Below are 57,671 nucleotides of genomic sequence, written 5' to 3' on the forward strand. Positions count from 1 at the left end.
CCATTCCCTTGTCCAGCAGTATCTCGCCATAGCCGGGTTCGATGCCGAGAGCAATATCGAACACCCGTATCGCGTCTTCCAGCCGGCCCAGCCTGGACAGGACTTTTCCTTCAGAGTAAATAATCCCGATATTACCCGGGTCCAGGTGCCGGGCCTTCTCGTACGCCTCAAACGCTTCCTCATCATTACCGACACGTTCTGATGCTGCGGCGCGGTGATGCCAGGCATCAGGATAATCCGGGACCCGGGAGATGAGTTCATCAAATGCCAGAATCGCCTCTTCAAATCGTTCCAGTTGTTCAAGGGCAATACCCTTATTGAAGCAGCCGTCAGCAAATCCGGGATCTAGTGCCAGGGCACGGGAAAACGCGGCAAGGGCATTTTCATGCTTCCCGAGCGCGGCATAGGCAAGGCCCTGGGCGTAATGGCAATCCCGTTTCTGATCATCGACATCCAGGGCACGGGTGAACTCAGCTATCGCCCCGGTATAATCAGCACGATCCGAAAGGACCAGCCCTTTCTCAAAGAGCGCATCATAAGAATGCGGGTTGATCCGGATAGCCTGGTCCAATGAAGCAATTGCCTCCTCCGGATTGCCAAGATGAACATAAGAAATTCCCTGAAGGTACCAGGCATCAAAAACCGAGGCATCCAGATCAAGAGCGGAGCCAAATGCCGAAGCTGCATCCTCAAACCGCTTGAGGTTAAAGAGGGCAAGTCCTTTATGATATAATGCCGGGATGTCAGATGGGCTGATTGAAAGTGCCATCTCAAAGGACGAGAGTGCATCTTTATACTGCCGGAGGCGTTCCAGGGCGAGACCCTTATCGTACAGGGCATTAATGAAATGTGGGTCGATTGCCGTTGCGCTTTCAAAGGATGCAATAGCATCCCGGTCACGGCCAAGACGTGCGAGGACAACCCCGCGGTCGTACCAGGCATTGGTATACTTCCGGTTGATCGCAATTGCGCGATCATACGAGGCAACCGCGTCTTCATCACGCCCTTCTTCCATGAGGGCAATGGCCCGATCATACCAGCCATTTGCTGCCTGGGGTTTCAGTTCGAGTGCCTGCGTCAGAGTATCCACTGCGGCTCCGAACTGTCCAAGCGAGAGAAGGGCGCTTCCCTTCTTGAGCCATGCCCCGGCACAGTCTCCATCGGTCAAAAGGACCTGATCAAAACAGGGGACTGCGTCAGCGTACCGTGAGAGATCGATGAGGGATTTTCCTTTCCGGTACCAGGCAATGCTGTTGTCTGGCGCAAGGGCAATGGCACGATCGAATGCCTCGAGGGATTCCCCGAACCTGCCTAATTCGTAGAGTGCACTTCCTTTCAGGATCCATACATCAGCCGAATTATTTTCAAGAAGGAGTGATGCATCCAGTGCCAGAAGTGCATCCTCAAACCGGAAGAGTCGGGAAAGTGATCTGCCTTTCTGGTACAGCACATTTGCATTGTCAGGAGTCAGTTCCAGCATCTTGTCAAAGGCTCTCAGCGCATTTTCATATTTCCCAAGTCCTGCATAACAAAGACCCGTCTCGTATACCGCGTCAAGGATCGAATTATCATGCGTAAGTGCCTGCTTGTAGGACCGGATCGCGTTTTCGTATTTTCCCAGGGCCTGGAGAGCAAGACCTTTATGGTAATGGGCTAGGGCATGATCGGGAACCGATTCAAGCACGTATTCAAAGGACTTTATCCCGCCGGCATAATCTTCAAGTCTCAGCTGGGCACAACCACGGTAATAAGCCGCATCATACCAGGTTGAATCTATGTCCAGTGCTGTATTATATGACTTGATTGCTTCCACGTCGTTTCCAAGTGCTGACAGGGCCTGTGCCCTGCTGAAGGAAGCCTGTGCGGATCCCGGGTTGAGGGACAGCGTCCTGTCAAATGCTTCGATTGCCCCGGTAAAGTTTTTCAGGTTCAGCAATGTCTGGCCCTTATCCAGCCATGCTGATGCATCTTCCGGTGAGAGGGAAAGGGTGTTGTTGAATGCATCAAGCGCATCTTCAAAACGGCCGAGATGCATGAGGGATTTTCCCCGGGAATAATGCAGCTCGCGGCTTCCCGGCCCCATAGTGAGTGCCTGGTCAAATGCAGCAACCGCCTCATCAGGCTGGTTCAGGATGGCAAGCGCCAGTCCCTTCCGGCATGCGGCTCCTTGAAGATCGGGTTTCAGTTCCAGGCTGCGATCAAAAGTATGGACGGCCTCTTCATAACGTTCGAGAGCACTCAGTTCACGGGCCTTATTGTACCAGGCAGCCGGGCATACCTCATCAAGAGTTACTGCCTGGTCAAATGCAGCAAGCGCATCCTTATGGAGCCCCATCCGGGAAAGTCCCACTCCTTTGTAATACCAGGCAGGGGCATTCTTCTGATCAAGGCTGATCAGTTTCTCAAGACTGGCAATGGCATCTTCCCACCGGCCGATCCTGATATATGCTTTTCCCCGGAAGAAGAGGGCACGGGGAGTGTGGGTTTTACGCTTGAGGGCCTTGCCAAACGCTTCAATTGCTTCTTTGTATCTCGTCAGGCGATAAAGGGAGTACCCCTTGCAGGTGAGAAGCTCGACATTGGCTGTATCCGATTCAATGGCATGGTCCAGGGCGATAACAGCATCTTCATATTTGCCAATCCGGACGAGTGAGGTCCCGCGTCCTTTATGCGCACGTTCATTCTCCGGATCCAGCAGGAGGGCTGCATCAAATGCGTCTATTGCATCAGGATAGCGCTGGAGTACTGCCAGCGATTCACCTTTTACCAGAAGGGATCGCAGGTCTTTATCCTCAAGAGCAAGGGCGCGGTTTACAGCATCTATCGCCTCCTCGTACCGGTTGAGGAGATACAGGCATTCTGCCTGCTCTGCATGGACTGCTCCTGTGTTAAGGCCAAGAGTGATAGACCGGTCAAATGCCACAAGTGCTTCTTCGGTTTTCCCGAGCTGGGTTAATGCAAGTCCTTTCCGGTAGATAATCTCTTCATTATCCGGCTTTACCGATAGGTAGCCATCAAACGCTTCGACCGCACTTTCATATTTTTCCAGGATGATGAGTGTCTTGCCTTTCTCCTGCCATGCTTCGCCGTTTGCCGGGTTAATTTCAAGTGTACTGGTGAACGATTCAACGGCTTCCTCATATCGCTGGGTAAGCATCAGGGCAAAGCCCTTGTAAAAGAATGCCCGCTCACAGTCCGGTGCAATTCTGTTGACCCCGTCATAGGCAGAAATGGCCTCGTTGTAAGATCCGAGATGATCCAATGAACGGGCAAGGCCGTACGCCGCAACAAGATCGTCGGGGCGGGCAGAAAGAACCCGTTCGAATGCCGTTATCGCTTCACGGTACCGCCCGAGCGCCGCAAGAGTTCTGCCATTTTCACGGGAAGCATCGACGAAATCCGGTATGATCCGGTTTGCCTCATCGAATGCGGCAGCAGCCTCCGGGAAGTTTTTCAAACGGAACAGCGCCACGCCTTTATAATAAAATGCCTCACCGAATTCCGGCATAATCGCAAGGGCACGGTCAAATGCGCTGACTGCTTCACCATCATTCCCGAGGCTGATATGAGCCCGGCCCTTGTAGAACCACGTGTGGGGATTATTCGTATCCAGTTCGAGGGCATGATCGTACGATATCACAGATTCCTGGAACTTCTCGACAGCGAACAGACAGAAACCACGTATGAGCCAGGCATTGGCAATCTTCGGGTTTCCATCAAGGGTCTGTGTCAGGATATCGATTGCATCACCGAACTCACCCAGTTCAGCAAGTGCAAGACCTTTATGATACAGGGCATCCCTGTTGTCGGGGCTGATGCTGAGCGTCTGAGTAAATGCGGAGGCTGCGTCGTCCTGACGCCCGAGTGCGGCGAGTGCAAGGCCCTTCTGGTATAATGCATCCGCATTGTTCTGATCAACAGCAGACGCTGCATCAAAGGCTGCAATTGCATCCTCAAAATTTTCAAGACGGGCAAGTGCGATCCCTTTCTGGAAGAGTACTGCCGGATCATCCGGATTTATTTCCAGGGCTATATTGTACGAGAGGACTGCTTCCTCAAACATGCCTACTTCCGCCAGGGCATTTCCCTTCTGGAAGAAAGCAGGGACATAATTGGGAATCAGGACAAGAACCCTGTCGAACGATTCCACTGCTTCAAGGAACCTGCCAAGCTTCGCGAGAGCAAGTCCGCGATCATAGTGGGTTTGCGCAATGTGAGGATCCTGTTCAATTGCCCGGTCAAATGCCTCGACAGCATCTGCAAACCGCGCGAGATCTGTAAGGGCGACTCCCTTGCTGCACCATGCATCAGGGAGGTCAGCATGGATTGAGATTGCTGCTTCGCTTGCAGACAGGGCCTCCTCGTAACGACCGAGATCGTGCAGGGCATAGGATTTGTACAGTGCAGCATCGGCATCAGCAGGATTATATTCAAGTGCGTGGTCAAACGCATCAACAGAATCCTGGTACAAGCCGATATCATAGAGGGATCTTCCCCGCTGGTAATGGGCTGGTGCATATGATGATGTGAGTGCGAGACATTTATCGAAGGCTGTTACCGCATCACGAGGGTGGTTGAGCCTGACCAGTGCGAGACCCCGGTGATAGTACGCCATTGCGTGTTCCGGCTGCAGGCTGAGGGCCAGATCGAATTCCACCAGCGCTTCTTCAAAGCGCGAGAGCTCAAAGAGGGAAAGACCGTTATAGAAATGTGCCTCGGAAGAATTAGCATCCAGTTCCAGGGCATGGGAATATTCTTCAACCGCGTCGGCAAACCGTGTCAGGTCAGCGAGTGCACGGGCTTTATAATAATGTGCCTGGAAATTGTTTGCATTCTCGAGAATGGCCCGGTCGAAATCATTGATCGCATCCGGGAATTTGCCAAGATTATAGAGCGCAATACCCTTGCGTAACCGTGCATCCGTATATTTCGGTTTGAGCTGGAGAGTCTTGTCGAATGCGAAGACTGCATCCGGATATCGTTTCAGTTCAGCATATGATTTCCCCTTGTGATAGAAGGCAAGGGAATTTTCCGGGTCATAGATCAGTGCCCGGTCAAATGCCTCCAGCGCTTCCTCATGCCTTCCCAGTTTCTCTAGCGCAAGGCCCCGGTTGAAATGACCGGGAGCGTTGCTGGTGTCTTTTGAAAGGTTCCTGTCAAATGCGTCGAGGGCCTGGGTATATTTACCGGTCTTTAAGAGCGCAAGGCCGAGATAGTAAAATGCTTCGGTATATGAGGGCTCTATTTCAAGGGCATGATTCAGGGTCAGGATCGCTTCGGGATACTTTCCGATCTCGATCAGGGATTTGCCCTTGTAATAGTAGGCCTGTGCAAACCCGGGAAGCAGTGCGATTGTCTTCTCAAAGGAGGTGATTGCATCCCGGTGATCACCCAGCCGGGCTAAGGCGAGTCCCTTGTGGTACTGGGCATCGCTGTTCTTTGGATCAATCTCGAGAAGGATCTCAAAGACGTGGATCGCGCCTTCCATCCGGTTGACTTTTTCGAGCGCTAATCCCTTGTAATAGAATGCCTCGATACTCCGCTGATTCAGGGTAATTGCATTGTCAAATGCATCAATCGCATCCTGGTAACGGCTGAGATCATAGAGAGCCCTGCCATTCTTGATCCAGCCGGCTTCCTGGTCGGGATCAATTTTCAGGGATTTCGCGTATGCCTGGATTGCATCATCCGACTTCCCGATCTGGTTGAGTGCATCCCCTTTCCGCATCCAGATATCGTGCAGGGAGGGGTTGATATCGAGGGCCCGGGTATAGGCGTTGATCGCATCCTGGATCTTGCCGAGATCGGCAAATGCATGACCTTTTTTAACCCAGCCTTCGGCAAGACCTGGCTGGATCTCGAGCGCCTTTGTATAGGCGTTGATAGATTCCTGTTTACGGGATAAGCCTGAAAGGGCATTGCCTTTCTGCATCCAGATATCGATAAGGGTTGGGTTGAGCGAGAGAATGCGATCGTCCGCTTCAACGGTTTCCTCATATTTCCCCAGAATATAGAGGGAATTTGCCCGGCAGATCATTGCTTCGATCAGGGAAGGATTGGCCGCAATACTCTTGTCAAGGAGCGGTATTGCCTCTTCATAGCGGGACAATGCAGCAAGCGCAATACCTTCGTACATGTACCCGTCTGTAAGGGACGGGTCCATCCTGGTTGCCTGCTCAAGGGTAGCGATGGCATCCCCGTACTGTTTTGCCTGGAGATAGGAGAGCCCCATGTAGTAATAAGAGGAGGCATTCTCCGGTTCGATCGTCAGTGCACTGGAAAATGCCTTCACTGCTTCGTCATACCGCTCCCGCTGGATGAGCGCAATTCCCTTGAAATGATAGGCCTGGCCATTGGAGGGATCCTGGGAGAGGGAACTCTCAAAGGCGCGGATCGCGTCATCATATCGCTCACGGCCGGCATAGGCAATACCTAAGTAATAAAAGCCGGCCGCATTGTCCGGTTCGATTGCAAGGGAGTTCTCAAATGCCGTAATCGCGTCATCATACCGCTCTTTCTGCGCGAGTGCAACCCCTTTGTGGTACAGGATTTTTGGATCATCAGGAGATATTTCCAATGCCTGATCATAGGAAACAACCGCTTCAAGGGGTTTTCCAAGGTTTGAGAGGGCATTGCCTTTTTCATAAAATGCCCTGGCACAACGGCGGTTAATCTCCAGGGTCTTGTCGAACGAACGGACCGCCTCATCATACCTTCCCAGTGCAACAAGGGCGAGCCCCTTGTAGCACCATGCATACACATCGCGCGTGTTGTCATCAAGCGCCCGGTTTAAGACCCCGATTGCGTCTTCATATTTTTTGAGTGTATAGAGGGCAATACCCTTCCGCATGGCGGCTTCCGAAAGTTTCGGGTTCAGCCCGAGGGATTTATCGAATGCCTGGATCGCATCGTCGAGCTGGCCAAGGTGTGCAAGCGAAATGCCGAGGTGGAGCCAGCCATCCGTGAGGGAGGGGTTCTGGTCGAGAGCCTCCTCGAAACTATGGACTGCCTCCTGGTAGCGCAGCAGTTTGAAGAGCGCCATTGCCTTTTCATACAGGGCATTGGTATTCTGGGGCGAAATTGCGAGCACCGCATCAAAAGCGGAGACCGCATCTGCATACCGGCCGAGCCGGACCAGAGCGGAACCCCGGTGATAGATGGAAAGGGTATGGGTTGGATCGATCTCGATTGCCCGGTCGAATGCAGAAATAGCATCATCACATCTGCCCAGCTGGACAAATGCGAGCCCGCGCTGGTAATGGGCATTGATATACCGGGGATTGATTGCAACAACCTGTCCGAATGCATCGAGTGCCTGATCGAAACGGCCAAGCTTCACAAGGGCAGCGCCCTTATCGTAGAATGCCTGGGCATATGCCGGTTTTAACGCGATGCTGCTGTCAAAGGATTCGAGCGCATCCTCATAACGGCCAAGCCGGAACAGCTGCAGCCCTTTCTGGTGGAATGCCTGTGCATTCGATGGATCGAATGCGATCGTGCGTTCGAATTCAACAACAGCATCTTCATTTTTGCCCAGTTTTGCAAGGGCAAAACCCTTGTGGTACAGGGCATCGGAAAAACCGGGGTTAATCCGGAGTGCACGGTCATAGGATTCAATAGCCTCCCGGAACCGTCCGAGACTGGCATACGAGATCCCTTCCTGGAATGCCGCGGATGAACAGTCCGGATCCAGCTGGAGTGCGGATTCAAAGGATTCAATGGCTTCCTTGTGTCGCCCGAGCCGAGTCAGGGCAATCCCGCTGTAATACCATGAGCCGGCATGGTCTTCCCTGAGTGTCAGCCCGTGCGAAAATGAGTCATAGGCATCTTCGTACCGGCTCAGGTTGATGCAGGCTACACCCCGGCGGAACCAGGCTTCAAAATTGTCCGGTTCGAACGAGAGCGTACGGTCCAGGTCCTGTACCGCTTCACGGAATTGTTTCAGCTGGTAGTATGCCAGTCCCCGCTGGAAATATGCGGTCGGATTTGTCGGTGTTGCCTCGATCGCACGGGAAAATGTATTTACCATGTCGGCATACAGGTTCAGCTTGCTCTGGGCGAGTCCCAGGTAATACCATGCATCGGCAAGCCCGGCATTGAGGTCTGTTGCCTGGTGGAGAGCGTCTGCGGCTTCCTCGTACTTCCCGAGCTTATAGAGAGAGATACCCTTTATTGCCCAGATGTCGCCATGACCGGTTTCCTGCTCTAGGAACAGATCCGCAGATATGACAGCGTCTTCGTGCCGTTCCTGTTTTGCGAGGATGAAACTCCGGTAATAGCAAGTCCAGATATCGGATGGATCGATCTCGTACGCTTTATCAAATGCGGCAAGGGCCTCATCGTATTTCCCGATATCGTACAGCGAGATGCCCTTGTTGTAATAGGCCCGGGCGTACGTGGGTACAATCTCGATTGCCTTGTTATACGAATAGATTGCTTCCTGGTGCCTGCCGAGATCGGCAAGGGCAATCCCCTTGTTATAATAGACTTTTGCGTGGCGGGGATCTACCATCAGGGCATGATCGTAGGCAGTAATTGCATCGGAAAACCGGCCGAGTTCATAGAGTGCGATACCCTTGAGGATCCATGCTTCGGCATTATCATACTGGATGGACAGGAGACGGTCGCAGGCAACGAGCGCCTCTTCGTTCCTGCCGAGTTGGGCAAGGGTGGCAGCCTTGTTATACCAGGTATTGGGATCCGCCGGATCGATGGTGATTGCCATGTCATAGGCAGCGATTGCGTCCTCGAATTTACCGAGATCGTACAGCGCGATGCCCTTGAAATAATGGGCTTTGGCCAGGTTGGGGTAGAGGGCGAGGCCGCGGTCGAACATGACGATCGCTTCCTGGAACCGCCCGAGTTCATAGAGTTCAATGCCCTGTCGCAACAATGCTTCTGCATCACTCTTGTTCATGGATAAAATCCCCTCGTAAACCTTGTCCCGGGTCTGCCATTATTCCCAATATCTGCCGCGCGTGCCGATCCTTTTTGCCGGTATTGTTGCTCAGGTATAAGGTTTCATAAAGGCGCCTTATACCCTTTCCGGTACATATGCATGTACTATGCGGATTAATGAATACTATTTTTATACTCCATCCGTATAAGGGAAATGGTCAGAAAAATGGATGCAGAACCGGCTCCGGGCTGGATCACCTCTTCTCAAGTGCATGGATGACGCAGGCAAGCCGCTCTATGCCGGTGCGTATCTTATCCGGTGTTGCATTGGAGAAATTGATCCGAAGAGTATTGTTGCCGCCGCCGTCCACATAGAAGGGTGTCCCCGGGAGGACCGCCACGTGATCGCGGATCGCGTTCTCAAAGACCTCCATGGATGAGACCTTCTCCGGCAGGGTCATCCAGACAAACATCCCTCCCTTGGGGTGTGTGCACGTCACCGACTCCGGCATCATTTCCTGTATCAGGGAAACCATCAGCCCGCTCTGCTGTTTATAGGCTTCACGGATACCAGCTATGCGTTCATCGATATCTTCATGGAGCAGGTATTCGTATGCAATTCTCTGGGAAAGGTAATTGGAATGGAGGTCCGAAGCCTGTTTTGCGATGATGAGCTGATCCATGATCGGTGGTGGTGCGACCACCCAGCCAAGGCGCATGCCCGGTGCCAGGATCTTGGAGAATGAACCGGTGATGATTGCCTGTTCAGGGAGAAATTGTCGCATCGAAGGAAGCGCAGTGCCATCAAACGAGAGTTCGCCGTACGCATCGTCTTCGATAAAGAGCGTGTCCCGGCCGGCCAGAAGCGCCCCTATCTCGCGTCGCCGGTTTTCTGAGTACGTGATCCCGGAGGGATTTTGTGAATTCGGAACCCCGTAGAATAACCGGATCGGATTTTTATCAAGCTCCTGGGCGAACTGTGCCATATCCGGGCCGTCTTCGTGAAGTATGATCGGATGGAACTGAGGTTCATAGAGCGAGAATGCCTGGATTGCCCCAAGGTATCCCGGGCGTTCGATGGCCACATGATCCCCGGGATTGATCAGCACCTTGCCAATCAGGTCAAGGCACTGCTGCGAGCCGTTCGTAATCAGGATCTCATCCGGAGAGATTGAGAGACCGAGACGTTTTTTGTACCGGTCTGCGATAAACTGCCGGAGCGGGAGATATCCTTCCGTAGTTGCATACTGGAGTGCGGAATGTCCGTCCTGTGCCAGCACGGATGCCGTTGCCCGGGCGATGCCATCGACATCGATCAGTCCCGGGTTCGGGAGACCCCCGGCAAAGGAGATGATCTGAGGATCTTCGGTTACCTTGAGGATCTCACGGATGAATGATTTGGGCGTCTTTGCCATCCGCGATGCAAACCTGTACTGCCGGCCGGAGCAGGCTCCGGGTCCGGTCACTGAATGTGTCTGCTGACTCATGGTTCACCAGGTTGTATGCATCAGTATTTTCCCGGAATATCCATAAATTCATCTCACGTTAACGGGGATTTGCCGGGAATCTGATAAAAATAATCCGGTTTCGCGCAGAAAAATGGCATTTATCCTCTAAAAACCCGGACTGGATGCTCGTTAAGAAACCGTCCAGTATATTTTTCCGGATAATTTTCTGGGATTACCTGTCCCTGTATTTCACTTTCACGCCCCGTTCACCACGGATTATTACCTGTTCCCGGAAATCACTGCTGCATGATGAAAGAAGCCGCACGTCAGGACTATTGTGAGGAACGGGATTTATTTTCACTTCAAAGGATCCGTCAGAAATTTCAGATCGTTTTCGGCAACCCCTGCACGATAGGGGATGATATTTTGATAAAACGCTACCGGGTTTCACCGGAGGGAGATCTTATCATGATTATTTCGTGAGCACACGTACGTGGGGTTGAGCAGGAAAATGGCGAACGAAATTATGACCTGAAGAAACGCGTGAAGCAAATAAATTGCAAAAAGAACCCGTGGCGGGAAAAAAGGAGGGAGCGGAGAATTATTTGCGGTTATTGGAATCCGCGACCGGACCATCCCGTAACGCTTCCCGTAACGTTTTACGGAATTCATCATCGTGACGGGCGAGATTGAAGAGTATGTTGCGCGTTGTTTCAGGAAATCGTTCACTGTTCATATCATGGAACTGGCAATAATAGGCACACGCATCAATAATAATATCATCACGGTTCAGGTACTTCTGTTTTGCAATCGTATCCAGTTTTTCGACCAATCCTGTCGGCATTTTCAGCGAGATGGCAGTTTCATCACGAGTCATACATCCGGGTTTTTTTTTAAGATATTTAATGAGACCGTTGCATAAATACCATACATTTCTGTGAGCAGGAGTGGGTGTCCAGGGTGGAAACAGATCGGCAGCAGTATCCCTACAGGGGGTCGAAGTCCATGAAGACAGATCTATCTTTGAAGTCTGAACATTAACCGTGCAATTGAAAAGGATACGCTCAACAAAAAAAGTTCAAAAATTTTCCTTTTTTACTGCAAGCCTGTGGCGAGATTTGAACTCGCGACTTCCTCCTTACCAAGGAGGCACACTGCCGGGCTGTGTCACACAGGCATTCATCTTACAATCCCGGATCGGGTTTACCGATGGGCATTCTCCCCAAAGAGTTCCTGATGCTGGTTGCCTAGTTACATTGAGATTAATTCTTATAAAACATTGCGGAGCACTTTGGGAATAAAGACGGGTTTCCTGAATAGCGCTCTGTCGGGATACTCCGAAAAATCCGGATCACGCCAGATCAAAGCGCATACACCCCACCAATACCGGTAACCGCGCCACTGCGCCACTACGGATTATTTCTTCCGGAAGAGAAAAGCACCTGAATCTGATATTTTTATAATCCCACACTACAGGGAAAAAAGAAAAAACTATTCTTTCTTCAGCCGCACTTCCATCTGCGGGAAGGGAATCTCGATACCTTCCGCAACGAACCGGGCAGCAATCCGTATATTTATCGCATCTTTTATTTCATCCGGGAGGTTGTACTTCCGCCCCCAGACATACAGGATAAATTTCAGGCTGGAATCAGCAAATTCCTGGAAAAAGACCGTGGGAGCCGGCTCTTCCAGCACGTAATCGGTGTTCTTTATCACATCGGCTGCAATCTCGCGAAGGATCTGTTTCACTTTTCCGGGATCTGTCCCATATGCAACGCTGACCGGTATGGTGATCCGGAGTTTTACATCCGGCTCTGCATAATTGACAATGTAACTGGAGGTGATCTTGTTGTTCGGTATCGTCACAATCTGGTAATCAAGAGTCTTGAGCCGCGTGCTCCGTGGACCGATATTGACGATATCACCATAATATGTATCGATTTTCACCCGGTCGCCCACCTTGAACGGTTTATCCATCGTGATGATGGCACCACCAAAAAAGTTGGAGATGATATCCTGGGCAGCGAGAGCAAAAGCCAGGCCTGCGATACCTGCACCAGCAAGGAACGGTGTGATGTTGATCTCAAGATTGACAAGGATCAGCATGATCCCGGCAAACCAGATGATGTACCGGGCGGCAAGTTCCAGGAATTCAACCAGCCGGTCGTCCCAATCTCCTTCGGTCTGCTCTGCAAGAGCGTGCCCGTAGATAGTGATGATATCCTGGACAAGGCTTGCGATGATCCAGGTCCCGATCAGGATGTAGATCGAGTTAAGAATCTTGTCGGAGATAATCCAGGCATACTGGGCAGGAACGACCCCGGGGAATTTCAGTGCAATATAGACCGAGACTGCGATGATCCCGACCTGCACGGGTGTGCCGATGGCAGCAACAATGATGTCGTCCCACTTGGTCTCGGTAGTCTCGGCAAATTTCTCCAGCCAGCGGACAATCCCCCGCGCAAGGCCGGCAATGAGAAGCCCGAGGATAATTGTGGCAATTGCAAACAGCAGATTGTCATCCATATACGTACTCTTATGTGATTTCACAGTAAATACTTTTGAGAGTTCTATGGCGACGGGAAAAGAGATGGCAGATATGCTGCATGAACTGGTGGACCGTGACATGACCTTCATGCATATCTGCGGTACTCACGAGGCTGCTATCGCCAGGACCGGACTGCGCAGCCTGCTTCCCGAACAGCTCAAAATTGTTATGGGCCCCGGCTGCCCGGTCTGCATTACCCCGCAGGGGGAGATAGATGCTGCGCTCGACCTGGTGGAGAAGGACTGCATCATCGCCACCTATGGCGACCTTCTCAGGGTCCCCGGTTCAAAAGGATCTCTTGAGTCCTGCGGCGGTGATATCCGCGTAGTTCAGGGTGTCCATAAAGCAGTCGAAATTGCGGAGAAGACCGACAAAGAAGTGGTCTTCATTTCTGTCGGTTTCGAGACCACCGCCCCGACCGTTGCCGCAAGCATCCTCACAAAACCCCCGAAAAATTTTTCCATCCTGTCCTGCCACCGCATTGTCCCGCCGGCAATGAAATGGCTGCTCGAACAGGGCGAGGCAAATCTGCACGGTTTCATGCTCCCGGGCCATGTCTGCACTATCATGGGATACGAGGAGTACGAAGTGTTCCCGGTACCGCAGGTCGTTGCCGGCTTTGAGGCCGAAGACATCCTGCTCGGTCTCCTGATGCTCGTGCGACAGGTCAGGGAGGGGACGCACCGGGTGGACAACGCCTATCCCCGTGCGGTCAGCCGGGAAGGTAATGTCAAGGCAAAGAAGATCATGTACGAGGTTTTCGAACCCTCCGATGTGGAATGGCGCGGGTTCCCGGTCATTCCCGGCTCCGGTCTCCGGCTGAAAAAGGAGTTCGAACAGTACGATGCGCAGAAGAAGTTCGGCATTGTCTTTAAACACGTCACCAAGCACTCAGCCTGTATCTGCGACAAGGTGCTGCGGGGGATCGCACAGCCTTCCGACTGTAAGCTCTTCAGCAAGGTGTGCTCCCCGCGGACTCCGGTCGGGCCGTGCATGGTCAGCCACGAGGGTGCCTGCAAGATCTGGCACCAGTACCATATGAAGAAACTCTGATTTTTTTCCAATCAACCGGACTCCCGTTACCGCTTTCTTGGTGAAGTATCATCGCGATTGATCTCAAATCCCGGTTAACACGACCAACGGTTTTCCGACATACATCTGTACCCCGGGGAACTGAGTTCCCATGACGGATAGTGTCCCGTTCAGAAACTGGAATCCAGCCGAAGGCTGTTGAACATGTATCCGGAGATCGTGGCCTTCACACCGGGATCGAGTGATGAGCTGTAGAATGTGAACACACCACGCCGGTTCTTTCCGGTGATGATGTATACTGTCCCGGTCCCCTCCGTGAAACCCGTTGCATTGATCTTTCCGAAATCGACCCGGATCGCTTTATAGGAAACACCTGCAAGGGGGGCGTCCGTGACATCTGAGATGGTGAACGCACCTATGGGAGTGTTTGCACAATAATCCGGGTCCCCGAGTATGGAATTGATGATATCCGCATAATCGATCTGCGTGTTGAGATCGCGGGGCCAGATGTCCCGTTGGGTATTCACGACCGAGGAATAGAAGAGCGTACTGTTATCCCCGGAATAATACATGCGAAGTTCCTGGTCCAGCTGCCAGGCGAGCGTGACCGAACACCCGTTCCAGGTATGATGATATTCCCGGAGCGGGAGTGTGGTGACATTGATACCCCACGTTGCCGGGTAGTCGAGGGAATAATCTGCACCGGTATAATGCAGGTAACCCCCGGGTATCACCGGTTCTGACAGAGTGGCAGCAGGAGTTGACTGCGCTTCAGGGCGGGTAACCGTGGTTGTATCAGAGGAACTGGTGGTGAAAGCAGTCTGCGTGAGGAGCGGCAATGGCGAGGCGGGAGTTTCGGACGTGATATTTACAGACACATTCACGGGAATATGTAATACGGTTTTGTCCGGCTGTGTGCATCCGGACAGAACGACCAGGAAGAGTACCAGCACCGTAATACCGGGATTTCCGCGTAATGGCATCAGCGGAATATTTCTGCAGGGAGTATTAATAATGCAGGTTTTGACTATCCTCCCTCTTTATATGGGTAGGCGAGAGAATAGATAAGGTAAAAGTTGCCTCGGTAGGGTAGTGGACATCCTAGAAGCCTCCGGAGCTTTTGACCCGGGTTCAAATCCCGGCCGAGGCGTTGTCTTTCTGATGATTATTTTTCTGACACCGAAGGCTATTTTAATAAAAAACCATCGTTGAAAATCATATTCCTTACGTTAGTGATCCTCTCTCTGGGGGGATTTTCCATTATCAGATATAAGCACCACAATACCTGATCCCGTGGTGCACTACATTCGTATCTTCCACAATATCTGGTGCACATTGCATTGATCTGTGCAAGGTATTTTTCTGTATTCCGGACCACATTTGATCGGGATCAAAATGCAAAAGTGATTGCGTTTGAAAAATTTTAAACGCTGTCAGTAGGGTTATTTAAAAATAATGAAGATCCCCCTCTCCCGGTCGCCGTGGTATATCATCGGCCTCTCCACTACAAGCCCCGTGCCCCTCAACCACCGGCAATGGCAATGCGATTTGTTCTCACCCCCTGCGGGGACCGACGCAGGAGGTTAAGAAGAATTCTTCAGAATTCTTCGAGGTCGCTCGGTCGCCTCGCCGGGCAGATTTCTGGCATCCGGATTTTTCCGGCAATTGATCCGCCGCGGGGCGCCCTTCGGGGCGGCGGCCGTTCATCGTTCAGGAAATTTTCCGGCAAATAATTTTCTATAACCAACCCGACCCTACCTGAAAATTTTTCAAGACCCTTCTATCCCTCTTAAAAAAATTAAAGATCCCCAAGGAAAAATTCCATACCTTCAGGAGCGGCCCCGGCCGGAAAACAGGGGTTTCCTTCACTGCCCCCTCCTGCACTCCATGGCCCCCTCAGTTCCGTGATGTAATTAAGCTCTATTTACATTTTACACCGCAACGCAAAATGCCCCGACTGGCCAGAATCCCACAAATATCGCGAATTCCCAAAACACTTGCACGAAATAGGGTGGTTTTTGCACTAAATTCCGAAAATGCCCTTCATGAAATGGCAATCCGGGCTCGTAAAAGGCCCGGATAGGATGAGTTGAAAGCAGGCCTCCAGGAAGCCACTCCGGTCCCGTTAAAGATGCAGGGCCTACCCAAAACCCGTTGCCCATCCTTTTCGCCCGCCCAAAAGGGCCCATTAGGGCATGGTCCGGAGCACGGCCATTCTACGACGTGAAAACCATAAAAATCCGCGCAATAAGAACCGTTTAAGACACGCATTTTCATGTTTGGGACACGGTTTTTCCCGGAAGGGGGTCAAAACGGAGCGTTTTACGGGCCCGGATGAAGGGACCCGGGAACGAGGTGCATTTCCTGGTCTCATAATACGACGAGCCTGGTGTATCGGAGGCTTCACGATCACCGGCCTTGGCGCCGCCAGCGATGCGGTGTCGCCCGGTCCGCGGTGAACCGGGACGTCCGGTGACGATAAAAAGTGGGGCTCGTTGAATGCCTGACGCCGGATGAAAAGATGAACCGGTATTACAAGACAACCGAGACCGGTAAAAAAGTTGCCGGGATTATTGAGGGGGAGGGGAAATAATTTTTCCGGGAGTTTAACATCCCCGGAAATTTCTTTAAAAAAAATAATTGCGACCGGTGTCCGGATAATTGAATTTGATCTGGTGCATCGGGACTTGAGTAAAGTGGTGCAGTTAAGTACCTTTAAAAAGTGTGTTAAAAAATTACAGCACTGGTTTCTGCTTCAGTGCAGCAACCAGCAGATTAACACCGGCCTCGAGATCCCGCATATCGATTACCTCAACGGGCGAGTGAATGTACCGGGACGGGATGCTAAGTGTGGTGCTGGGAATACCACCTTTGGTCAGGTGGATGGCCGTTGCATCGGTCGTGCCACCGCTGCCGACTTCGAGCTGTACCGGGATGCTGTTCCTGTCTGCTGCTTCCTTGAGCCAGCTCACGACTTTCCTGTTCGCGATGAGGCCGCGGCCGCTGCTGTCAACGATGGTGATAACAGGGCCTTTACCCATCTCGACCGGGGCGTCTTTCATCTCGATTCCGGGGTGATCGCCGGGGATCGTGACATCAGTGGCGATGGCACAGTCAGGGTCCAGGGCATAGGCACTCGTCCGCGCTCCTTTGAGCCCGACCTCTTCCTGCACAGTAAAAACACCGAAGATTGTGAGCGGGGAGTCCACATCCTTGAGAGTCTTGATCAGCATCGCAACGCCGGCGCGGTTGTCGAATGCCTTGCCGGAGACGCGGCCGTTTCCAAGTTCCACGAACTCGCGGTCGATTGTGACGGGCGTGCCGACATCGACTCCCAGCACTTCCACTTCCTGCCGGTTCGTGGCCCCGACATCGATGAACATGTCATCGATCTTGACACCCCGCTTGCGCTCCTCGTCATCCATCATATGCGGGGGCTTGCCACCGATCACACCGTAGACCGGTCCTTTGGTGGAATGGAGGATCACGCGCTGGTTGTAGAGCGTAGGGCCGTACCAGCCGCCGAGGGCTACGAACCGGAGGAATCCCTTCTCGTCCACGAACTTGACCATCAGGCCAATCTCATCCATGTGGGCGGCGAGCATCACCTTGAACTTGTTCCCCTTCTTGATCGCGATCAGGTTGCCCATCGCATCTTCGCGGATCTCGTCTACGTGACCTTTCAGTTCCTTCTTGATCACCGCGTAAACGCTGCCTTCACTGCCCGAGACGCCATGCGCATTGGATAATTTCTGTAACAGTTCTTTGACCATGGTAATCACTCAGTATGTCATTCATCCATTATCTTTCGTATCCTCTCAAGGGCAGTGTTCAGGTTCTGCCGGGACGTTGCATAGCTGAACCGTGCATACTCCGGTGCGTTGACGCCGAATGCCGTGCCGGGGACGATGACCACACCTGCATTGATAATCTTCTCCGTGAGTGCCGGCTTCATTGGGACAAAAGCGTAAAACGCGCCTTCGGGAACGGTAAACTTCAGCCCGATGTCGGAGAGTCCTTTCCAGATAATATCCCGGCGGACCCGGTACTCGTCGCGCATCGCACTTACCGGTGCCTGGTCTCCCTCGTACGCAGCAACCGCAGCATACTGGGAAATGGAGGTGGCGCAGGCCTGGCAGTACTGGTGTACCTTGAGGCACTGCCCGACAATCTCGGCCGGTGCGGCAAGGTACCCGAGTCGCCAGCCGGTCATTGCGTATGTCTTGCTCGTAGCATTGATCGTGACAACATTTTCGCCGAACGCCGCAGCACTCCAGTGTTTCTTGCCATAGATGAAGTGCTCGTATACCTCGTCGGAAACAACAACGACACCCTTGTCATCCGCATACTCGACGATCGCCTTGATCGATTCGTTGTCTTCAACCGCACCGGTCGGGTTGCCCGGGGAGTTGATGACCATCAGTTTCGCACCATCCATCAGGGCCTTTGCCCTCTCGACATCGATATGGAGGCTCTTTGTAAGCGGAACACTGACCGGCCTGCCACCGGCGAGCGTGGCAAGGGATGCATAGGAAACAAACCCCGGGTCGGGGCAGAGCACACGGTCGCCGTTATCGACAAGCGCCTGCATCACGATATGCAAGGCCTCGCTGGCACCGGCGGTGACAATAAGCTGGTCAGGTGTGTACGAAAGACCGTTCTCGTCTTTGAACTTCTTACAGATCGCATTGCGGAGTTCCGGAATACCAGTTCCCGGCGTGTAACCGGTCTTCCCTTCGTTGATTGCACGTATCGCAGCGTCCTTGATATGCTGCGGGGTATCAAAATCAGGTTGCCCGAGCCCGAGGTTGATCGAATCCGGTCCCGCTGATTCGAAGATCTTCCGGATACCGGAGATCTCGATCCCGGTGACCCGTGGAGAGAATTTCAGCACCATAAAGACCACTCGGGGTTCATTCGATATTAGTGTGCCGGTTCTTGAGGGCACTCTCATCCGTTTTTGTGATCTCCATCAGCCGGGAGATCACAGCATCGCCAAAGATCATCGAAGCGGTCTCAAAAAGCGTGCCGAGCGGGGCAAAAGACTTGTGTTCGCCCATCATCTGCCGGATCTCGAATTCCTGGGCATCATCCTCCACCTCGTCCCGCTGGTGTTCGATGATCACGACGCAGTCGGAGATTTTCCCGATGCGCGAGTCTGCATTGGAGGTGATCAGGCAGATGTGCGCCCCTATATCCTTGGCCGTCTCGGCAATATCCGCAACGGTCTTTGTCCTGCCGGAACCGGAGAAGATCACCATTGCATCGCCGGCATTCATGGCCGGGGTGATAGTCTCACCGACAACATACGCCTGGAGCCCGAGGTGCATAAGGCGCATGGCAAACGCCTTTGCCACGAGTCCCGAGCGCCCTGCGCCAATGACATAGATGCGTTCTGCCCTGAGGAGTTCACCAAGGAGTTTCTCCACGTCTTCATCAGAGATCGTATTCGCAATCGCCCGGATCTTTGATGCCATCAACAGCATCATTTCCTGTACCCTGTGGCTTTCCATGCTTTCAGTAAAGGATGCTATCACATAGTAGATGAGAATATCGTAAACCACGATTATCCCTGTCATTTTTTCGTACCCTGACACGATTCACCTGATTCAGGGGATAGATCTATATGGAATGTACATGAAATTTTACAGGTGCACACATCCCGGACGCAATGCTCGCCATTCATAAAATGGGCAGGCGGAAAACGGCAGCTCCTCAGTGAACTCGACAAGCGGTTGCCGGCCAGATGGAATACCTATTTTGAGCCGTTTGTCGGCGGGGGAGCATTGCTGGTTCACCTGGAGAACAAAGGACAGATCTCGTCTGCAGTGATTGCTGACGCCAACCGGGAGCTGATCAATCTCTACCATATTGTCCAGCAGCACCCCTGCCAGCTGTTGTCTGCGGTCCTGAATGAAGAGTTCAGGAATGACAATGATTCGTTCAACCGGTGGAAACATGAGTTCAATGCAATCATGGGCGAACCGGGGTACGAAGTGGAACGGGCCGCCATTCTCATCTACCTGAACCGGTACGGGTTCAACGGCCTCTGGCGGGTGAACAACAAGGGGAAGTTCAATGTCCCGTTCGGGAGGCATGCCGACCGGACGCTCGCTTGCGAGACCTCACTCATGAAATTCAGTGCCCTGCTCTCAAAAGTTCTCATCCTCAATGCTGATTTCGAAACTGCGGTAAAGTCCGCGAAAAACGGGGACTTCGTATACTTCGATCCCCCCTACATGCCGGTATCAAAGACCGCGAATTTCACAGATTACAATTCCGGGGGTTTCGGATTCGAGGACCAGGAACGCCTGGCAAAACGGTTCCGGAAACTCTCAAAAAAGGGCGTGCTGCTGATGTTGAGTAATTCGAAGGTTGAGGAGATTGAAGAGCTCTATAGCGATTATCATATCGATACTGTTGAAGCCAAACGATATATCAATTGCAACGGACTGAGACGAAACGGGACGGAAGAGATCATAGTTACCAATTACGAATACTGACCATCTAATCGTATCATTTCCTCGGTAGAGGGTTTTTCAGGTTCAAAAAAATCCCCTTTTTCCCAATACATCTCTTTATCGTGTCACTCGCCAAGTAAGCAACTACCCTATGCAACATACTGAAAAGAAGATCAAAATAATCCGTGACAAGTTGAGCAGGATCGGTATCGGGGAAAAGATGCTTGACGATGAAGCCATCCTCGCATCATACAGCATCAACAAGTTCGGCAACCTGTGTGCGGTTCCCAGGATCCCGTAACTCCCTTTTCAACGATTTTCCACAGATTTGGGCTGTCCATGCCGCTGTAGTATCTTAAAGTGGTACGGTTCGGTCCGTCGAAATGTGCCGGTCTGTTCACTCTTTCTTCGCTACGTAGTGTTCAATATCTCCCAAAGGCGTGAGCTTCCCGTTCTCCAGCACGGAAACGGCCCCGTGCCCGCCGCAGATGAGGCAACGCTGTCCGGTACCCGCCAGCGCCCTGTCGGTCTCTTCAGCAAGGGCGAGGAGGGTTGTGCGTTCCTGTTTTGCGAGTTCGCTGTTGACGTTAACGCTGGTAACAAGGAATGCCGCGAGCGAACTGTAGTCCGCCCGCTCTTTTGTCAGGCTGGCAAAATTGATCACGCTGTCGGCGGCAAAGATCAGGCCATGGGTCGGGGAGTAAAGGAAGATCTGCCCGCAGGTATGGCCTCCAAGCCCTTCAAGCACCTCAAACGTAACCTCACCTGCATGGAATGTGCTGATCACCGGCAATGTTCCCCGTGAAAGTCCCACGGGATCAGGAAAAACCCGGATATCCTGCGGGGCATTGAACTCCGAGAAGAGATTGATCATCTTGGTGTAGAACTCCTCGAGCACCGATTCCTGGTTACGGGAGCCGTATGCCCGGTTGTTAGTCCGGATAATCTCAAGTGTATCCTTGTGCAGGAGGACCGGGACCGGGAAAAACCCGGCCGCACCGCAATGATCCGCATCTGCATGGGTAACGATGATGCGGGAGAGATTCCGGAGATTTCCGAGGCCATAATGAGAGAACATGGTCATAACGGCATCGTGGTAAATACCATATCCGGTATCGATCATGACGATCTCATCCGGGGTCTGGATAAGAAAGATGCTTCCCCCGCAGGGAAGCTGGAAACAGTACAGCGTGATACCCGGTGAGAGAGGGAACTGCTGGACATCCGCATAAAACCGGTCGCCTTTTGTCTCGTTGATGGTCCGTCCTGTGGTGAGGACGCAGTCAAAAGCCCTGCGGGGATCACATCCCCGGTCCATCAGCTCCTGGACGATATGATTGGTATCGGCAAGGAAGGAGAGCAGGAAGGTCTCCTCTGATTCACCGATAATATCCCGGACTTCCTGAGCGTACCGTACATAGAAGACCGTATCATCAAGGTGCCGGCCGGTCTTGTCGTACTCGATGATCTCAAGACGGTACCGGGACTTCAGCTGGTCGAGCAGCTGGTCGATTACCATGCTCTGTTCGAGATTCAGGCTTACGGTAAGCCGGTGGGGGTGCCGGCCCTTGTCATCAAAATCGATCAGGGCAATGTTGGCGCCAGCGGATGTGGTATAACTCAGGAATTCATAGAGTGCACCCGGCTGGTGCGGCAGGTAGACACAGAACTTTAAAAAATCGAGGGGTTTAATTGAGGACTGCAGGTACCCGATCTCCGCAAGTTTACCGGTAATTTTCCGGTATGATTCATCTGTTGCAGTAACCTCGTAGAAGACAGTTCCCGGGTCAATCCGGCGATCGAACTGGATACGGTTGATATTCCCATCATATTCTTTGATGATCTCCGCAGCCCGGTGTAATGAACCGGGTGCATCGGGCATATGAGCGATAAAAGAGAATTTTCGCATGGTTCACCGGTTGTGGCTTTAGCATTTTTCCCTGTGCGACAATATACGTTATGGTCGTAGCTGAAACATTCCGGAGGTAGATGGATCAAATAAGAGAGAGAAAATGATTAGATCTTTTTCCCGATAACCAGGATAAGCAACACTACCAGGGCCGCGATGATCAGGCCTGCAATGATTGCCAGGGGAGAGATTGAGACGGGTTCCGGGTTTTTGGTGGCTGCCGGTGTCGGGGTTACGGGTGTTCCAGCAGATGCAGGAGTTGACGTGAGACCGGGGCTCATGGCAGATGCCGGCACTGTTGTAATACCGGGCTGGCCCGCACCAGAGGCACCCGCGGTAGTTACTGGGGTTGGAATCTGTGGCGGGAGAACATGAATGATGGTCTGGAAAGAACTTTTCATCGAAGCACTGGAAATCGTAATCGGGTAATCTCCGGGAGGCATATCGATATGGAACCCGTAATTGAAGTACCCGCTGTTAGTGGCTGCCGTATCATAGACATGAAGAAGTGTGCCGCTCTGGTCCCGGATTTCGATCCGGATATCCGGTGCTCCCAGTTCAGCAGTTCCCAGAAGCTGTATGTAAGCTCCGGTCTCAACCGGGTTCGGTGTCGGGACAACATAGAATTCAGGTTTTTCCATCATGATAGATGTAGTGGCAGTCTTAGAAGGATTGCTGAGATCAAACGCAGTAATGTAATACCGTGCAGTCTGCATCTTCTCAACTCCATTGATATTGCCTGTATACCAGACAAACCTCCAGGAGCCATCTGAATTCACTCCAACCGGGTTTCCGCTCCCAGCCGGACCGTTGAGGTCATACACCGGGACACCCCCGGCGGGAAGGCCCGGGCCGGTCAGTTGGAGGACCGTCGTGTTGCTCACCGAATTGTACCCGTCAAAGATTATTGTATCCCCGATATAATTCCCGCCTGGTCCGCGATATGCAATCGAGACACTGGTATTGTCCGCAAGTACAGGGGAAAAACACCAGAGCACGGCAATAACCAGGGCAATGAATGAAAGAATTTTGTAACTCCGAAAAATCCCCATAATTTCAGCCTCTTTTAAAATATTATCATTTATAAGGAATATATATCTTTGTCATGAATGGGGATTTTTTCTGAAATTATGCCTTTTCCGGGGCGATTGAAAATTACCCGGTAACGAAACTATATCTATCTTACCGGGTAACCCATGATCAGAGGAAACCGGATAATGACCGACGTGGAATTGGCCAAAAAACATGGCGAAACCCTGCTGAAAGAAAGGATCACAACCATACAGAAGCCTTTTTCCTACGAGGAGACTGCATACCACCTCCCGATTTCTTTTGCGCTTACGGGTACGGCAGTACATGACAGGCAGGCAGCAGCCGATGTTTTTGCAAAGACCGGCAATAATCCCATAGTTGCTTCCGAATGCCTGCTCGCAGAAAGCACAGCAGTTTCCGGAAAAGAACCGGACCCGTATACAGGATTCATCAGCGACACGGTGATCCGTAAGCTGGGATATTCCCTTGTTGATGGCAGCATTCTTGGCCTGGCACTTGTCGTAGGTACACCCCGGAGTGCCGGGAGTGCTGCCGCAGTCTGCCGGGAACTGCAGGAAAAGTACATGCTGACATTCCTTGCCGGACCAGTGATTCCCAGGTTATCCGGAGCCGGGGTGAAACTCGGTCTCGAATACCGGCTCATTCCCCTCGGATCGACACCATTCCACGGGATCCATTTTGTTGACATCATTGCAAGGGTTGCGATGATGTTCGGAGGTGTCACTCCCGGAGACACCCAACGGCTTCTTACCTATGCAGCAGAGCGGGCAAAAGCGATCGTTATTGTTTTCCCGGGACTGACCGATGAAGAGATCGCACTTGTAGATGGCATGCGGGTACTCGGATTCCCCATCCTGTCTTTGGGGGAATACGAGGGAGGAACATGGATCTCCGCAACCCCGGAAGATGTGGTCCGGCTGGGCATGGAGCAGAAAGGCATCAAAGTCAACGTGACTGCGATCCCGATTCCGATGGGTTGTTCCCCGGCATTCGAAGGCAAGAGTATACGAAAGGAAGAGATGTACGTGGAGTTCGGCGGCGGCCGGTCGCCGGCATTTGAACTCCTTCGCATGCGATCTCCCGGGGAGATCACGGATGGTCAGGTTACCGTAATCGGGCCGGAAATCGATGCAATGAAAGAGGGATCGGCCAATCCGCTCGGGATCATCATCGAAGTAGCCGGTAAAACCATGAAGAAGGATTACGAGCCGGTGCTCGAACGGCGGATCCACAACTTTGTTAATTATGGCGAAGGTTCGTGGCACGTGGCCCAGCGGGACCTGATATGGGTGAGGCTTTCCAAGGAAGCCGTTGCCAAGGGAGTGAAGATCGAGCATATCGGCAAACTCCTTGCAAGCAAATTCAGGATGGATTTCCCGAACCTTCTCGATGCGGTGTCCGTTACACTCATCACAGATGCAGCCAAGGTGCTCGAAGCCAAAAAAACAGCTGATCAGGTATACGATGAGAGGGATGCCCGGATCAAGGGTATGCACGATAGCGACGTGAACCTGTATTACTCCTGTACGCTCTGCCAGACATTTGCCCCGAACCATGTCTGTATCATTACCCCGGAACGCCTTGCCCTCTGCGGTGCGATCAGCTGGCTTGACGGGAAGATCGCCTACGAAATGTCCCCGTCCGGTGCAAACCAGCCCGTAGAGAAAGGTGCCGTGATCAACGCCCAGACCGGAGAATATGAAGGGATCAACCGGTTCGTGAAGAAAGCAAGCCACGGCGAGATCGAGCGCTGTTCGCTCTACAGCGTAATGGAAGTCCCGATGACCTGCTGCGGCTGTTTCGAGGCAATCGCCCTTATGCTGCCGGAAGTAAACGGCATCATGGTCGTGAACCGGGAATTCAAGGGAATAACCCCCTCCGGAATGACGTTCTCCACACTCGCCGGAACGATTGGCGGGGGAGCCCAGACACCGGGCTTTGCCGGGATTTCAAAAAATTATATCCTGTCCGATAAGTTCCTCCAGGGGGATGGCGGGATCGAGCGCCTGGTCTGGATGCCCTCGCAGATCAAGGATGAACTGAAGGCCCGGCTGGAACCAAAACTTGCCGAACGGGGACTTACCGGGTTTTTTGAGAAGATCGGGGATGAAACTACGGCAACGACTATCGAAGACCTCATGGTATTCCTGGAACGTGTCGGGCATCCGGCACTGGCCATGAAACCCCTGGTGTGATGGTGTACCATGGTATTCGATGTAAATTTCGGCTGGACATCAACAATCGGTGACCTGGTGCTCGGAGCTACAAAAGCTGATGGCGGGACACGGAGAATTTCCTACAAGATGGGGGGCGGGACAACGCTCCCGTTCCTGGAGAAGGAGAATACTTCCCCCGCCCCGCTGATTGCGTTCGAGGTCTGTGACAACCCGGTCTTCTGGTCGCCTATCATCAAAAACTACTGCGGGGATCTTATCAATAATGTCGGGGAATGGACCAGAACTGCGGATGCCACATACGGTGCGGATCTTATCCGGCTGTACCTGACCAGCACCCGGCAGCGCAACTTCTCAGATATAGCTTCCGTGGGAAAAACAGTGGAGACCGTACTCTCGGCATCGAGCCTTCCCCTGATTATCGAGGGGAGCAATGAGCCGAAGATCGACAGCGAAGTTTTCCAGAAATGCGGCGAGACTGCACAGGGCGAGAAACTGCTCCTTGGCACTGCTGAAGCAGGCCGGTACCGCAGCATTGCCGCTGCCGTTCTCGCCTACAATCATTCGATCATCGCCCAGTCACCCATCGATATCAACCTGGCAAAACAACTTAACATCCTCCTGCGGGAGATTGGCGTCCCCCGGGACCGCATCCTTATCGATCCTTATACCGGGACGCTCGGGTACGGGTTCGAGTACTCATTCTCAGCAATGGAGAGGATCCGGTTCTCTGCTCTCAAAGGTGACACCGATCTTGCGATGCCGATGATCTGCTCGGCAATCGATTCCCTCACTATCAAGGAAGTCCGGGAAGCAGAGCCTGCAGTGCAGGACGAGATGGCAGTCCAGTGGGAATTCACCACGGGAATTGCCGCAGCGGCAGCAGGAGCCGAGATTATCTGTGTCAGGCACCCGAAGACTATCCCTCTCCTGAAGCAGGCATTTGCCGATCTCAAAAAGAGGACTCCTGTCCCGGAGGTGGCATGAGATGGCGCTCAAGGCCCTCGATATCTACAAGCTTCTGCCCAAGAAGAACTGCAAGGAATGCGGGGATCCGACCTGCCTCACGTTTGCCATGAAACTGGCCGGAGGGAAAGCGGATGTGGATCTCTGCCCGTACCTGGATGAGGAGGCAAAAGCCGTGCTCGGGGCCACAACCCGCCCGCCAATCCGGCTCGTGAAAATCGGTGTCGGGGAGCGTTCTTTTGCTGTGGGTGAAGAGTTCGTGCTGTACCGGCATGAGAAGACCTTCTACCACCCGCCGGGCATCCTCTTCAAAGTATCCGACACGCAGACTGCAGACGAGATCACCGCGGCAACCGTAAGGGTGCGGGATGAGACATTCACCCGGGTGGGTTCTGACCTCCGGTTCAATGGTATCGCTATTGAGAATACCAGCGCCTCGGCAGAGGCCTTTGCCCTGGCAGTTAAAGCGGTTGAGGATGCCGCCGATCTCCCTCTGGTCCTGATCGCGGAGAGCCCTGCATCATTTGCTGCGGCCCTCGTTCATTGTGGTTCGTACCGCCCGCTCCTGCATGCTGCAACAGGAACGAATTTCCGGGAGATGTGTGCCCTTGCAAAGCAACATGGCTGCCCACTGGTCATCAGGTCCGACAGTCTTGAAGGACTCGTGAACCTTGCAAAAGCCTGCAACGGGGAAGGCAGACAGAATCTTGTCATGGACCTTGCACCGGTCACTCTTGGAGATTTCATTATCAGATCCACTGCGATACGGCAGCTGGCGATCACCCGTACCATACCGGATCTCGGGTACCCGGTCTATCTTGATGCAGCAAAGACCGTCCAGCAGGATGCAGCCACCGCCCTTGGTATTGTGAAATATGCCTCGGTGATCATCACCACCCCGCTCACATCCGGCCCGACCAAAGCGGCCCTGACTCTCCGGCAGAATATCTACACGGACCCCCAGAAACCGATCCAGATGAACCCGGGGCTGTACCGGGTCGGTTCTCCTGACAAAAATGCACCGGTACTGATGACCGTAAACTTCTCGCTGACCTTCTTCACGCTCCAGGGTTATCTTGAGTCCTCCCGTATCCCCTGCTACATGCTGATCGTGGATACCGAAGGTCTTTCAGTACTGACAGCGGTGGCTGCCGGAAAACTGAGCGAGATGCTGGTCAGGGACTCTATCAGGAAATTCGGTGTTGAGGAAGAAGTCTCGCACCGGAAACTGATCATTCCCGGCTATGCTTCACCGCTCTCCGGGAGAATTGAGGAAGCGACCGGGTGGAAAGTCATGGTGGGTCCCCGCGATGCTGCCGAGATCGGGGAATACCTGCACGAGGAGTGGAAATAACCGATGCGAACCGTAACTTTTCTTCCCAGCTACCGCAAGATCGAGGTAGAAGGGGGAACAACAATTCTTGATGCTGCCCAGCGGGCCGGGCTGAACATAAACGTGATCTGTGGCGGACAGGGGAAATGCGGCAAGTGCGTGGTTTTTATCCAGTCCGGGAAAACGGAGTTCGATCGGCAGAAATACGGCCGGTTCTTCACGCAGGAAGAACTCGATAAAGGCGCCTGCCTGGCATGTGAAACTACGGTGCAGGGCGACATCCACGTGATCATCCCTGAGTACACGCTGATCCAGGAACAGAAGATTCTTATCGAAGGTCTCGAGAATAAAATCGATTTCCGGCCATCCGTAAAAAAATATTATGTCGAACTCCAGCCCCCAAGCCTCAGTGATCCATCACCGGATCTCTCGCGACTGCTCTGGGGTATCCAGAAGGCCGGGGGTCCGGTTGCCGAGAAAATGTATGCACCCCTTGAAGTGCTCCGGGAGATTCCCGGCATTCTCCGACACAGTGAATGGAAGGTGACCGGTACCATCGGCCTTGTGCCCGGCGGGTACCGTCTTCTCGACCTGCAGGAGAATGACACGGCAAAACGCATATACGGGGCGGCAGTTGACCTCGGGTCGACAACGATTGTCGTATACCTCTGGGATCTTGTCACCGGAACAGTTGTCTGCGTTGCCTCGAATTACAACAAGCAGATCAGCTGCGGGGAAGATATCCTTGCGCGGGTGAATTTTGCCCGGAAAAATGGTCTTACGAAACTTCAGGCACTTGCATCCGAGAGTATCAACCAGGCGCTGACCACCGCAGCCAACTCCGCAGGAATCGACCGGGAGGACATTTATGAAGTAGTCGTGGCCGGCAACACGGTGATGACCCATATGCTCCTTGGCATTGACCCGGCGTACATGATTGCCGAGCCCTATGTCCCGGTCGTCCGGAGGGCCCTCTCGGTTGCTGCCGGCCGGATCGGCATCACCTGTAACCCAAACGGGGGCGTCTTTGTCTTCCCGGCGGTCAGTGATTTCATCGGCGGCGACATCATCGCCGATATCCTTGCCTGCGGCATGAGCGAACGGGAAGAGATATCGCTCCTTGTCGATATTGGTACAAACTTCGAAGTGGTGCTGGGCAACAGGGAGTGGATGTTCTCCTGCGCCGGTGCTGCCGGGCCGGCACTGGAAGGTGGTGAAGTACTCTATGGTATGCGGGCAAACCCGGGGGCCATAGAGAAAATTACGATCGATCCTGAAACCCTTGATCCGAAATACTCCACTATCAACGGGATAAAACCCCGCGGCATCTGTGGTTCGGGTCTCATCGACCTGCTCGCCGGGCTTCTCTCGTCCTGCGTTATCGACCGCACCGGCCGGATCAATACGGAGATCACCAATCCCCGGATCCGGCACAACTCCCACTTCCCGGAATACGTCATCGCATGGGCAAAAGAGACCGAGATCAATAAGGACATCGTAATCACGGAAAACGATATCAAGAACCTCATCATGAGCAAGGCATCGATTCATGCTGCGTGCATCACCCTGATGAAGGAAGCCGGTGTCTCGCGCCACGAGATCTCGACCATCTATTTTGCCGGTGCATTCGGCAATTACCTGGATAAAGAAAACGCCACGACCATCGGCCTTATCCCGGAGATCCCGCTTGACCAGATAAAGAATATCGGGAATGGCGCAGTGGCCGGCGCAAACATTGCCCTGATCAACCGCCGGGCCAGGAAGACACTCGACGAAATTGCCTACAAGATTGCCTATATCGAGCTGAATGCAGAGAGTTCGTTTATGGACGAATATACATCGAGCACCTTCCTGCCGCACACGGATCTCGCCCTCTTCCCGGGCGTGCAGAAGATGCTTGACAGCTGCCGGATCAGAAAGGAGTGAGTGCCATGGCAAAGATGATCCCGTCCCCCCACTCACTCGCGACCGGTGTCGGCGCCCTGCCGCACACCGATCCGAAACAGGCCTGCGATGATGTCCTCTCGATCTTCCCGGAATTCCCTTATGTCCCGACACTCCCTGACCGGAGCCAGCTTGAGAGTATTGTCTTCAATGACTCGGAACAGCTCCCGGGCCGCATGATCCGTGAGGATCGTCTTCTGTTTGACAGTACACGGGACCAGACCGCGGCGATGGAGAAGGTGTACATGGATTATGTGGAAGGCAATTTTTCTGCGTACGGCCTCCACAAGGAATACGCTTCCGCATTTATCGAGATGATAACCCGGCACATGCCCAAGGTGCAGGTACTGAAATGCCAGGTGACCGGGCCCGTCACGTTCGGCATGCAGGTCGTGGACGCGGGCAAGCGGCCGATCTACTATGATGCGCAGCTTGCCGATGTGCTCTCCAAGATGATCGCCCTGAAAGCGCGATGGTGCGAGCAGGCACTCCGGGAGCATACGGGCATTAATGAGACCCTCATTGTCCTGAACGAACCATATTTTGCATCTCTGGGCTCCTCGGTCGTACCGGTCGATCGCGAGACCGTCCGGGCCGGGTGGGAAGACATCTCATCCATGGTTGAAGGCGGTCTCGGCATCCACTGCTGTTCCAACACGGACTGGGAGTTCGTCATCGGTCTTAATCCCGCAGTTATCTCGATGGATGCCTACACAACGGCAAAGGAATTCCTTCTCTATTCGGACTCGATTATCGGGTTCATGGAGCACGGCGGTGTAGTTGCCTGGGGCATTGTTCCTGCCGATTTCAAGCTCTTCTCTACGGAGACTACAAATTCGTTATACGAAAAGTATCTCGCAATCCGGACCCAGCTCACCGCACGGATGCCGGAAAAACTCTTCGATGCCCAGTCCCTGATTACCCCGAGCTGCGGCATCCGGTTTGCCGACCGGGCAGGTTCCCTTGCCATCATGGGCGCCGCTGCGGAGATATCGCACCGCATCCGGAAACAGGGGAGCTGATGCGATCAAAAACCAGAATCACCAGCATATTCCACGTCCCAGCGCTACAAACCACGTGATCACCATGCCAGTACATCCATTCACGATTGCCATCTCCGGTAAAGGCGGGACCGGCAAGACAACGCTCAGCTCGCTTCTTGTCAGGTCCTTCATCGAACTTGGCGATACGCCGGTGCTTGCCGTAGATGCCGACCCGAACGCGAACCTCCACGAAGCGCTTGGCGTTACGGTCAACGAGACCCTCGGGAGCATGCGGGAGGAGGCATTCTCCCGCAACATACCGCCCGGTATGAACCGGCACGATTATGTGCGGTTCCGGTTCCGGCAGGCGCTTGTGGAAGCCGAAGGATTCGATCTCGTGGCAATGGGCCGGCCTGAGGGCAGCGGATGCTACTGCTTTGCCAATGATCTGCTCTCTGAGTGTATGGTACAGCTCGAACGTGAGTACCATTTCATCATCATCGACTCGGAGGCGGGCATGGAGCATATCAGCCGGGGTACCATCGGGACTCCCGATATGCTCCTGATCGTCAGCGATCCCGGGGCACGGGGGCTACGGACTATCGCCCGCATCCGCGAGATCGCCACCCAGATGGGTCTCCCAAAAGAGAAGATCCACGTGATCTTCAACCAGTACAAGACCGGCGCAGCCCCCATCGACATTGGGGATGAATCTCCTCTTGCAATAATCCCTGATGACCCGGCCATTGAGAAGGCGGATCTTGCTGCTACGCCGGTCTCCCTGATCCCGGCCGGGAGCCCGGCGCGGGAGGCAGTGCGGGCGCTGGCGGAGAAAATCCGGGAGATTGCGCGGGCACGGAAGCTTGAATAAAAACCTTTTTTATCAGCGTGTATTGATAATTCCGGGAATGCAGGACAAGTTCTGCATCAGAAAAATGAGTTTTTCAAAGGAAGACCGCGACCGCGATTGTCGTAGTCCAGAGGCCGTTCTTGTCGCCCTCTGCTGACTGGCAGATGTTCTTGGTCTTGATGATCTTGCCACTTGCCTTGTAGGTCTGTTCCCGCTCCGACCATGCAGCATTCACATCGAATTCGATACCAAGGGTAGTGGCGAGCATGGTGGCCGCGAGATCTTCTGCATATTCACCGGTTTTCTTCTCTGTCTCACCGTACGCATGGTGTTCGGAAAGGTACCCGTATTCTTCGGGAACACTGGGAAGGGCAAGACCGATTGCCGAGGAGGCAAGCCGGTTGGGTTCATTGGTATCATTCCGTGCCATGACACAATAGGTGATGCCGCCCGGCTGGAGCTGCCTGAGCCCTTCGGCCCGGGAGATCTGCCGGCAGTTGGGGGGAAATATACTGGAGACATAGACCAGGTTACATTTCTCGATTCCCGCCTTTCTCAATGCAAGCTCAAACGAAGCAAGACGATCTTTATGGACACCAACACCTTTGGTGAAAAAGATCTTGGACGGAACAAACATAGCTGTTATTACATTCGTTTTATTTTTTAAGTTTCGGTCAGAACATAAGAGAAAACCACATAATCCATAGTTTTTCAGAGAAAAATCACAATCGCGCCCGATTATGTGGGCCGGGAGGTTCGCAGGCAATGGCATTCAAAGGTTGTCAAGAATTGCGGGAAGCTCTTCCATCGCATCGATGATAAAATCAGCCTCCTTAAAATCACGGGTTGACGAGAAACGGTCCCCGTATCGTGCGTACACAGTGCGTATCCCGAGCTTTGTGCAGGGCTCAATATCCCGGCGCGGGCTGTCACCGATGATGAGGGTATCTCCCGGCCCGGCCTGCATCATATCGAGTGCCACAAGAAACGGCTCGGGAGACGGCTTTTTTGCCCCGGCCAGATCCCATGAAACCATGCCACAGAAAAATGGCAACAATCCGGCTTTTTCCATACGAAGGGTGGCATCGCGGGAATGGGCGTCAGTCACGATGCACATCGGGTAATCCAGATCACGTAATGCCCGTAGGGTGTCAGTAACACCGGGATAGGGAGTAATGTGCGCGAGTTTTTCGTTCTCGTAGAGATGACATGCAACGGTAAAGTTCCCGTCAACCGGGATATCCCGTTCCTGCATATACTGCCGGATATTCTCATGGGACTCAAAGCCATGGAATGGTTTGAGAAAATAGGAGAACAGGTCGTCCCCGTCATCCTGACCGAGATACTGTACAACTTTATGGCAGGATGCGATCTGTGCCCCGACAAGGTCGAAGAGCGTATTGTCCATATCAAAAAGAAGTATTTTAGCCGGTTGGCGGGTTGTATTCATGACTGTCTATCATATTTTGGTTGTAACCCTATGAGCGTATTGATAGCGGTAAGCCTGTTTTCCCGTTTGGGGGATAGTGAAAAGAGAATCTGTATATATGACCGGTGATTACTTATCAGATACGACATGGAGATACTCTGATGGCAGAACCGGTAATGGGACCTGTGATGACAATGCTGATTGGTGGGCTCCTGATTGCCGCAGGTCTCATCTTTGCATCCCGGCTTCCTCCCTGGATAGGTATTATCCTTGCGATTGCCGGGGTTGCCACCCTTCTGGTTGGCATGATCATGCTGTTTGGTCTGGCCCATGAAAAAAAATAATCCGCAACGATCCGGTCCGGAGGATCGGCCTTTCCATGGAGGAAGGGTTGATCAGATAAAAGATGTACGCTGCCTCTAACCCAGTTATCACTGACACCGCTCTTTATGGAAGACACCTATCTTGTTGAGATCCGGCTTGGCAGGACCAGGTGGAGGGTCAAACAGCTGATCTACTCCCTGGCCGGGTCGTTCGGCATTGAGCAGTTCCTGGAGCCTCACCCGCATGTTACGCTTTTTGGCCCGCTTATCCTTAATGAGGGGATTCACCACGAGCAGCTCCTTGATGCCATTGAACGTGTAGCTTCGTTGTATGATCCCGTCCTGTTCCTGCTGGACGGCTTTGAGAAACGGGAAGGCCTGCACGGGGGGGTAATTGCCATTGCGGTCCGGCCATCCGATGCGCTGAAGTCCCTCTCGGCCAATCTTGCAACGGCGCTCCTCCCGCTCTGCCAGAGCCTTAATGCATGGGATGCCGAACCTGAACAGAAATGGTTCCACGTTACGATAGCCAACCGGCTGGATCTCAGGAGAGCCTCGACTGTCTTCTTGGCAATCACCGGAAAGGCCCGGCCCGGGAGAACACCGCAGGACGGATCTCGTTCAATAATTGCACGCTTTCGGCACTGGCTCGATCGGTTCTTCCCGGTCAGGCAACCGGATTTTGAGCCCCCCCTGCTCGATGAGGCCGGACTTCGGATCACGGTCATGCATGGCGAGGAGATCCTTGCAGAATACGATCTTTCCGGTAAACGCTGGATCTATGATGATCTCCTCCACGACGGCCCCGGCTGGCAGAATACCTTTGCCGCATTCCGGAAAAATGCAGGATTTGAAAGAGATCTGCATGCCCCGGCCGAATCTGATGATATCTTCCTGATCGCAGATCTTCACCTTGGCCATGCCAATATTATCCGTTACTGCTCACGCCCGTTCCTGTTCACGGATGTAGCAGAGATGGACCGGGTGCTCATCGGCAACTGGAATTCCGTGGTGAACCGTAACACGCAGGTGTATCACGTGGGAGATCTGAGCTACGGCCGGGATGCCCTGCCATATTGGAGTTATGCCGGACAACTGAACGGCAAGATCATGTTCATTACCGGCAACCATGATGAGCAGGAAGAGGGGGCGGTCTTCTCCCGTACGATCGATTTTGACGGGGAACAATTTCTCCTTGTTCATGATCCCGCTGATGCGCCTTCGTCGTTTGACGGTTGGGTGATCCATGGTCACCACCATAACAACGATCTCCGCCACTTCCCGTTCATCAGTTTTGACAACCACAGAATCAATGTCAGTTCAGAGGTTGTCGGATATGTCCCGGTCAACCTCAAGGACATTTGTGCAGTCATACGTTACCACCGCGAACGGGGAAACACGAAACCTGTTCTCTTCAATTATCCCTATGTTCAATAATCTGGCTCAAAGATCGGATCATCTTCTCATATAACACAACGTATTTACGAGAGCCCGTGAAAGTCCACGGTAGAGGTGTTCTGCCAATGTTGTTCGAACGAATAGTTGCCGAAGGTCTTGCCCATAACTCGTACATGGTTGGATCCGGCAGCCGGGCTGCGGTGATCGATCCACGCAGGGATTGCGAAGTGTATACCGGAATCGCCCGCAGGAACAACATGACCATCACGCATATCTTCGAGACCCACCGGAACGAGGATTACGTGATCGGTTCCCTGGAACTGAAAGCGAGAACCGGTGCGGAGATCTTCCATGGGGCTCATACAGCATTTGCGTACGGTTCTCCGGTAAAGGAGGGGGACCTGTTCACCATCGGCACACTGGAACTTGAAATCCGGGAAACCCCGGGGCATACGGAAGAGAGCATCTCCATTATTCTGCGGGACAGGGAAGTCTCCGGTAATCCGTTCATGGTCTTTTGCGGGGATACACTTTTTGCCGGGGATATTGCCCGCACGGATTTCTATGGCATCGATCGGAAGGCCGAGATGGCAGGGAAGATCTTTGATTCCATCACGGAAAAGATCCTCCCGCTTGGGGATGGTGTCATCGTATCTCCTGCGCATGGGGCGGGATCCGTGTGCGGCGGGGATATCGCAGATCACCCGTTCTCCACCGTGGGTTACGAGAAGCAGACCAATCCGTTCCTGCAAAAAGGGCGCGATGTATTTGTTGCTTCGAGAAAAGATGAGTCCCCGTATGTTCCCCCGTATTTCCGGAAGATGGAGCAGTATAATCTGGAGGGGGCGCCGCTGTTACCCCGTGAGATATTCCCGGGTTATATCAGCATCAATGAAGTGAATAAAATCCGTAAAGAAGGGTGCCAGATCGTGGACATCCGGGCACCGACCTCATTTGGCGCCGGTCACATCCCGGAAAGTATCTCTATCTGGCGTGAAGGGCTGCCCTCCTTTGCCGGCTGGTTCCTTGACTACGAAACCCCGATCGTCATTGTCGATGATTTCAACCAGAATCTTGACCCGGTCTTCCGTCACTTCATCCGGCTCGGGTACGACAATCTTGCAGGCGTACTGCTCGGAGGGTTCCCGGCCTGGACAAAAAATGCACAGGAGATCGCTACGATCCCAACCTGCTCTGTGCAGGAACTCAAAAGCCGGCTCGATACAGAATCCCCGTTCCTGCTCGACGTCCGGGACATAAAAAACTGGCGCGCTGTCGGCCATATACGGGGAGCGCTCCACATCTATATCGGTGAACTGCCCCGGTATATCAGCGGGATCCCGGAGGACGAGCCGGTGGTTATCTGCTGCGACGCGGGGTACAAGGGCAGTCTTGGTGCAAGCCTCCTTGCCCGTCACCACTACCACAACGTTACAAATGTACTCGGAGGGATGACCGCGTGGAAACAGGCCGGATACCTTGTTGAACGGTAGGGGTCTCTCTTTTTTATATAAGCGATAATTGAAAAGATTTATCTTGTCCCATTGGGAACGCAGAATGAGAATTTATGGACATTATCAGGATCCCGCGGGCAGACAAAGCCGAATATGACAGACTGATCGAGAAAGGGTACATCTGCCGGATCGCGTTCCAGGGGGAGAAATATCCCTACATCGCCCCGTTCCTGTACGTCTTCGACGGTTCGTTCCTCTACTTCCTTTCAACAAAATACGGCAAGAAGATCGAACACTTCCGGAAAAGCCCCTATGCATCAGTGGAGATCGAGAAATATACCAAGGATCTCTCCTCGTACACGTTTGTTACCCTGCAGGGCTATCTTGAGGAAGTGGAAGACTCGATTGAGAAAAAGATCATACGCGAGAAATTCGTTGATCTCATCGTTGAGAGAAACCTGTCCTGCAACATCCTTGCGGCTCTCGGGCACTCACCAATGGATGCACCGGTCAAAATTGCTGAAGAGGATCGATCGCTTGTCTGGAAGCTTGCCGGTGTGAAAGATATCGTCTCGCTCAAGAATCTCTGATTTTTTTCCTTCAGGGTTTATGGCCCTCCAGGAATGCAACAAGTTTTTTCGGATCCGTGATGGGTGCGGAGCAGGCATTTCCGGAGCAGGCATATGCCGCAGCTTTGCCATCCTGCAGGGTCATGGCAGCAGTGAAAGGAGCGATCTTGTCCAGTACGGGCCTGTTTCCGGATGCTGGCCGGTACAGCACCGTATTGAAAGGAAGGTAGCGTGCACGGAATGCATCAATCAGCCCTTTGGTATCTTCAGCACCGGAATAACCGACAATAACGATCCCGGTTGTTGGCCCAAGAGTAAAGTACAGGGATGATAAAAAACCGGTATATGCTGAGGGAGAGCGGCGGACAACCGGGGCTGCATCCCGGGAGAGTGCCGTTGCCCGGGATTCATACGCGGGATCGCCGGTCAGCCGGAAGAGCCGGAGCAGGTTGCCGAATTCCACGGAGTTTGCGGAAGGAATAGCACCGTCGTACCATTCTTTTTTGCGGAAAAGGGTTACTTCTGAGGTATCGGCGACCGAGAAGAGACCGCCATGACGAGGATCGCCGAAGTGGGAGAGAAAATACCGGTTCAGTTCAAGAGCCGATGCGAGATACGCATCATCAAAACTGCTCTCGTAGAGCTCTATGAGGGCAAGGATGACAAAGGCATAATCATCGGCAAATCCCGGAATCGCAGACTCACCGTCCCGGTACCTGTGGAGGAGAGCACCTTCTGGAGTGCGCAGGTTCCGGAGAAGGAACTGCATTGCACGCTGTGCCGCGGTAAGGTTACGGGCATTGCCCGAGGTCCTGGCTTCCAGTGCCAGAGCGGCAATAAAAAGTCCGTTCCAGTCCGCGAGCACCTTGTCGTCCCGGAAAGGGCGGGCACGCTGCTCACGGGCAGTAAACAGCCGGGCCCTGATGGATGCCACCCGTGCTTCCGGAAAAGGATCTGCGGGCACACGTGATCTCCAGAGGATATTTTTCCCGGCTCTTGTTTCCATGCCGGGCCCGGAAAAATTCCCGGCCCGTGTTGCACTGAATACGCTGGCTGCATACTCCCCATCTTCCTGGCCGAGCACATCGACGAGATCTGCTGCAGACCAGAGATAGAATGCACCTTCACCCCCGGGACTATCAGCATCCTCGGCCGAGTAAAATGCACCATCCGGCGAGGTAAGATCCCGCAGCACGTACGTGATGATCCCGTCCGCTGTTTCCCGGTATGCCGGATTACCTGTTGCCTGGAAGGCTTCGGTATACGCCATCAGGAGCAGGGCCTGGTCATAGAGCATCTTCTCAAAATGCGGCACCCTCCATTGTACATCGGTCGAGTACCGGTGAAATCCGCCGCCAATCTGGTCGCAGATGCCGCCATCCCGGATCGCGCTGAGTGTGCGTTCCACCATTGCCAGTGCGCGTTTCTTACCTGTATGGTGCCAGTACCGGAGAAGAAAGAGCAGCGTATGGGGAGTGGGGAATTTCGGGGCATGTCCAAAACCCCCGTAATCCGGATCGAAGCGGACAGCAAGTTCCTCAAAACCCTCTTCCAGTAATCCTGCATCCGGTTCGTGGGAAGGTACTCCCGTTTCCTGAGCATTGAGTTCCTGAAGAATCCTGCCCGATGAGAAAAGAACGTGATCGCGCTGTTCCCGCCAGATTTCAGCGATCCGGGGCAGGAGTTCCCGGAGGCCGGGCACCGGGCCCCTGCGCTCCTTTGGAAGGTAGGTTGCGGCATAAAATGGAATCCGGTCCGGGGTCATGATGATCGTGAGAGGCCACCCGCCCTGACCTGTCATCAACTGGCAGGCACTCATGTATACGCTGTCAAGGTCGGGACGCTCTTCCCGGTCCACTTTGATGCAGACAAAATCCCGGTTAAGCAGGGCTGCCACATCCTCATCTTCAAACGATTCGTGCGCCATCACGTGGCACCAGTGGCAGGTAGCATACCCGACAGAGAGGAAAACCGGTTTATCCTCACGGGAAGCACGTGCAAAGGCTTCCCCGCCCCACGGGTACCAATCGACCGGGTTTTCCGCATGCTGGAGGAGATAGGGACTCTTTTCAAAGGCCAGCCGGTTCCGGTTTTTTATGTCGGGCTCCGGCAATGTGCCTGAAGACCGTTTTTCCGGGGGCATACCCGTCCATAGGTTATGGGACTATATCAGTCTATCAGAAGTGCCATTCCCCTTTTTCACCCGGACATCGATCCTTATCTCTCATGCAGGAGCAGATCTCTGTACCAGTTTCAGTCCGGTATGCAGGCACTTTCCTTTCTCCTGATCATCGCAACGGGAATCGTGGTGATGCTTCTCTCGCTCATGCTCGATTACCTCTGGGCGCTGGTCCTGCCCATACGGAGCCTCTACTACATCCTCAGGTTTCCCGGCGTGGTGATCCATGAGTGCTCCCATATCCTCGGTTGCCTCCTCACCGGGGCTGAGATCCAGAAGGTTGTTCTTTTCTCTGAAGGCGGAGGTTCTGTCACGTATGCCCGCCCGAAGATCCCCGTTCTTGGCGATGTGATTATCAGCACAGCACCAATCTTTGGTATCCCGCTCGTACTCGCGCTCTGCACATGGGTATTCGCACAGTACCTGGGATGCACATTTCCGGTGTTCCCGTTTCCTCTTGACTCCGTAAACATGCTTGGCGGACTTATCCCCGGTATTGTCGGGATGTTTGAAATCAATCTTGTAATCCGGTTCAACCCATGGTTTCTTCTCTATCTCTACCTTACACTCAGCCTCATCCTTTCTGTTGCACCGAGCCTGCAGGATCTCAGGAATGCTGCCGTGGGTATCATCCTTATCTCCATAACCGGAATCCTCGTCTCCATGAGCGGCATACCAGCCGCGATCGGCATCCTTGACGATGTAACCTATGTAATCGGGATCGGCTTTTCACTCTGCCTTGTCCCCGGTATCATTGCCCTCCTCATATCTTTGCCGCCAATTTTCTGGTACAGTTATACCCACCGTCACGGGTAATTGGAAGCCTGGGGTACTGAGCCGGCTATTGAGAGATCCTGACAGGTTCCCTGCCGGATAAGATCGGTATTAATTGGTCCGGAAGCGATCTTTCTTCAGCAATGGCACAGGAAACCGGATCGAACGGGATCGATGAGACAGGAGCTGGCACCCGCCACACTCCGGTCATGCGCCAGTACCTCGAACTCAAGGAGCAGTACCCGGACACAATCCTCCTCTTCCGGATCGGGGATTTTTACGAAACGTTCAATGCCGATGCCGAGCTGATATCACGGGAACTCGAGATCGTCCTGACCTCCCGGTCGAAGAGCGGCGACAACCGTATCCCCCTCGCGGGCGTCCCCTATCATGCGGCCGACGGCTATATCGCAAAACTGATCGGAAAAGGCTACAAGGTGGCGATCTGCGAACAGGTTGAAGATCCAAAAAATGCCAAAGGCATTGTCCGGAGGGAGATCGCCCGGGTCATCACCCCCGGTACGGTGATCGATTCCACGCTCCTTCCCTCGTCAGCCGCAACCTATCTTATGGCAGTCTGTCCCGATGCAAAACAGCGGGAATGGGGAATTGCGCTGCTGGATATTTCTACCGGTGAGTTTTTTATTGCAACCATCGATCACGATCCATTGCTTGAAAACCTCCGGTCGGAGATCGCCCGGTACAACCCGGCCGAATGTCTCGTCCCCCCTTCATTCCCTGAACCCTTCCGGCAGACCATCCGGGATCGCGGTGTTGTCGTATCGATCGGCCGCGACGGGTTGTTCGATGAGGCACGGGCCCGCCAGCTGCTCTGCAGCCACTTTACTACCGGAACGCTTGCAGGGTTCGGCTGCGAGGAGATGCCGGCAGCGGTTGCAGCAGCCGGGGCAGCACTTGCCTATGCACAGGAAACACAACATGACCCGCTCTCTCATATCAGCAGTATCTCTACCCGGTCCTCTTCGCAGGGAATGACCCTCGACGCGGTTACGCTGCGCAACCTTGAAATCCGGGAGAGTATTCGTGGCGGGACCCGGGGAGCCACGCTCTTCTCCTCGCTGGACCTGACCATGACCCCGATGGGCAGCCGGCTCCTGAACCGGCACATTACACGCCCGCTCACGGACATTCCTGCAATCAACAAGCGGCTCGATGCGGTCGGGTTTCTTTCAGGAAAAACCCAGGTGCGGCTTTCCTTACGGGAGCAGCTCCGGTCCTGTGCCGATATCGAGCGGATCGCTGCCCGTATCGCGTACGGGAATGCCGGCCCGCGCGACCTTGTCGCCCTGGCAAATTTCCTTACAGTCCTGCCGGAACTGAAGGGTTCCCTTGCCGGGAACAAACCGGCCGATCTCCCGGAGATTGTGAAAAACGCCCGTGATTCCCTCCACGATCTGCCCGATGTGATCCATCTCATCCGTACAGCGCTCGTGGATGACCCTCCCGCAATCGCCCGCAACGGGGGAGTCATCCGTGAGAGCTATGCCCCGGCACTCGATGAGATTCGCGGAGTGCTCCATTCCGGCAGGGACTGGATCGTAGAGCTCCAGGCAAGCGAGCGGGAGTCAACCGGCATAAGGTCCCTGAAGATCGGGTATAACCGGATCTTCGGGTATTATATCGATATCACAAAACCGAACCTCCATCTCGTGCCTCCGCGGTATGAACGTAAACAAACCACGGCGACGGGTGAGCGGTTCACGATCCCGACCCTGCGGGAAAAGGAAGCGCTCATCACGAATGCCGATGAACGCGTGCTGGCACTTGAGCGCGAACTCTACACCGGGCTTCTCGACATCCTGAAGAAACGAATCCCGGAATTCCAGGAGATTGCTGCCGGCATTGCCGCCCTTGACGTGGCCGCTGCACTGGGTGAAGTTGCGATCACCCGGGATTACGTGCGCCCGCAGTTGAACGACAGCACCGCAATCATGATCCGGGACGGCCGTCACCCGGTGGTCGAGCGGGGAGTTGCCGGGGGATTTGTTCCTAATGATACGGCACTGGACAGTACCGGAAACCAGATCCTGATTATCACCGGTGCCAACATGGCCGGTAAATCCACGTATATGCGGGCCACAGCACTCACCTGCATCATGGCGCAGGCCGGCAGTTTTGTCCCGGCACGGCACGCAAGTATCGGGATCATCGACCGGGTCTTCACCCGGGTCGGGGCCTTCGACGACCTGGCGAGCGGCCAGAGCACGTTCTTTGTCGAGATGCTGGAACTGGCAAACATCCTTAACAATATCACACCGCGGAGTCTGGTGATCCTCGACGAGATCGGCAGGGGGACAAGCACGGTCGACGGCTGCTCGATCGCACGTGCCGTGCTCGAATTCCTGCATGGAAAATCTGCGGCAGGGCCAAAGACACTTTTTGCCACCCATTTCCATGAACTGATCACCATGGAAGAGAACCTGAAACGGGTCAGGAACTATCATTTCGCAGTCAGGGAGACGCAGTCTGAGGTGGTCTTCCTCCGGAAGCTCATCCCCGGCGCAACCGACAAGAGCTATGGTATCCATGTCGCCCGACTTGCAGGAATTCCAAAGAAGGTGACTGACCGGGCTGAAGTGCTGCTTGGCGAGACCATGGATCGGCCGGCAACGCCGGGAGCCCGACCCCAGCGGTATACCCAGATCCTTCTCGTTGATGAACCTTCATCCGGTATGAATCACACCCGTCACCCGGTTCTCGATGACCTGGCGTCGATCAACCCGGATGAGATGACCCCGATTCAGGCCCTTGCAAAGATCGCAGAACTGAAACGGGCGCTTGAACCCCGCAAAGGAGGGGCATGAGCCAGCAGGAGGCCCCGGTAATCCGGGTGCTCGACCAGGCCACGGTCAACCAGATCGCGGCAGGGGAAGTAATTGAGCGTCCAGCGTCTGTTGTCAAGGAACTCGTGGAGAACGCGGTCGATGCCGGTGCCCGATCCATCCGGATCGAGATCACTTCATCCCCGGGGGGAATTTCCACTATCCGGGTCATTGATGATGGCAGTGGCATGTCCCCCGCCGATGCCGGGCTTGCTTTCACTCCCCATGCCACGAGCAAGATTGCCTCCATTGCCGATCTCGACCATGTCCTGACCCTCGGGTTCCGGGGGGAGGCGCTGGCAAGTATCGCTTCGGTCTCCCGTATCACGCTCATCACGAAACCGCGGGAAAATCTGTCAGGGCCGGGCACAAAGATCATCATTGCGGGGGGCAGGATTATAACGAACACAACTGTCGGGGCCCCTGAGGGTACCAGCATCCTTGTGGAAGATCTCTTCTATAATACCCCGGCCCGGAAGAAATTCCAGAAAACCCGGAATACGGAACTTGCCCATATCCATGGACTGCTCGAAGGTATCGTCCTCGCCCATCCGTCTATCGCGTTCCGGCTCTATCATAACGGTATGGAAAACCTGCTCACCGACCGGGATGCAACCCTGCCCGATACCATCGCCCGGGTTTATGGGGCGGAGCTCGCCCGCAGCCTCATCCCGGTCATAGCGACCTCGTTGCTTGTGCAGATCCACGGGTACATCTCCCTTCCCGCGCAGTCCCGCAAGGATCACTCCCGCATCCGCATCGCCGTCAACCAGAGATATGTTTCTTCTCCTGCAATCGTCAATGCCATCAAGGAAGGCTATGGCACCCTCCTCGCAAAAGACCGGTTTCCGGTCGCGTTCCTTTCAATTGCTGTTGATACTACTCTCGTGGATGTGAACGTCCACCCTACCAAAAAACTGGTGCGGATCTCCCGCGAGCCGGAGATCCTGCATGAGATCCGGGATATCATACACGCCACGCTCTTCCAGGCCGATCTCATCCCGGGTGCTGGATCACCCTCACAGGAACTTCTGCCGGAAGATAACGCAGAAATCATTGGTGAGAGGAAAGCAGTACCGCATCCCGTCAGTGGGGACTACTGCATTACTGATATACAGCCAGGCATCGTGAGCGAACCCACGCATGCAGGGAATCTCATGACGGACCGTCAGCTCCGCCAGACCGAACTGGGCTCCGGGGTTCCTCCGGTAACCCTCCATATTCCGCCCCTGCAGGTGATCGGCCAGTTCGGAGGAATTTACATCCTCGCAACCACCGATACCGGTGAACTGGTGGTGATCGACCAGCACGCAGCCCACGAGAGGATCCTCTATGAGATGGTCAGCACACACGGCGAAGAAGACCAGCTGCTGCAGGAGCTGATCGTCCCGGTCGTCCTTCACCGCACGCCACGGGAGAGCGCAATACTCCGGGAACTCCTTCCCGCACTCTCCCGGGAAGGCTTCATCATAGAGGATTTTGGCAGGGACTCGTTCCTTGTCCGCGCCATCCCGGTCTTTCTCGGGAAGCCGGAGGACCTGAGCCTTATTGATGAAATCATCAGCGACCTGACTAGCCCGGAGAGCGGGCAGCGGGTTGATAACCGGGAGCGGATCACCCGGATCATTGCCTGCCGGGGTGCGGTCAAGGCCGGCACGGTCTGTTCACAGGAGCAGTGCCAGCGGGTGGCAAACCAGCTGCGCCTCGCAAAAAATCCGTTCACCTGCCCCCACGGGCGCCCGACCCTGATCCGGTTCTCAAAAGAGGATCTGGATGGCATGTTCAAAAGAACGTGATTGATCGTTATGGACGGGTACAAAGGTTTTGCAGAGCATTATCTCAAATATTCCGTCTGATGCTAAAATTTTTCAGCTAACATTCAATAAATGTTCAACTCCCACGCCGGATTTGTCCATTACTCCTTGCCCTGACCTGAACGATTAATATGCGGGTTATCACATCACACAGTACGACTTCCAAACCACCCTCGTCCAGACCTTCCCGGAAGAACTCCCGTCAGGAGAATCTCATCCCGGGTGAAACCCGCTATTCTGCCGACAACAAAAACCCTCCTGGGATCGAAGAGTTCCGGCAGATGGTGCTTGCATTTTACCGGGACCATAAGCGACCGATGGCATGGCGTGAGACCACAGATCCTTACCGTATCCTTGTCTCGGAGATCATGCTCCAGCAGACGCAGGTCGAACGGGTTTCCCTCAAGTACCCGGAATTCATTACCCGGTTCCCGGATTTTCCTGCACTTTCCCATGCATCCCTCGCCGACATCCTGCCGGTCTGGCAGGGCCTGGGCTACAACCGCCGGGCCATCGCCCTGCAGAAATGCGCAGTACGGGTGATGGAGGACTTTGCCGGATGCCTGCCCTGCGATGTGGATACACTCGCCACGTTCCCGGGCATCGGCAGGGCAACTGCTTCCTCTGTCGTTGCGTTTGCCTTCAACCTGCCGGTTGTCTTTATCGAGACCAATATCCGCAGGGTATTTATTCACTTTTTCTTCAGGGACGGGGACAAGGTGAGCGATGAAGAGATCCTTCCCCTTGTCGAACGTTCACTGGACCGGGAAAATCCCCGGGAATGGTACTGGGCCCTCATGGATCTTGGGACCTCGCTGAAAAAAAGCGTGCCAAACCCCAACCGCCGGAGCGTCCATTACACGAAACAATCCGCGTTTGAAGGATCTGACCGGAAGATTCGGGGGGAGATACTCAGGTTGCTGGTGGCGCAAAACCGGATGACTGCTGTACAGATTATTCATGCATGTGAAAAAGACACAGAGCGTGTGACAAAGATTCTTGGGGCACTGGAATCGGAGGGATTCATTCGGAAGAACGGGAAGTATTTTGAAATTGTCTCCTGAGGGGAAAGTGCAAAAACAATTCAACAAACGGAGTGTGTCCCCTCAGGGTAACCGGATTGTGCCAATCCAAGAATTGATATGACGCAATTTCCCATATTCCGATAAGGCAACCGGGAAGTGGATAATGACTGAACTCAAGGAGATCCCCGAAGAGGTCCGGTGGCGGCTGGCTGCGGAGTTTGCAGCACGGCTGCCGGCCATCTATGAGGCGGCATTCCGCCCTCTCGTGGGAGAGAAATATGACGAGATCGAGCAGGAGGTCTGGATGGAACTCTCCCGCACGGCCGTTGAGATCGCCCGGTATCTCTCCCTGCCGGTTGGGAATGCAAAGCAGCTTGCCGGGACCATGCGCATCGTGCTCATGATCCTTTTCGGGCCCGGCTTTTCCGGCGAAGCTCTTGAGGTTTCGTCCGATCGCTCTGTCATCATTATGAAGCGGTGCCCGCTCATTGAGCACAATGCCGGTGTAGGCCTACCAGTTAATCCGGCGTTCCGTAAGTGTATGGCATTCACCCTCACTGCCGTTCCCCTGCTCAACAAAAACTATTCTGCCCGGTTTGTCCGGACCATGTGTTCCGGGGATCGCCAGTGCGAGATAAAGATTGCAGCAGCACAAGAGCCGCAAGCGGAAGCAAAGAAGAAAAAGTAATTTTTTGCATTATTGCTTCTCTCCCGGACCTGTTCCATTTCAACGGCGGGAGCCTACAGTGACTGCAACCGCACCAAAAAAGATACCGCTGCCGTTTTGTTACAATTATTTCAGGTAATATCCGATAATGACCAGCAACAACCCAAGGTAGAACATGAGACTGAAGTACTGGGTTATTCCCGGGACAACGGAACCGAAATCTTTCAAATAGGGGATAAACAGCATGATCAGACCAATGACAAATGATACGATACTGATTTGGGTTTTTGTTGCCTTATCCATGAGATATACTCCTGACAGAACTATCTGATCCTATCGGAAAAAAGCTTTCTTATATCAATCCATCCTTCCTTGGGGTACTGCAAGGAATCAGAAATTTCCGATAACCACGGAGATATGAAGCGCTGCCACATCAAGATTACAAAAGATAAAGTTCAATCCTGGAGTGCGATACCCTGGCAGTACTGCCCGGAATGTAAGATGATGCTGGTGGATTAATTCCAGCATACACCAACCGAAGCTCCGCATGCATTTCTTTAGACAATTCCCATGAATGATTATATCACCTCATAAAAAAGGCAAGGTATAATACGATTCTCGAACAATACCGGAGAATTACAACGTGGTCCCAACATATCATATACTTTACGTCGATGATGAACCTGGCCTTCTTGAGGTAGGCAAACTCTTTCTTGAGCAAAGCGGGCAGTTCAGCGTTGACACTATCGCGTCCGCCCCGGATGCATTTGCCCTGCTAAATTCGAAGATCTACGATGCCATTGTCTCCGATTACCAGATGCCGGGCATGGACGGTATCGAGTTTCTGAAGACCGTAAGAACGTCGGGAAACACCATTCCGTTTATTCTGTTCACCGGAAGAGGGCGGGAAGAGGTGGTTATCCAGGCCATCAACTCCGGTGCGGATTTCTATCTCCAGAAAGGTGGCGACCCAAAAGCCCAGTTCGCCGAGCTGGAACACAAGATCCGCCAGGCAGTACAGAAACATCTGGCTGAGGCAAGCATCCGTGACCTTGAGCGCGAGCAGGCAGATATCATAAACTTCCTGCCAGACGCCACGTTCGCTATTGATAATAAGGGAGTGGTGATAGCCTGGAATCATTCCATGGAAGAGATGACCGGTGTGGCTGCCGCAGAAATACTGGGAAAAGGGAATTATGAATACGCGATCCCCGGTTACCATGAAAGACAACCGGTTCTCATTGACTTAGTCCTCCATGAAGATCCAGACCTTGAGGCAAAATATCCCCTCCTGAAAAGGGACGGGCGAACTCTGACTGCCGAAACTACAAGCCCGTTCCTTTACAATGGCAGGGGGGCAACGATATGGATTATCGCCACCCCGCTCTACAATACACAGGGCACACTGATAGGTGCTATTCAATCCATCCGCGATATCACCGACCAGAGGCATTTTGAAGAAGAACTCCTTAAGAAAAACGAGGAAATCCATGCCTCCTATGAGCAGATTGCAGCAGCTGAAAAGGAACTCGGAGCAAATTTAGATGAACTGACCCGTAAAGAGCTGGAGCTCCGAAAAAGTGAGGAAAAATACCGTAGTGTTATCGACAACATCCAGGATATGTTCTACCGGAGTGACCTGGCGGGAAACCTCATCATGGCAAGCCCGAGCTGCCTCAGGACGCTGGGTTATGAGTCCTTTGATGACATCTTAAACAAACCCATCTCAGAGACATTCTACTTTTCACCGGAAAAACGTGAAGAACTGCTTCGGATCCTTACTGAAAATGGATCTATTGCGGACTACGAGGTACAGCTGAAATGCAGGGACGGCACTCCGCTCTGGGTCTCAACATACAGTCATTATTATCGTGACGAAAACGGTACGATCGCCGGCATCGAGGGAATTTTCCGGGATATTACACGGCACAGGGCAGATGAGGATGCGCTGAAGCGTGACGCTGCCCAGCTCAAGCAGATCATCGACCTTGTGCCCCATATGATCTTTGCAAAGGACTGGAATGGGAATTATCTCCTCGCAAACCGGGCGGTCGCCGAAGGGTACAACACGACCGTCGCCGGGATCGTGGGGAAACCCCAGGCCCGGTTCCACGGGGACACGGCCGAACTCCGGCACATGCTCGAAGACGACCGTGAAGTCATGACTACGGGGACGACCAAGTTTATTCCGGAGGAACCCTATATTGACGCATTCGGAAAACAGCATATCCTCCAGACCACCAAGGTCCCCTTTACTACGCTCGGCAACAACCAGCAGGCTGTGCTCGGTGTTGCTATCGATATCACCGAACACAAGCGTGTTGAAGAAGAACTCCTCAAGAAAAACGAGGAACTCAACGCTTCCTATGAGCAGATTACAGCGGCAGAAGAAGAACTGCGTTCCAGTTTTGATGCATTGACCCTGCGGGAACAGGCACTGAAGGAAAGCGAGGAGCGGTACCGGAATGTCGTTGAGGACCAGACCGAATTCATCTCCCGGTGTTTACCGGACAGCACCCATGTCTTTGTCAATGACGCCTACTGCCGATATTTCGGCCTGAAAAGTGACGAGATCCTCGGACACCGGTTCCGTCCCAGGATTCCTGGTGAAGACCGGGATCGCGTGAAACAGTTCTTTGCATCATTAACGCCAGACCACCCGGTTGATGTCATCGAACACCGGATCATCATGCCCGACGGCACAATACGGTGGCAGCGGTGGAGCGACCGGGCGATCTTCGATCCTTCCGGAAAGGTTACCGAATACCAGTCGGTAGGTCAGGATATTACCGACCGAAAACTGGAGGAGCAGGCACTGCATGAAAACGAACAACGCTTGACTTCCATCTATAATACTGTCGGAGACGTCATCTTTCAGCTAACCGTCGAACCTCATGAGCAGTACCGCTTTACTTCAGTCAACTCGACCTTTAGCAGGATCACCGGATTGCCTTCCGGGCAGGTGATTGGCATGAAGGTGAACGAGATCATCCCCGAACCGTCCCTCTCCATGGTTCTGGAAAAATACCGGCAGGCCATTGAAGAAAAGGCCATTGTTCGTTGGGAGGAAACCTCCAATTACCCCAGTGGGCAGCTGATCGGAGAAGTTAGTATCGCTCCCATCTTTGATAATGCAAATACCTGTACACACCTGATCGGATCGGTGCATGACATCACTGAACGCAAGCGGTCTGAAAATGCGCTGCGGGAAAGTGAGAGGCGATATCGTTTCCTTGCCGAGTGTATGAAAGATGTTGTCTGGCAGATGGATGCGGATATGACCTTTACCTATGTCAGCCCATCCGTTCTTCATCAGTGTGGATTCACCCCGGAAGAAGTTGTAGGAAAACGACTTTTTGATTTTATCACACCGGCATCTGAGAAAAATGTACGGTGCCAGATGGCAAAGCGTATTGAACAGAATCCGGGTCGTTTCTTCCGGGGGAGTGCCACATACCTCCTCGAACAGGTTTGCCGGGGTGGCAGTACCCTGATGACTGAAGTCGTCACGAACACGGTGTTTGATGAAGAGGAGAGATTTATGGGATGGCGGGGAATTACCCGTGACATCTCCGAGCGTAAGCTATCGGAAGAAGCACTTCGCCTCGCGAACAGGAAACTAAAACTCCTTTCTGGTATCACACGGCACGACATCAACAATCAGGTGACGGTGCTGCAGAGTTACATCGCCCTGCTGGATATGAAGCAGTCCGATCCCTCATATAAAAAATATTTACTGGAAGCCGAAACCGCTGCACAACGTATCTCTGCCATGATCCGGTTCACCAAAGAATACGAGTTGATCGGGGTCAATGCTCCTGTCTGGCAGGAATGCCGTAAGCTTATCGAAACTGCGGCAAAGCAAGCCCGGCTTGGAAATGTCACGGTTAAAAATGATATTCCTGCTAAAACAGAATTGTTCGCTGACCCGTTGATTGTCAAGGTCTTTTACAATCTGATGGATAATGCAGTCCAGCACGGGGGGACGATTACGACAATGCGGTTCTCTGCGCAGGAATCTGGGGCTGACCACCTTATCGTATGCGAGGATGATGGCTACGGCATCCCGGTGGACGTAAAGGAAAAGATCTTCGATCGTGGGTTTGGAAAGAACACCGGGCTCGGGCTTTTCCTCTCCCGGGAAATTCTTTCAATCACCGGTATCAGGATCCGGGAGACCGGGGAGCCGGGCAAAGGCGCACGGTTTGAGATTATCGTGCCTCAAGGTTCATTCCGTTTATAGACAATACGCCTCGCAATTGCGTTTTTGTTGCCTTATCAACGAGGTTTGCACCTGGCAGAACTGTCTGATCCTTTTCGGAAAAAAGCGTTCTTATATCAATCCATTCTTCCCGGGGGTACTTCCCGGGATCAGAAATTTCCGATGACCACGGAGTACAGGTCTGCGGATTTCACCGGCGGAAACTGGATCGGGGCCGTGGTAATCTTCTCATCCTTGTATCCCAGGTTCTCGCAGAGCGATAGCTGCAAGGGCATCTGGAGGCCGGCAAGACGCCGGTATAATTCTGCAAGGTCGAACTTGGGATCTGCCAGGAGAAAGACGATCTTCCCCCGCCGCACCTCATCGAGCGTCTCCTGCATCCCCTTTTCATGACCCCTGCCGTGGGCGACAACAATCGCTACCCGGGACTGGGGTATGTGGAGCCGGGAGAGGGCCAGCTGGCACGAAGAGATGCCGGGAATAACCTCCCCGGTAAGATAGCCAAGGCCGGCAAGCATGGGATCACCGGTCGATAAGACAACGGCATCTGCGGGAAGCTTATGCAGGGCCTTGAAGTCATCAATCGATTTGACACTTGCCTGGGTGGCAAGGTAGGGGCGGGCCAGATCAATCGCCCGGCCCGAGCCGTAGACATTCCGGGCTTTCCGGAGTTCCTTTATTGCCTGTTCTGTCATAAGCCCCGGGCCGCAGCCCACACCGATGATCTTCATGCACGCTCTCCTATGATAGTTCCTTCGCGGTCGATCAGGATAACGGTTACCCCGGGATTTGTCCTCGCAAAGCCTGCGAGTGTTTCCTTCACGATCGGGCCAAAGGCAGGGGATACTGACAATTCCTCAACGGTACCGTAACCGGTTCCCTCCAGTATCCCGGGACGGATAAACCGGAGTATGAGGGCCGGCAGGCCGAAGAGGATCGCCTCGTCTTTAACCGCGGCCAGGGATTCACCGATCTTCCCGCCAACCAGGATCACCTCGTCTTCAGGGAACCGGAGCCGGGCAAACCGGAGCCCGACCCGTCCCGTGGTAAGGACCGGTCTCCGTGCAGCACTGATCCGGCTGAGTGAGGATTCGGTGAGGTGATCGTCCCAGGGTTCGACCAGCCCGGTGCTGCCGAGAATTGAGATCCCGCCCAAGACGCCGACCCTGGGGTTCAGGGTCTTCTCTCCCACAGCCCGGCCTTCAGGAACAGAGAGCTCGATCCGGACGCCCGGGAGACCCGCGGACTCCATTGCTTCACGGACGGATTCCTCAATACAGGCAAGTGCCGGCGGGCTGACTGCCGGCGCATCCTTTTTGTATCGCGGGGTATCCCGCGAAAACCGGCCGACCCCCTCACCAAAGCGGATTTGGATCCCTTCCGCTGCGGGGAGAACGCTTGCCACGAACTCAATCCCGGCCGTGACATCGTCCGGGTAGTCGCCGGCAAACTTCCGGGCCGTGGCCCGGCCGCCATCCGCATTGACCGGCACGTCCACGACCAGGCCGCATGGCAGCGTGACGGGGACCGAGAGGGCCGGCGGGCCGTCTGTGGTGAGGACCGCGGCCATGCAGGCAGCGGCCGCCGTAGTCCCGGTCGTGTAGCCCCGGACGAGTACCGTGCCCGAAGCCGTGAGAACCGCGAGACCTTCCTCTGCGAGATGCAGCCGGTACGGATCCTGGCAGCGCTCCACCCACGCATCCGGGTACACAAAACCGGTGACCGGGTCTCTCATCCTTTCAGCCTTCAATGAAGATGGTGATGCACTCGTTGATCGCCGCAACTGCCACCGGTGTCCCGCCCCGGGTCCCTTCCGTGGAGATGGAAGGGATTGTGAGAGTCCGCAAAACCTCCTTGGATTCTGCGGCATTGACAAACCCGACCGGCACACCGATGATCGCAGCGGGCTGTATGCCTTCTTTCACCATCTCCGCAAGGGAGAGAAGCGCTGAGGGGGCATTCCCGATAACGACAATGGACCCGGGGAGTTTTTCCCTGAGGGCGATGAACCCGGCCGAACTCCTCGTGATCTCCCGCTCGCGGACGATCTCTGCACCATAATCCAGCGCACAGAGCACTTCGCTCGTATGCCCTTTTTTCTGGATACCGATCTGGACCATCCGGATATCCGTGATGACGGGAGCGCCCCGCGAAAGGGCCTCGAGAACCGCGGGCACCGGGTCGTGCCGGAAACGCATGAGTGCTGCCATGGCAAAGTCCCCGACTGCGATTGAGCAGCGCTGGCGGATCCGATCTTCCGGGGTCTCGTTGCCTACTGCTTTCCGGGCAAGTGCCCGGGACTTCTGCGAGATCGCGTATCCTTCCTTTGTGTCTGCACCGGGATCAATATATGTATTTCCGGTGGTAACCGCGTGGTGTGATGATTCCTTTGACATCGTCTCCCCTCCTCCAGATCCTGCTCTCGCTGCCGCCAATGATCACTGTTGTATGCATATCGATGGCAGGTATATGTTCTTCAATCTCCCCCAGCGTCGTAATGATCGTTTCTTCATGCTCGCGCAGCGCATTTTTTACGATTCCTATGGGGGTTTCTTTCCCGAGGTGCTTCCGTGCATGCTCAACGGCCAGCGCAAAGTTGTGCGGCCTGCCCCGGCTCTTCGGGTTGTACAGGACAACCGGGATGCCAAGCGAGAAGATTGCGTCAAGACGCTTCTCGATGATCTCCAGCGGCGTGAGCAGGTCGGAGAGGCTGATCACGGCAAAATCACCGGAGAGCGGAGAGCCGACCCTTGATGCTGCTGCATTTGCCGCTGTTATGCCCGGGATTACCTCGACTTTGATTTCTGCCCCGTCATGCTCGAGCACCTCAAGTACGATGCTTGCCATGCCATAGACACCGGCATCGCCACCGGAGACGATGGCAACCGCATGGGTTTTGGCCAGGTCGATCGCCTGCTGTGCCCGGTCCACCTCTTTTCCCATGGAACTGCTGATCACGGTCTTGCCGTTCAGCAACGGTTCCAGCGGCTCAAGGTACATGGAATGCCCGAGCACGTATTCGGCGCTGGCGATGGCCTTCAGGGCCCGGGCGGTCATGTACTCCCGTTTGCCCGGCCCAAGACCGACAATGGCAAGACTTCCTGTATTTTCAGTGTGCGATGGCAACCGTTACGCTCCCGTAGACTTTCTTTCCCATGACGAGCTCTTTTCTCTTTGCCGTTGCAAGGGCACAGGGTTCCGCAACGCCAAGGAGTCCGATCCGGGATGCCCGCGAAGGCGAGAGGCCCGTCTGTGCGTTTATTGTTTTATCATCAAGGAATATTAAATTCCCGGAAAGGACACCCACTGCCTCGACAAGGCCGGTCTCGCCCAGTTTTTTGGTTGTTGTCGCATAGACCAGCACATCCGTCTCCGGGATCCCGTTTTCTGCCAGGGCAACACGAACTGCATCCACGACATCACCGGACCTGACACCTTTCCGGCACCCGATACCGACCGTATATTCCCCTTTTTTCACGAGTATGGAAACATCAGGGCCGGCGAGCACGATGGCCGGCCCCTGCACGGCATGGACCGGGACATCGGCGTTCAACAGAGCTGCATTCACCTGCCGGGTGGAGTCCCGGTTGAGTACCTCAGTACCCGTCCGCTCCGCAAGGGTCTCGACAGAATCCCGGCCCCGCGACTCCGTTGCGGTAGTGATGACCGGCTGCATTCCGAGCCCGGCCAGTTCCTTTGCCAGTTCGTTTGCCCCATGATGACCGCCAAGCAGGGGTACCGCGTACCGGAGATCAGGGCTGACGACAACCACTGCCGGATCTGTCCACTTGTCCTCCAGCAGCGGAGCGATCTTCCGCACGACGATGCCCATCGACATCAGCGCAACGATCCGTTTCCGTCCCGGGAAGACCGTAGCGAAAATATCCCGCGTGTATTCCGCTACATCCGCCCCGAGGAATGCGGCTATGCGTTCTGCTTCCCCGCGGGAGTACGGAAACGTGATGACGACAGTATCGTTCATGAGTAGAGATGCGACCGCTGGTAACCGGAATCAATGCCCCGGACAGATCTGCCGACAATGAGGAGGGCGGAGCGGGTGATACCGGCGTCTTCTGCTTTTTCTGCAATGTCAGCAACGGTGCCGGTGATGATCTGCTGGTCGGGCCAGGACGCATGGAAGATCACTGCTGCCGGAGTATCTTTCGGACATGCCAGTTTTGCCGTTATATCGGCAAAGTGTCCGCTGCCGAGGAAGAACGCCATGGTGGCAGGGTACCGGGAGAGTTCGGCGATGTAATCCTTCTCAAGCGTCTTTCCTGCAGGGCGGGTGATGATCAGGGTCTCTGAAACACCACGGGGCGTGTACTCCGTGGTTAAGGCTGCTGCTGCTGCAAAAACCGATGAAACTCCCGGGACGATCTTAACCATGATGTCCAGATTCCGGAGTTCGGCTATCTGTTCAACAATGGATCCGTAGAGCGCCGGGTCACCAGAGTGGAGCCGGACAACGGTCTTACCCTGCCGCACACGATCTGCCATCAGGGCGATTATATCCTCGAGGTGCATGCCCCAACTGTCTACTTTCTCCGCAGCGGGGCTTGAGGCGACGAGGGCCGGGTTGACCAGCGAACCCGCGTAGAGCAGTACGTCGGCCCGGTCGAGCAGACCTTTTCCTTTTACCGTAATCAGTTCCGGGTCACCAGGGCCAGCCCCGACAAACCAGATCACCCTGTCAGGATTATTTCCGGGCATACATCACGCTCATGTAATCACTTTTCTCCGGCAGACCGGCATTCCGGTACACTTTCATATCCGGGAAGAACATCCGTTCGACCAGCACGAATTCCCGGTAGCCTTCGGACCGGAGCTGGTCAGCCCGTTCTTTTGGCCTGCGTACTTTCATGAGTATCTTTGTGTCCGAGAAGGTTCCGTCAGAAACCGTGAACCCTTCGTTGAGGGAAACACCGGCAGCCGCGGCAAATGCGGTGATGGAGCTGATCCCGGGTTCGGTCCGGCACCCGATACCGGGATGGGTTTTTGCAATGACATCGCAGAGCCGTGAGAAGGTGGAGAAGAAGTTCGGGTCTCCAAGGATACCAAAAACTGCAAGACCCGCTTCCGCAACAGGTGCGATCTTTATTGCATTTGCCTTGAGGCACTCACGGATCTTCGCTTCGTCATCAGTCATCGGAAAGTCCAGCATGACGGGTTCCCGGTAGGGTGCAACGAGATCGTGGGCGATCCTTCCCGGGACAAAAACTGCATCCGCTTCCTTCAGGAGCCGGACCGCCCGGAGCGTGAGGAGCTCCGGGTTGCCCGGCCCAAGGCCGAGTCCTACGAGCATGCGGCACCCCGTGCAACAATAATATAGACAGGATCTATTGGTTTGAACATGATACTGCCGGCAATGTCATACGACCGCGAGACCTGAACCTGTACGACTTCAGTAAAGATCCCGAGCCCCTTGAGGGTAGTCACCGCACGTTCGAGGGTGCTCACCATCACCGCGTTGATAACGATCGTCCGCTTCACCTTCTTTGCAAGTACCGGGAGGATCTCTGCAATATGCTGCGTTCCGCCAAGGAATGCGCAGTCGAACACGTGATCTTCTTTGAGAAAATCCACCGCGTCAAGGCAGAAAAATTCGATATTGTGCATCCTTGCTTCCCGTGCGGTTTCCGTTGCAAGCGAGATCGCGTCCGGGCGCTTGTCAAGCGAATACACTTTTTTTGCGGTCTTTGCCATAGCGACCGAGACCGTGCCGGTACCGCAGCCGATCTCAAGGACGGTGTCCGTACCAAGCAGTCCCAGTTTGGTAAGCGTGACCGCCATGATCTCGCCCTGGGTCGGGCCGCCGGCAAGTTTTGTCCCGTTCATCTGCACAAGTTTGGTTGCGTTATGGTATTAAGGATTGTTTTGACGGAGGATTAAAATTTTTATTATCGGTGAAAAATAGCCCATCGTATGCGATGGTTCGCCTTCCTGCTTCGCGGAGATTCGGCGCTCCGCATTCCGGGTCGCGTCTGGGCGAAGTTCACAAGAGATACGGAAACTCCTGTGGGACCCTCTCGACTCCCCACGTGCCCTGCACGGGCCTGCATGCATGAGAGTGTGGTTTTCTGATAAGATTTTGTGCAGAGGAAATGAATCGGGGGGTCGGTGTCACAAAGTGTGCGACCCCTATGACCCCTTATGGGGGTGACCTGCTTTTGGAGTGTGACCCCCTTCCCTTTCATCACGGACTTGCATGCGTGAGGAAGGTTTATGACGGGAATTTGTTCGGACGAGGGTCGATCTCATTAAAGGTACGACCCCTCCGACCCCCATCATTCCTGTCCTGGTTAAACTGCATCAGTCAGCGGGTTTATTCTTCTCACCCGGAAAATCCCAAACACATTTCATCTCCCCTGCCAAAATCCAGTACAAGATATCATGAAATACGAGATCGTTGGCGATAACCTGCAGATGGTGAAGATCGACCTCTCCCCGGGAGAGGGCGTCTATGCCGAAGCCGGGTCCATGGTAAACATGACGGGGTCCTTCCTGATGGAGAGCCAGCTCAAGGGCGGGATCATCTCCGGCCTGAAGCGGGCCGTTACCGGCGAATCCATCTTCCTGACCCGGTTCACCCCGGGTTCCGGGGCAGGATTTGTCTCGTTTGCCGGCACCATGCCTGGCAGGATCTTCCCGGTGACGATTGCCGACCAGAAGGAATTCATCGCCCGTAAAGAGTCCTTCCTCTGCTGCGACGAAGGGGTGGAACTCGACGTTGCTTTCATCGACAAGATCCGGGCCGGACTTTTCGGCGGCGGGGGTTTCATCCTCCAGCGGATGACCGGGCAGGGCACGGTTTTCCTCCACTGCTGCGGCGATATCATCGAGATGACGCTGCTGCCGGGTGAAGTAATCAAGGTCCAGACCGGTCTGGTTGTCGGGTTCGATCTCACGGTTGGCTACGATATCGCGCTCGCCGGCGGAATCACCACTGCGCTCTTTGGCGGCGAGGGGCTCTTTGTCACCACCCTCACCGGCCCGGGCCGGGTTGTGTTGCAGTCAATGGATATTGCAAAGATCGCAGCCTCCATCATCCCGTTCCTGCCCAAGCCGGAAGTGAAGGTCAGGCCGGTCTGAGAAAGAGCTGCGCATTTTTTTAAGACAGATTTTTTTATCCTATTTTTCCGATCGGTTCTTTTCTTCGGGAACCCATCCGAGTTTCTCAAGCAGGTACCGGGTCTCGTCCTGTGCCTTAAACCCCGGACTTCGTGGCTGGACAACGAGCGTGATCGCGTCCTTCAAAAGGATGTTCTTTCCTTTCATCTTGCAGAGAGGATAATCCCCGTTGAACCGTTTGAGGGCCTTGACGAACGCATCAAGAATCTTTTTCCGGTCCTTGAGATCGATCTTCCGGAGTTTC

At 54.0% G+C, this 57,671-nt stretch carries 45 protein-coding genes and 2 tRNA genes (2 of these 47 cut by a window edge); 23 read left to right on the forward strand and 24 right to left on the reverse strand.

All coding sequences use genetic code 11. The annotated features are described in order from the left end of the window. Together ABSE13_RS07075 and ABSE13_RS07080 are read right to left on the reverse strand one after the other, a co-directional pair. Window positions 1–8,917, reverse strand: partial view of a tetratricopeptide repeat protein gene (locus ABSE13_RS07075; protein WP_424027808.1) — the 5' portion only. 3,320 nt of this gene lie to the left of the window's left edge; the window shows 8,917 of its 12,237 coding nt (coding positions 1–8,917); its start codon is at window positions 8,915–8,917; the stop codon falls past the left edge of the window. Between the two features lie 235 nt (window positions 8,918–9,152). Then, window positions 9,153–10,385: an aminotransferase-like domain-containing protein gene (locus ABSE13_RS07080; protein ID WP_424027809.1), complete on the reverse strand. Its 1,233-nt coding sequence runs from the start codon at window positions 10,383–10,385 to the stop codon at window positions 9,153–9,155. 267 nt (window positions 10,386–10,652) lie between these two features. On the opposite strand from ABSE13_RS07080, the gene ABSE13_RS07085 reads away from it, so the two are divergent. Then, window positions 10,653–10,829 (forward strand): hypothetical protein, encoded by a 177-nt coding sequence (locus ABSE13_RS07085; protein WP_424027810.1) that lies wholly within the window; start codon window positions 10,653–10,655, stop codon window positions 10,827–10,829. A 118-nt stretch (window positions 10,830–10,947) separates the two neighbouring features. Here ABSE13_RS07085 and ABSE13_RS07090 read toward each other — a convergent pair whose 3' ends face one another. From ABSE13_RS07090 to ABSE13_RS07100, 3 genes are all read right to left on the reverse strand, one after another. Continuing rightward, on the reverse strand, window positions 10,948–11,223 hold the full coding sequence (locus ABSE13_RS07090) for a hypothetical protein (RefSeq protein WP_424027811.1): 276 nt from the start codon (window positions 11,221–11,223) through the stop codon (window positions 10,948–10,950). A gap of 226 nt (window positions 11,224–11,449) precedes the next feature. Further along, window positions 11,450–11,523, reverse strand: a tRNA-Thr gene (locus ABSE13_RS07095). Between the two features lie 314 nt (window positions 11,524–11,837). Further along, complete coding sequence (locus tag ABSE13_RS07100) at window positions 11,838–12,872, reverse strand: mechanosensitive ion channel family protein (RefSeq protein WP_424027812.1); 1,035 nt, start codon at window positions 12,870–12,872, stop codon at window positions 11,838–11,840. 46 nt (window positions 12,873–12,918) lie between these two features. Here ABSE13_RS07100 and hypD point away from each other — a divergent pair, with 46 nt between their 5' ends. Next, window positions 12,919–13,947, forward strand: a complete 1,029-nt coding sequence (gene hypD / locus ABSE13_RS07105; protein ID WP_424027813.1) for a hydrogenase formation protein HypD — start codon at window positions 12,919–12,921, stop codon at window positions 13,945–13,947. 149 nt (window positions 13,948–14,096) lie between these two features. On the opposite strand, the gene ABSE13_RS07110 is transcribed toward hypD, so the two are convergent. After that, a complete protein-coding gene (locus ABSE13_RS07110; protein WP_424027814.1) occupies window positions 14,097–14,909 on the reverse strand; it encodes a hypothetical protein in 813 nt (270 codons plus the stop codon). A gap of 95 nt (window positions 14,910–15,004) precedes the next feature. Between ABSE13_RS07110 and ABSE13_RS07115 the strand changes: the two genes are divergently transcribed. After that, a tRNA-Arg gene (locus tag ABSE13_RS07115) sits at window positions 15,005–15,076 on the forward strand. A 305-nt stretch (window positions 15,077–15,381) separates the two neighbouring features. Further along, complete coding sequence (locus tag ABSE13_RS07120; RefSeq protein WP_424027815.1) at window positions 15,382–15,513, forward strand: hypothetical protein; 132 nt, start codon at window positions 15,382–15,384, stop codon at window positions 15,511–15,513. A 1,148-nt stretch (window positions 15,514–16,661) separates the two neighbouring features. On the opposite strand, the gene ABSE13_RS07125 is transcribed toward ABSE13_RS07120, so the two are convergent. The 3 genes from ABSE13_RS07125 to hxlB are packed head-to-tail and all read right to left on the reverse strand — an operon-like array spanning window position 16,662 to window position 19,439. Beyond that, window positions 16,662–17,699 carry a M42 family metallopeptidase gene (locus tag ABSE13_RS07125; RefSeq protein WP_424027816.1) on the reverse strand — a complete coding sequence of 346 codons (1,038 nt, stop codon included), beginning with the start codon at window positions 17,697–17,699 and terminating at the stop codon, window positions 16,662–16,664. 17 nt (window positions 17,700–17,716) lie between these two features. Further along, window positions 17,717–18,823: a pyridoxal phosphate-dependent aminotransferase gene (locus ABSE13_RS07130; RefSeq protein ID WP_424027817.1), complete on the reverse strand. Its 1,107-nt coding sequence runs from the start codon at window positions 18,821–18,823 to the stop codon at window positions 17,717–17,719. 16 nt (window positions 18,824–18,839) lie between these two features. Then, window positions 18,840–19,439, reverse strand: a complete 600-nt coding sequence (gene hxlB / locus ABSE13_RS07135; RefSeq protein ID WP_424027864.1) for a 6-phospho-3-hexuloisomerase — start codon at window positions 19,437–19,439, stop codon at window positions 18,840–18,842. A 138-nt stretch (window positions 19,440–19,577) separates the two neighbouring features. Here hxlB and ABSE13_RS07140 point away from each other — a divergent pair, with 138 nt between their 5' ends. After that, the gene (locus ABSE13_RS07140) at window positions 19,578–20,429 is read left to right on the forward strand and encodes a DNA adenine methylase (protein ID WP_424027818.1); all 852 of its coding nucleotides are present in this window, start codon (window positions 19,578–19,580) and stop codon (window positions 20,427–20,429) included. 109 nt (window positions 20,430–20,538) lie between these two features. Next, window positions 20,539–20,688, forward strand: coding sequence for a hypothetical protein (locus ABSE13_RS07145; protein WP_424027819.1), 150 nt, complete (start codon window positions 20,539–20,541; stop codon window positions 20,686–20,688). A gap of 96 nt (window positions 20,689–20,784) precedes the next feature. Here ABSE13_RS07145 and ABSE13_RS07150 read toward each other — a convergent pair whose 3' ends face one another. Then, a complete protein-coding gene (locus ABSE13_RS07150; protein WP_424027820.1) occupies window positions 20,785–22,296 on the reverse strand; it encodes an MBL fold metallo-hydrolase in 1,512 nt (503 codons plus the stop codon). Between the two features lie 107 nt (window positions 22,297–22,403). Next, window positions 22,404–23,348 (reverse strand): hypothetical protein, encoded by a 945-nt coding sequence (locus ABSE13_RS07155; protein WP_424027821.1) that lies wholly within the window; start codon window positions 23,346–23,348, stop codon window positions 22,404–22,406. 165 nt (window positions 23,349–23,513) lie between these two features. On the opposite strand from ABSE13_RS07155, the gene acsB reads away from it, so the two are divergent. The 6 genes from acsB to ABSE13_RS07185 all read left to right on the forward strand — a co-directional run bounded on the left by acsB (window position 23,514) and on the right by ABSE13_RS07185 (window position 31,620). After that, window positions 23,514–25,544, forward strand: a complete 2,031-nt coding sequence (gene acsB / locus ABSE13_RS07160; RefSeq protein ID WP_424027822.1) for an acetyl-CoA decarbonylase/synthase complex subunit alpha/beta — start codon at window positions 23,514–23,516, stop codon at window positions 25,542–25,544. 9 nt (window positions 25,545–25,553) lie between these two features. After that, the gene (locus ABSE13_RS07165; RefSeq protein WP_424027823.1) at window positions 25,554–26,510 is read left to right on the forward strand and encodes an acetyl-CoA decarbonylase/synthase complex subunit delta; all 957 of its coding nucleotides are present in this window, start codon (window positions 25,554–25,556) and stop codon (window positions 26,508–26,510) included. A gap of 1 nt (window position 26,511) precedes the next feature. Then, on the forward strand, window positions 26,512–27,843 hold the full coding sequence (gene acsC, locus ABSE13_RS07170) for an acetyl-CoA decarbonylase/synthase complex subunit gamma (protein ID WP_424027824.1): 1,332 nt from the start codon (window positions 26,512–26,514) through the stop codon (window positions 27,841–27,843). Window positions 27,844–27,846: 3 nt separating this feature from the next. Further along, complete coding sequence (locus ABSE13_RS07175) at window positions 27,847–29,748, forward strand: ASKHA domain-containing protein (protein WP_424027825.1); 1,902 nt, start codon at window positions 27,847–27,849, stop codon at window positions 29,746–29,748. A 5-nt stretch (window positions 29,749–29,753) separates the two neighbouring features. Next, window positions 29,754–30,788 carry a uroporphyrinogen decarboxylase/cobalamine-independent methonine synthase family protein gene (locus ABSE13_RS07180; protein ID WP_424027826.1) on the forward strand — a complete coding sequence of 345 codons (1,035 nt, stop codon included), beginning with the start codon at window positions 29,754–29,756 and terminating at the stop codon, window positions 30,786–30,788. A gap of 64 nt (window positions 30,789–30,852) precedes the next feature. Further along, a complete protein-coding gene (locus tag ABSE13_RS07185) occupies window positions 30,853–31,620 on the forward strand; it encodes an ATP-binding protein (protein WP_424027827.1) in 768 nt (255 codons plus the stop codon). A gap of 73 nt (window positions 31,621–31,693) precedes the next feature. Here ABSE13_RS07185 and ABSE13_RS07190 read toward each other — a convergent pair whose 3' ends face one another. Further along, on the reverse strand, window positions 31,694–32,236 hold the full coding sequence (locus ABSE13_RS07190; RefSeq protein WP_424027828.1) for a pyruvoyl-dependent arginine decarboxylase: 543 nt from the start codon (window positions 32,234–32,236) through the stop codon (window positions 31,694–31,696). Between the two features lie 135 nt (window positions 32,237–32,371). Next, on the reverse strand, window positions 32,372–33,049 hold the full coding sequence (locus ABSE13_RS07195; RefSeq protein ID WP_424027829.1) for an HAD family hydrolase: 678 nt from the start codon (window positions 33,047–33,049) through the stop codon (window positions 32,372–32,374). A 140-nt stretch (window positions 33,050–33,189) separates the two neighbouring features. On the opposite strand from ABSE13_RS07195, the gene ABSE13_RS07200 reads away from it, so the two are divergent. The 4 genes from ABSE13_RS07200 (at window position 33,190) to ABSE13_RS07215 (ending at window position 36,793) form a co-directional block, all read left to right on the forward strand. Continuing rightward, a complete protein-coding gene (locus ABSE13_RS07200) occupies window positions 33,190–33,372 on the forward strand; it encodes a hypothetical protein (RefSeq protein ID WP_424027830.1) in 183 nt (60 codons plus the stop codon). Between the two features lie 105 nt (window positions 33,373–33,477). Further along, on the forward strand, window positions 33,478–34,788 hold the full coding sequence (locus tag ABSE13_RS07205; protein ID WP_424027831.1) for a 2'-5' RNA ligase family protein: 1,311 nt from the start codon (window positions 33,478–33,480) through the stop codon (window positions 34,786–34,788). 86 nt (window positions 34,789–34,874) lie between these two features. Continuing rightward, window positions 34,875–36,242: an MBL fold metallo-hydrolase gene (locus ABSE13_RS07210; RefSeq protein ID WP_424027832.1), complete on the forward strand. Its 1,368-nt coding sequence runs from the start codon at window positions 34,875–34,877 to the stop codon at window positions 36,240–36,242. Window positions 36,243–36,316: 74 nt separating this feature from the next. Next, window positions 36,317–36,793, forward strand: coding sequence for a pyridoxamine 5'-phosphate oxidase family protein (locus ABSE13_RS07215; RefSeq protein WP_424027833.1), 477 nt, complete (start codon window positions 36,317–36,319; stop codon window positions 36,791–36,793). A 10-nt stretch (window positions 36,794–36,803) separates the two neighbouring features. Here the strand turns inward: ABSE13_RS07215 and ABSE13_RS07220 are convergent, their stop codons facing one another. Then, window positions 36,804–38,915 carry a thioredoxin domain-containing protein gene (locus ABSE13_RS07220; RefSeq protein ID WP_424027834.1) on the reverse strand — a complete coding sequence of 704 codons (2,112 nt, stop codon included), beginning with the start codon at window positions 38,913–38,915 and terminating at the stop codon, window positions 36,804–36,806. A 120-nt stretch (window positions 38,916–39,035) separates the two neighbouring features. Here ABSE13_RS07220 and ABSE13_RS07225 point away from each other — a divergent pair, with 120 nt between their 5' ends. The 5 genes from ABSE13_RS07225 to ABSE13_RS07245 all read left to right on the forward strand — a co-directional run bounded on the left by ABSE13_RS07225 (window position 39,036) and on the right by ABSE13_RS07245 (window position 46,095). Further along, window positions 39,036–39,767, forward strand: a complete 732-nt coding sequence (locus ABSE13_RS07225) for a M50 family metallopeptidase (RefSeq protein ID WP_424027835.1) — start codon at window positions 39,036–39,038, stop codon at window positions 39,765–39,767. A gap of 101 nt (window positions 39,768–39,868) precedes the next feature. Further along, window positions 39,869–42,550 (forward strand): DNA mismatch repair protein MutS, encoded by a 2,682-nt coding sequence (gene mutS / locus ABSE13_RS07230; protein ID WP_424027836.1) that lies wholly within the window; start codon window positions 39,869–39,871, stop codon window positions 42,548–42,550. After that, the gene (mutL, locus tag ABSE13_RS07235; protein WP_424027837.1) at window positions 42,547–44,364 is read left to right on the forward strand and encodes a DNA mismatch repair endonuclease MutL; all 1,818 of its coding nucleotides are present in this window, start codon (window positions 42,547–42,549) and stop codon (window positions 44,362–44,364) included. The genes mutS and mutL overlap by 4 nt, the downstream gene beginning before the upstream one ends. Before the next feature lie 149 nt (window positions 44,365–44,513). Further along, entirely contained in the window at window positions 44,514–45,446 is a 933-nt protein-coding gene (locus ABSE13_RS07240; RefSeq protein ID WP_424027838.1) for an HhH-GPD family protein, read from the forward strand. Window positions 45,447–45,570: 124 nt separating this feature from the next. Next, window positions 45,571–46,095 (forward strand): hypothetical protein, encoded by a 525-nt coding sequence (locus tag ABSE13_RS07245; RefSeq protein WP_424027839.1) that lies wholly within the window; start codon window positions 45,571–45,573, stop codon window positions 46,093–46,095. Window positions 46,096–46,200: 105 nt separating this feature from the next. Here ABSE13_RS07245 and ABSE13_RS07250 read toward each other — a convergent pair whose 3' ends face one another. Continuing rightward, on the reverse strand, window positions 46,201–46,377 hold the full coding sequence (locus tag ABSE13_RS07250) for a hypothetical protein (protein WP_424027840.1): 177 nt from the start codon (window positions 46,375–46,377) through the stop codon (window positions 46,201–46,203). A gap of 340 nt (window positions 46,378–46,717) precedes the next feature. On the opposite strand from ABSE13_RS07250, the gene ABSE13_RS07255 reads away from it, so the two are divergent. Next, window positions 46,718–50,317, forward strand: coding sequence for a PAS domain S-box protein (locus ABSE13_RS07255; RefSeq protein WP_424027841.1), 3,600 nt, complete (start codon window positions 46,718–46,720; stop codon window positions 50,315–50,317). 128 nt (window positions 50,318–50,445) lie between these two features. Here the strand turns inward: ABSE13_RS07255 and ABSE13_RS07260 are convergent, their stop codons facing one another. Genes ABSE13_RS07260 through ABSE13_RS07295 form a run of 8 tightly spaced genes read right to left on the reverse strand, consistent with a single transcriptional unit; the run spans window position 50,446 to window position 56,134 of the window. After that, window positions 50,446–51,027, reverse strand: coding sequence for a cobalt-precorrin-7 (C(5))-methyltransferase (locus ABSE13_RS07260; protein WP_424027842.1), 582 nt, complete (start codon window positions 51,025–51,027; stop codon window positions 50,446–50,448). Continuing rightward, window positions 51,024–52,031 carry a cobalt-precorrin-5B (C(1))-methyltransferase gene (locus ABSE13_RS07265; RefSeq protein ID WP_424027843.1) on the reverse strand — a complete coding sequence of 336 codons (1,008 nt, stop codon included), beginning with the start codon at window positions 52,029–52,031 and terminating at the stop codon, window positions 51,024–51,026. The genes ABSE13_RS07260 and ABSE13_RS07265 overlap by 4 nt, the downstream gene beginning before the upstream one ends. Window positions 52,032–52,035: 4 nt before the next feature. Next, the gene (locus ABSE13_RS07270; RefSeq protein ID WP_424027844.1) at window positions 52,036–52,692 is read right to left on the reverse strand and encodes a precorrin-8X methylmutase; all 657 of its coding nucleotides are present in this window, start codon (window positions 52,690–52,692) and stop codon (window positions 52,036–52,038) included. Continuing rightward, entirely contained in the window at window positions 52,640–53,422 is a 783-nt protein-coding gene (gene cobJ, locus ABSE13_RS07275) for a precorrin-3B C(17)-methyltransferase (protein WP_424027845.1), read from the reverse strand. The genes ABSE13_RS07270 and cobJ overlap by 53 nt, the downstream gene beginning before the upstream one ends. After that, on the reverse strand, window positions 53,406–54,278 hold the full coding sequence (gene cbiG, locus ABSE13_RS07280; protein WP_424027846.1) for a cobalt-precorrin 5A hydrolase: 873 nt from the start codon (window positions 54,276–54,278) through the stop codon (window positions 53,406–53,408). Before cbiG ends, cobJ begins: the two co-directional genes overlap by 17 nt. After that, entirely contained in the window at window positions 54,275–55,009 is a 735-nt protein-coding gene (locus tag ABSE13_RS07285; protein WP_424027847.1) for a cobalt-precorrin-4/precorrin-4 C(11)-methyltransferase, read from the reverse strand. Before ABSE13_RS07285 ends, cbiG begins: the two co-directional genes overlap by 4 nt. Next, window positions 54,996–55,601: a cobalt-factor II C(20)-methyltransferase gene (locus ABSE13_RS07290; protein WP_424027848.1), complete on the reverse strand. Its 606-nt coding sequence runs from the start codon at window positions 55,599–55,601 to the stop codon at window positions 54,996–54,998. Before ABSE13_RS07290 ends, ABSE13_RS07285 begins: the two co-directional genes overlap by 14 nt. Continuing rightward, complete coding sequence (locus tag ABSE13_RS07295) at window positions 55,592–56,134, reverse strand: bifunctional cobalt-precorrin-7 (C(5))-methyltransferase/cobalt-precorrin-6B (C(15))-methyltransferase (protein ID WP_424027849.1); 543 nt, start codon at window positions 56,132–56,134, stop codon at window positions 55,592–55,594. Before ABSE13_RS07295 ends, ABSE13_RS07290 begins: the two co-directional genes overlap by 10 nt. Window positions 56,135–56,689: 555 nt before the next feature. On the opposite strand from ABSE13_RS07295, the gene ABSE13_RS07300 reads away from it, so the two are divergent. After that, a complete protein-coding gene (locus tag ABSE13_RS07300) occupies window positions 56,690–57,388 on the forward strand; it encodes a TIGR00266 family protein (RefSeq protein WP_424027850.1) in 699 nt (232 codons plus the stop codon). Between the two features lie 39 nt (window positions 57,389–57,427). Here ABSE13_RS07300 and ABSE13_RS07305 read toward each other — a convergent pair whose 3' ends face one another. Then, window positions 57,428–57,671 carry the end of a hypothetical protein gene (locus tag ABSE13_RS07305; RefSeq protein ID WP_424027851.1) on the reverse strand. The gene runs 566 nt beyond the window's last position, so 244 of the gene's 810 nt are visible here — the last part of the coding sequence; its start codon lies off the right edge, out of view; it ends in the stop codon at window positions 57,428–57,430.

The sequence above is a fragment of the Methanoregula sp. genome (assembly GCF_049518935.1).
GTDB lineage: Archaea > Halobacteriota > Methanomicrobia > Methanomicrobiales > Methanospirillaceae > Methanoregula.

Coding starts and splice junctions, on each gene's coding strand:
- ABSE13_RS07080 (WP_424027809.1), bottom strand. CDS start 10,385: ATGAGTCAGCAGACACATTCAGTGACCGGACCCGGAGCCTGCTCCGGC.
- ABSE13_RS07085 (WP_424027810.1), top strand. CDS start 10,653: ATGATGAAAGAAGCCGCACGTCAGGACTATTGTGAGGAACGGGATTTA.
- ABSE13_RS07090 (WP_424027811.1), bottom strand. CDS start 11,223: ATGACTCGTGATGAAACTGCCATCTCGCTGAAAATGCCGACAGGATTG.
- ABSE13_RS07100 (WP_424027812.1), bottom strand. CDS start 12,872: ATGGATGACAATCTGCTGTTTGCAATTGCCACAATTATCCTCGGGCTT.
- hypD (WP_424027813.1), top strand. CDS start 12,919: ATGGCGACGGGAAAAGAGATGGCAGATATGCTGCATGAACTGGTGGAC.
- ABSE13_RS07110 (WP_424027814.1), bottom strand. CDS start 14,909: ATGCCATTACGCGGAAATCCCGGTATTACGGTGCTGGTACTCTTCCTG.
- ABSE13_RS07120 (WP_424027815.1), top strand. CDS start 15,382: ATGAAGATCCCCCTCTCCCGGTCGCCGTGGTATATCATCGGCCTCTCC.
- ABSE13_RS07125 (WP_424027816.1), bottom strand. CDS start 17,699: ATGGTCAAAGAACTGTTACAGAAATTATCCAATGCGCATGGCGTCTCG.
- ABSE13_RS07130 (WP_424027817.1), bottom strand. CDS start 18,823: ATGGTGCTGAAATTCTCTCCACGGGTCACCGGGATCGAGATCTCCGGT.
- hxlB (WP_424027864.1), bottom strand. CDS start 19,439: ATGGAAAGCCACAGGGTACAGGAAATGATGCTGTTGATGGCATCAAAG.
- ABSE13_RS07145 (WP_424027819.1), top strand. CDS start 20,539: ATGCAACATACTGAAAAGAAGATCAAAATAATCCGTGACAAGTTGAGC.
- ABSE13_RS07150 (WP_424027820.1), bottom strand. CDS start 22,296: ATGCGAAAATTCTCTTTTATCGCTCATATGCCCGATGCACCCGGTTCA.
- ABSE13_RS07155 (WP_424027821.1), bottom strand. CDS start 23,348: ATGGGGATTTTTCGGAGTTACAAAATTCTTTCATTCATTGCCCTGGTT.
- acsB (WP_424027822.1), top strand. CDS start 23,514: ATGACCGACGTGGAATTGGCCAAAAAACATGGCGAAACCCTGCTGAAA.
- ABSE13_RS07165 (WP_424027823.1), top strand. CDS start 25,554: ATGGTATTCGATGTAAATTTCGGCTGGACATCAACAATCGGTGACCTG.
- acsC (WP_424027824.1), top strand. CDS start 26,512: ATGGCGCTCAAGGCCCTCGATATCTACAAGCTTCTGCCCAAGAAGAAC.
- ABSE13_RS07175 (WP_424027825.1), top strand. CDS start 27,847: ATGCGAACCGTAACTTTTCTTCCCAGCTACCGCAAGATCGAGGTAGAA.
- ABSE13_RS07180 (WP_424027826.1), top strand. CDS start 29,754: ATGGCAAAGATGATCCCGTCCCCCCACTCACTCGCGACCGGTGTCGGC.
- ABSE13_RS07185 (WP_424027827.1), top strand. CDS start 30,853: ATGCCAGTACATCCATTCACGATTGCCATCTCCGGTAAAGGCGGGACC.
- ABSE13_RS07190 (WP_424027828.1), bottom strand. CDS start 32,236: ATGTTTGTTCCGTCCAAGATCTTTTTCACCAAAGGTGTTGGTGTCCAT.
- ABSE13_RS07195 (WP_424027829.1), bottom strand. CDS start 33,049: ATGAATACAACCCGCCAACCGGCTAAAATACTTCTTTTTGATATGGAC.
- ABSE13_RS07200 (WP_424027830.1), top strand. CDS start 33,190: ATGGCAGAACCGGTAATGGGACCTGTGATGACAATGCTGATTGGTGGG.
- ABSE13_RS07205 (WP_424027831.1), top strand. CDS start 33,478: ATGGAAGACACCTATCTTGTTGAGATCCGGCTTGGCAGGACCAGGTGG.
- ABSE13_RS07210 (WP_424027832.1), top strand. CDS start 34,875: ATGTTGTTCGAACGAATAGTTGCCGAAGGTCTTGCCCATAACTCGTAC.
- ABSE13_RS07215 (WP_424027833.1), top strand. CDS start 36,317: ATGGACATTATCAGGATCCCGCGGGCAGACAAAGCCGAATATGACAGA.
- ABSE13_RS07220 (WP_424027834.1), bottom strand. CDS start 38,915: ATGCCCCCGGAAAAACGGTCTTCAGGCACATTGCCGGAGCCCGACATA.
- ABSE13_RS07225 (WP_424027835.1), top strand. CDS start 39,036: ATGCAGGCACTTTCCTTTCTCCTGATCATCGCAACGGGAATCGTGGTG.
- mutS (WP_424027836.1), top strand. CDS start 39,869: ATGGCACAGGAAACCGGATCGAACGGGATCGATGAGACAGGAGCTGGC.
- mutL (WP_424027837.1), top strand. CDS start 42,547: ATGAGCCAGCAGGAGGCCCCGGTAATCCGGGTGCTCGACCAGGCCACG.
- ABSE13_RS07240 (WP_424027838.1), top strand. CDS start 44,514: ATGCGGGTTATCACATCACACAGTACGACTTCCAAACCACCCTCGTCC.
- ABSE13_RS07245 (WP_424027839.1), top strand. CDS start 45,571: ATGACTGAACTCAAGGAGATCCCCGAAGAGGTCCGGTGGCGGCTGGCT.
- ABSE13_RS07250 (WP_424027840.1), bottom strand. CDS start 46,377: ATGGATAAGGCAACAAAAACCCAAATCAGTATCGTATCATTTGTCATT.
- ABSE13_RS07260 (WP_424027842.1), bottom strand. CDS start 51,027: ATGAAGATCATCGGTGTGGGCTGCGGCCCGGGGCTTATGACAGAACAG.
- ABSE13_RS07265 (WP_424027843.1), bottom strand. CDS start 52,031: ATGAGAGACCCGGTCACCGGTTTTGTGTACCCGGATGCGTGGGTGGAG.
- ABSE13_RS07270 (WP_424027844.1), bottom strand. CDS start 52,692: ATGTCAAAGGAATCATCACACCACGCGGTTACCACCGGAAATACATAT.
- cbiG (WP_424027846.1), bottom strand. CDS start 54,278: ATGAACGATACTGTCGTCATCACGTTTCCGTACTCCCGCGGGGAAGCA.
- ABSE13_RS07285 (WP_424027847.1), bottom strand. CDS start 55,009: ATGCCCGGAAATAATCCTGACAGGGTGATCTGGTTTGTCGGGGCTGGC.
- ABSE13_RS07290 (WP_424027848.1), bottom strand. CDS start 55,601: ATGCTCGTAGGACTCGGCCTTGGGCCGGGCAACCCGGAGCTCCTCACG.
- ABSE13_RS07295 (WP_424027849.1), bottom strand. CDS start 56,134: ATGAACGGGACAAAACTTGCCGGCGGCCCGACCCAGGGCGAGATCATG.
- ABSE13_RS07300 (WP_424027850.1), top strand. CDS start 56,690: ATGAAATACGAGATCGTTGGCGATAACCTGCAGATGGTGAAGATCGAC.